Annotated in this window: 40 protein-coding genes and 2 pseudogenes (1 of these 42 only partly in view); 21 read left to right on the forward strand and 21 right to left on the reverse strand. The window is 53.8% G+C overall.

What is annotated here, in order from left to right; translation table 11 throughout:
- Positions 1–19 precede the first annotated feature (19 nt).
- The 4 genes and pseudogenes from JT718_RS17890 to JT718_RS17905 form a co-directional block, all read right to left on the reverse strand.
- Positions 20–997 (reverse strand): annotated as a pseudogene (locus JT718_RS17890) (PLP-dependent cysteine synthase family protein); the annotation flags it as partial.
- An 87-nt stretch (positions 998–1,084) separates the two neighbouring features.
- Entirely contained in the window at positions 1,085–1,774 is a 690-nt protein-coding gene (locus JT718_RS17895) for a carboxypeptidase-like regulatory domain-containing protein (RefSeq protein ID WP_205504161.1), read from the reverse strand.
- A gap of 79 nt (positions 1,775–1,853) precedes the next feature.
- Positions 1,854–2,666 (reverse strand): hypothetical protein, encoded by an 813-nt coding sequence (locus tag JT718_RS17900; protein WP_205504162.1) that lies wholly within the window; start codon positions 2,664–2,666, stop codon positions 1,854–1,856.
- Between the two features lie 267 nt (positions 2,667–2,933).
- Positions 2,934–4,157, reverse strand: a complete 1,224-nt coding sequence (locus tag JT718_RS17905; RefSeq protein ID WP_205504163.1) for a metallophosphoesterase — start codon at positions 4,155–4,157, stop codon at positions 2,934–2,936.
- A gap of 150 nt (positions 4,158–4,307) precedes the next feature.
- On the opposite strand from JT718_RS17905, the gene radC reads away from it, so the two are divergent.
- The 6 genes from radC (at position 4,308) to rny (ending at position 11,351) form a co-directional block, all read left to right on the forward strand.
- Complete coding sequence (radC, locus tag JT718_RS17910) at positions 4,308–5,012, forward strand: RadC family protein (RefSeq protein ID WP_205504164.1); 705 nt, start codon at positions 4,308–4,310, stop codon at positions 5,010–5,012.
- A 425-nt stretch (positions 5,013–5,437) separates the two neighbouring features.
- Positions 5,438–6,043 (forward strand): DUF1684 domain-containing protein, encoded by a 606-nt coding sequence (locus JT718_RS17915; RefSeq protein ID WP_205504165.1) that lies wholly within the window; start codon positions 5,438–5,440, stop codon positions 6,041–6,043.
- A 476-nt stretch (positions 6,044–6,519) separates the two neighbouring features.
- The gene (gene pheT / locus JT718_RS17920) at positions 6,520–8,934 is read left to right on the forward strand and encodes a phenylalanine--tRNA ligase subunit beta (protein ID WP_205504166.1); all 2,415 of its coding nucleotides are present in this window, start codon (positions 6,520–6,522) and stop codon (positions 8,932–8,934) included.
- A 1-nt stretch (position 8,935) separates the two neighbouring features.
- Positions 8,936–9,232, forward strand: coding sequence for a hypothetical protein (locus JT718_RS17925; RefSeq protein ID WP_205504167.1), 297 nt, complete (start codon positions 8,936–8,938; stop codon positions 9,230–9,232).
- A 171-nt stretch (positions 9,233–9,403) separates the two neighbouring features.
- Positions 9,404–9,694: a cell division protein ZapA gene (locus tag JT718_RS17930; RefSeq protein ID WP_205504168.1), complete on the forward strand. Its 291-nt coding sequence runs from the start codon at positions 9,404–9,406 to the stop codon at positions 9,692–9,694.
- A gap of 64 nt (positions 9,695–9,758) precedes the next feature.
- A complete protein-coding gene (gene rny, locus JT718_RS17935; protein ID WP_240337156.1) occupies positions 9,759–11,351 on the forward strand; it encodes a ribonuclease Y in 1,593 nt (530 codons plus the stop codon).
- A 577-nt stretch (positions 11,352–11,928) separates the two neighbouring features.
- Here rny and JT718_RS17940 read toward each other — a convergent pair.
- From JT718_RS17940 to JT718_RS17955, 4 genes are all read right to left on the reverse strand, one after another.
- Entirely contained in the window at positions 11,929–12,735 is an 807-nt protein-coding gene (locus JT718_RS17940; RefSeq protein ID WP_240337157.1) for a VOC family protein, read from the reverse strand.
- Between the two features lie 19 nt (positions 12,736–12,754).
- On the reverse strand, positions 12,755–13,339 hold the full coding sequence (locus JT718_RS17945) for a carboxymuconolactone decarboxylase family protein (RefSeq protein ID WP_205504169.1): 585 nt from the start codon (positions 13,337–13,339) through the stop codon (positions 12,755–12,757).
- Between the two features lie 507 nt (positions 13,340–13,846).
- Positions 13,847–14,404 (reverse strand): peroxiredoxin, encoded by a 558-nt coding sequence (locus tag JT718_RS17950; RefSeq protein WP_205504170.1) that lies wholly within the window; start codon positions 14,402–14,404, stop codon positions 13,847–13,849.
- Between the two features lie 53 nt (positions 14,405–14,457).
- Positions 14,458–14,934: a Dps family protein gene (locus tag JT718_RS17955; protein WP_205504171.1), complete on the reverse strand. Its 477-nt coding sequence runs from the start codon at positions 14,932–14,934 to the stop codon at positions 14,458–14,460.
- A 248-nt stretch (positions 14,935–15,182) separates the two neighbouring features.
- Here JT718_RS17955 and JT718_RS17960 point away from each other — a divergent pair, with 248 nt between their 5' ends.
- Positions 15,183–16,118: a hydrogen peroxide-inducible genes activator gene (locus tag JT718_RS17960; protein WP_205504172.1), complete on the forward strand. Its 936-nt coding sequence runs from the start codon at positions 15,183–15,185 to the stop codon at positions 16,116–16,118.
- Between the two features lie 471 nt (positions 16,119–16,589).
- Here JT718_RS17960 and sucD read toward each other — a convergent pair whose 3' ends face one another.
- Together sucD and JT718_RS17970 are read right to left on the reverse strand one after the other, a co-directional pair.
- Positions 16,590–17,480, reverse strand: coding sequence for a succinate--CoA ligase subunit alpha (sucD, locus tag JT718_RS17965; RefSeq protein ID WP_149089372.1), 891 nt, complete (start codon positions 17,478–17,480; stop codon positions 16,590–16,592).
- Positions 17,481–17,739: 259 nt separating this feature from the next.
- Complete coding sequence (locus JT718_RS17970; protein ID WP_205504173.1) at positions 17,740–17,913, reverse strand: hypothetical protein; 174 nt, start codon at positions 17,911–17,913, stop codon at positions 17,740–17,742.
- A 402-nt stretch (positions 17,914–18,315) separates the two neighbouring features.
- Here JT718_RS17970 and JT718_RS20765 point away from each other — a divergent pair, with 402 nt between their 5' ends.
- Complete coding sequence (locus JT718_RS20765; protein WP_205504174.1) at positions 18,316–23,598, forward strand: carboxypeptidase-like regulatory domain-containing protein; 5,283 nt, start codon at positions 18,316–18,318, stop codon at positions 23,596–23,598.
- 339 nt (positions 23,599–23,937) lie between these two features.
- Positions 23,938–24,900, forward strand: a complete 963-nt coding sequence (locus JT718_RS17980; RefSeq protein WP_205504175.1) for a DUF6929 family protein — start codon at positions 23,938–23,940, stop codon at positions 24,898–24,900.
- Between the two features lie 68 nt (positions 24,901–24,968).
- On the opposite strand, the gene JT718_RS17985 is transcribed toward JT718_RS17980, so the two are convergent.
- The 3 genes from JT718_RS17985 to JT718_RS17995 all read right to left on the reverse strand — a co-directional run bounded on the left by JT718_RS17985 (position 24,969) and on the right by JT718_RS17995 (position 27,863).
- Positions 24,969–25,394, reverse strand: coding sequence for a T9SS type A sorting domain-containing protein (locus tag JT718_RS17985; RefSeq protein ID WP_205504176.1), 426 nt, complete (start codon positions 25,392–25,394; stop codon positions 24,969–24,971).
- A 193-nt stretch (positions 25,395–25,587) separates the two neighbouring features.
- A complete protein-coding gene (locus JT718_RS17990) occupies positions 25,588–26,994 on the reverse strand; it encodes a lysophospholipid acyltransferase family protein (protein ID WP_205504177.1) in 1,407 nt (468 codons plus the stop codon).
- 137 nt (positions 26,995–27,131) lie between these two features.
- Positions 27,132–27,863, reverse strand: a complete 732-nt coding sequence (locus tag JT718_RS17995; protein ID WP_205504178.1) for a Dph6-related ATP pyrophosphatase — start codon at positions 27,861–27,863, stop codon at positions 27,132–27,134.
- Positions 27,864–28,841: 978 nt separating this feature from the next.
- Here JT718_RS17995 and JT718_RS18000 point away from each other — a divergent pair.
- Positions 28,842–30,074, forward strand: a complete 1,233-nt coding sequence (locus tag JT718_RS18000) for an ROK family transcriptional regulator (RefSeq protein ID WP_205504179.1) — start codon at positions 28,842–28,844, stop codon at positions 30,072–30,074.
- A 119-nt stretch (positions 30,075–30,193) separates the two neighbouring features.
- Here the strand turns inward: JT718_RS18000 and JT718_RS18005 are convergent, their stop codons facing one another.
- The 5 genes from JT718_RS18005 to JT718_RS18025 all read right to left on the reverse strand — a co-directional run bounded on the left by JT718_RS18005 (position 30,194) and on the right by JT718_RS18025 (position 36,198).
- Complete coding sequence (locus JT718_RS18005) at positions 30,194–30,685, reverse strand: DUF4112 domain-containing protein (RefSeq protein WP_205504180.1); 492 nt, start codon at positions 30,683–30,685, stop codon at positions 30,194–30,196.
- A gap of 68 nt (positions 30,686–30,753) precedes the next feature.
- Positions 30,754–31,338, reverse strand: coding sequence for a GNAT family N-acetyltransferase (locus JT718_RS18010; RefSeq protein ID WP_205504181.1), 585 nt, complete (start codon positions 31,336–31,338; stop codon positions 30,754–30,756).
- A gap of 459 nt (positions 31,339–31,797) precedes the next feature.
- Positions 31,798–33,450 carry an L-glutamate gamma-semialdehyde dehydrogenase gene (gene pruA / locus JT718_RS18015; RefSeq protein ID WP_205504182.1) on the reverse strand — a complete coding sequence of 551 codons (1,653 nt, stop codon included), beginning with the start codon at positions 33,448–33,450 and terminating at the stop codon, positions 31,798–31,800.
- Positions 33,451–34,541: 1,091 nt separating this feature from the next.
- Positions 34,542–35,372 carry a metallophosphoesterase family protein gene (locus JT718_RS18020; RefSeq protein ID WP_205504183.1) on the reverse strand — a complete coding sequence of 277 codons (831 nt, stop codon included), beginning with the start codon at positions 35,370–35,372 and terminating at the stop codon, positions 34,542–34,544.
- Between the two features lie 85 nt (positions 35,373–35,457).
- Positions 35,458–36,198 (reverse strand): nucleotidyltransferase family protein, encoded by a 741-nt coding sequence (locus JT718_RS18025; RefSeq protein WP_205504184.1) that lies wholly within the window; start codon positions 36,196–36,198, stop codon positions 35,458–35,460.
- A 289-nt stretch (positions 36,199–36,487) separates the two neighbouring features.
- Between JT718_RS18025 and JT718_RS18030 the strand changes: the two genes are divergently transcribed.
- The 9 genes from JT718_RS18030 to JT718_RS18070 all read left to right on the forward strand — a co-directional run bounded on the left by JT718_RS18030 (position 36,488) and on the right by JT718_RS18070 (position 49,137).
- Positions 36,488–36,892, forward strand: a complete 405-nt coding sequence (locus JT718_RS18030; protein ID WP_205504185.1) for a hypothetical protein — start codon at positions 36,488–36,490, stop codon at positions 36,890–36,892.
- Positions 36,893–36,994: 102 nt separating this feature from the next.
- The gene (locus tag JT718_RS18035; protein ID WP_205504186.1) at positions 36,995–37,669 is read left to right on the forward strand and encodes a porin family protein; all 675 of its coding nucleotides are present in this window, start codon (positions 36,995–36,997) and stop codon (positions 37,667–37,669) included.
- Between the two features lie 138 nt (positions 37,670–37,807).
- Positions 37,808–39,736, forward strand: a complete 1,929-nt coding sequence (locus JT718_RS18040) for a DNA polymerase III subunit gamma/tau (RefSeq protein ID WP_205504187.1) — start codon at positions 37,808–37,810, stop codon at positions 39,734–39,736.
- 59 nt (positions 39,737–39,795) lie between these two features.
- Positions 39,796–40,332 carry a hypothetical protein gene (locus JT718_RS18045; RefSeq protein ID WP_205504188.1) on the forward strand — a complete coding sequence of 179 codons (537 nt, stop codon included), beginning with the start codon at positions 39,796–39,798 and terminating at the stop codon, positions 40,330–40,332.
- 871 nt (positions 40,333–41,203) lie between these two features.
- Positions 41,204–44,167, forward strand: a complete 2,964-nt coding sequence (locus JT718_RS18050; protein WP_317195525.1) for a M16 family metallopeptidase — start codon at positions 41,204–41,206, stop codon at positions 44,165–44,167.
- Between the two features lie 382 nt (positions 44,168–44,549).
- Positions 44,550–45,743: an MFS transporter gene (locus JT718_RS18055; RefSeq protein WP_240337158.1), complete on the forward strand. Its 1,194-nt coding sequence runs from the start codon at positions 44,550–44,552 to the stop codon at positions 45,741–45,743.
- A gap of 72 nt (positions 45,744–45,815) precedes the next feature.
- On the forward strand, positions 45,816–46,883 hold the full coding sequence (locus tag JT718_RS18060) for an SDR family oxidoreductase (RefSeq protein ID WP_205504189.1): 1,068 nt from the start codon (positions 45,816–45,818) through the stop codon (positions 46,881–46,883).
- A 132-nt stretch (positions 46,884–47,015) separates the two neighbouring features.
- The gene (locus JT718_RS18065; protein WP_240337159.1) at positions 47,016–47,648 is read left to right on the forward strand and encodes a hypothetical protein; all 633 of its coding nucleotides are present in this window, start codon (positions 47,016–47,018) and stop codon (positions 47,646–47,648) included.
- Positions 47,649–47,850: 202 nt separating this feature from the next.
- Positions 47,851–49,137, forward strand: coding sequence for a hypothetical protein (locus JT718_RS18070; RefSeq protein ID WP_205504190.1), 1,287 nt, complete (start codon positions 47,851–47,853; stop codon positions 49,135–49,137).
- A 215-nt stretch (positions 49,138–49,352) separates the two neighbouring features.
- On the opposite strand, the gene JT718_RS18075 is transcribed toward JT718_RS18070, so the two are convergent.
- Positions 49,353–50,267 (reverse strand): NmrA family NAD(P)-binding protein, encoded by a 915-nt coding sequence (locus JT718_RS18075; protein WP_205504191.1) that lies wholly within the window; start codon positions 50,265–50,267, stop codon positions 49,353–49,355.
- A 231-nt stretch (positions 50,268–50,498) separates the two neighbouring features.
- Positions 50,499–50,615, reverse strand: a pseudogene (locus tag JT718_RS20805) (hypothetical protein); the annotation flags it as partial.
- Positions 50,616–50,828: 213 nt separating this feature from the next.
- Between JT718_RS20805 and JT718_RS18085 the strand changes: the two are divergent.
- Positions 50,829–53,357 (forward strand): cellulase N-terminal Ig-like domain-containing protein, encoded by a 2,529-nt coding sequence (locus JT718_RS18085; protein ID WP_205504193.1) that lies wholly within the window; start codon positions 50,829–50,831, stop codon positions 53,355–53,357.
- A 154-nt stretch (positions 53,358–53,511) separates the two neighbouring features.
- Here JT718_RS18085 and JT718_RS18090 read toward each other — a convergent pair whose 3' ends face one another.
- Positions 53,512–55,737 carry an NADP-dependent isocitrate dehydrogenase gene (locus JT718_RS18090; protein ID WP_205504194.1) on the reverse strand — a complete coding sequence of 742 codons (2,226 nt, stop codon included), beginning with the start codon at positions 55,735–55,737 and terminating at the stop codon, positions 53,512–53,514.
- A gap of 825 nt (positions 55,738–56,562) precedes the next feature.
- Here JT718_RS18090 and JT718_RS18095 point away from each other — a divergent pair.
- Positions 56,563–57,671, forward strand: the 5' portion of a protein-coding gene (locus JT718_RS18095) for a T9SS type A sorting domain-containing protein (protein WP_205504195.1). Its footprint extends 703 nt past the window's final position; 1,109 of the gene's 1,812 nt are visible here — the first part of the coding sequence; it begins with the start codon at positions 56,563–56,565; its stop codon lies beyond the right edge, outside the window.

Consider the following 57,671-nt stretch of genomic DNA (forward strand, 5'->3'; position numbering starts at 1 on the left):
CCAGAAACGGGTTTGGCTAGTCTAGGTAGCCCTGCTCCCGCATCCAGTCATCGTTGTAGATTTTGCCCAGGTACCGGGTTCCGTGGTCGGGCAGCACTACCACCAGGGTGTCTTCCTCGGTGAGGTGCTCCTTGGCGTACTCCAGGGCCCCGTACACGGCCGAACCGCAGGACCAGCCCACAAACAGGCCTTCTTCCTTGGCCAGGCGGCGGGTCATGAGGGCTCCGTCTTTGTCGGTTACCTTGATGAAGGTGTCAATGAGGCTGAAATCTACGTTCTTGGGCAGGATGTCCTCGCCAATGCCCTCGGTTTTATAAGGATAGATCTCGTTCTCGTCAAAGACGCCGGTTTCCTTGTATTTCTTGAACACTGAGCCGTACGTGTCTATGCCCACCACCTTAATGCCGGAGTTCTGCTCCTTGAGGTACTTGGAGATGCCGCAGATGGTGCCGCCGGTGCCCACGCCCGAGGCGAAGCAGGTGATTTTCCCGTCGGTCTGTTTCCAGATCTCGGGGCCGCTGGTGTCATAGTGGGCGGCGGTGTTAGACAGGTTGTCGTACTGGTTGGGGTAGAACGAGTTGGGGATTTCCTGGTTCAGGCGCTTGGCTACCGAGTAGTAAGAGTCTGGGTGCTCCGGGGCCACGTCGGTGGGGCATACCACCACCTCAGCGCCCACGGCCTTGAGAATATTGATCTTCTCCTGGCTCTGCTTGTCTGACATGGTGAAGATGCACTTATAGCCTTTGGCGATGGCGGTGAGGGCCAGCCCCATGCCGGTGTTGCCCGAGGTGCCTTCAATGATGGTGCCACCCGGTTTCAGGATGCCCGCCTTCTCGGCGTCTTCAATCATGCGCAGGGCCATGCGGTCCTTCACCGAGTTGCCCGGGTTAAAATACTCCACCTTGGCCAGCACGGTGGCTTTTACCCCGTCTGTCACGCTGTTCAGTTTTACCAAAGGCGTGTTGCCAATGGCTTCCATGATATGGTTGAAATACATAGATCTAGGTTGGTTATTGACTCACAGAGGAAGAATCAAAAACAAAGGTAACCAAATTTTTAAGACCTGCCGGCGCGGCGCCCGGGCTTACCAGCGTGGGTCATAGAAACTGGTGGTGTCTCTGAAGAAACGGTTGTACCGCAGGCGCGCCTGCCTGATGGAATCTTGCCGCATGATCTGGCGCTCCAGCGCTTTCTGCCGCTCCCGCTCCTCCATGAGTTTGGCCACCCTTGACCGCTGCCGGCCTTCCTTGGAGAACTGCTCCCACAGGAAACTGAGGGGGCTGGTGATAAGGTCTGGGGGCGTGGGCGGCCCCGGCGGAATGATGATGCGCGGCACCGTTATGTTCATGCGCGGCTTAGGCGGGGCCGGCCGAGGTTTCATGTTGCGCAGTACACGGTCTACCTTCTCCGGCGACAGCGGCGACACCCGTACCTCTTTTAGTTGTACGCTTTCTTCCTGCAGCAAGATGTTCACGCGCAGCTCGGTCACGCTCCGGAGCGAAGGCACGTACTCTTTCTGCCGGAAGCCCAGCGCCCTGAACACCAGCGTATCAGTAGAGGCGATCCTGATCCGGAAGGCGCCGTGCTCATTGGTGGCGAGGCCCTCGCCGGTGCTTTTCTGGAACACAGACACGCCGGCAATGGGCTTCTTGTTGTCTTCCCGCAAGACCTGGCCGCTCACCCAGATGCTGTGTACCGTGCCCTGGGCCCAGACCTGGGCCTGCATCAGGAAACCAACCACACACAGAAATAAAAAGCACAGACGCTTACTCATAAACACTTGAAGGGCAGAAAAGCAATGAAAAAGGCTTGCCTTCTTACGGGCAAGCCTTTCAAAGATACTGAGAGAACGGTTAGTTCTCCAGTTTTATTTTAGTGTCGCCAGACTTGTACTTTACTTCGTCTTTCTCGCGCTTAAGCTTGGCGTCTTCAATCTTGATCTTTGACTCATCGCCTTCTTTTTTCACCTTGGTGTCATCGGTTTTGAGCTTAGACTCGTCACCGTCTCTTTTCACCTTGGTTTCGCCGGCCTTGAGTTTGGCCTCGTCGCCGTCTACTTTAAACTTGGCGCCGTCCTGGGTTTTGTACTTGCTTTCCATGCCGTAGTACTTCTGGCGGTTGGCCTCATACAGCTTAAACTGGGCGGGCGTTAAAAAGCCTTTCACCTCCAGGTCTACGTTGGAGTTGATGGTCTCCATCTCGTCATAGTACTGGGTGGGGAAGTCTGAAGGATAGCCGGTCACTTGCATGGATGACTCCACGGCCATCCCGCTGTCCATCACCATGCTCTCGTCTACCGCCATGTCATCGCTCATCATACTGGGATCATCGGCGGCGTAGCCCCCGCTGCGGTTGGTGCTGCTGAAACGCGTCTCCAGCTCGTTGATCTGGCGGGCCCGGTTATACATGACCGTACGGATGCGGGCCTGCGTTTCGGCATCCAGGCTCAGGTCCTGCGAGATCTGGGAAGACATGCGGTTGGCCCGCTCCCTGGACTCCTGCTCATAGTCGTAGTTAGAGGCAGAGGTGCTGTCTGGATTACCGGCCGCGTTGTCTGGGGTATCGCTGTCGTTTTCCTGGGTCTCCGTGGAGGTGCCTGCGTCTTCGCGGCAGGCGGAGAAAGCCAAGGCTCCTGCCGCCAGTATCATCAAAAACTGCTTTTTCATAGTGTGTTTCTTTAGTGGAACAAATAGGCGCTTTCGCCGTGGCTTGCTCATGGAGGGTTTTACGGAGCGCACGGGGGCAGGTTTCCAGCCAATTGCACATAACCCATTTTACCCAAACCACTAAGCCACCTACAAAGCAGCGACTACCAAACAAAAAATCCTGTTTCAGGGCCTTTCTACTGAAAATAGCCCCAAAACAGGAATTGTACTCGCTTTTAAATTCTACTAAAACAAACTTCTAAAACTTCAAGACGCTTAAAGAGTTGCTTAGGCCCTCTTAAACTCAAACACGGTAATTTCTGGCAGGAAGCCCACCCGGCCATGGTACCCCAGGAAGCCCAGGCCCACGTTCACGTACAACGATTGCCGACCTTTCTGGTACAGCCCGGCCCATTGCCGGTACACGTACTGTACCGGGCTCCACTTAAAGCCCGGGATGTTCACGCCAAACTGCATGCCGTGGGTGTGCCCCGAGAGCATCAGGTCAATGTCCTGGTATTTGGTGTTCACTTCGCCGTCCCAATGCGAGGGGTCATGCGAGAGCAGCACCTTGAACGGAATCTGCTCGGTGCCGGCGTGGGCCTGGGCCAGGCTTCCGTACCGCGGGAAATTCATGCGGGTGCTCCAGTTCTCCACGCCCAGCAGGGCAATGCGCTGCCCGTCGCGCTCCAGCACGCGGTGTTCGTTCAGGAGCAGGTCCCAGCCGGCCTGGCGCTGGTGCTGCTTAAGGGTGTCCAGGTTCTGGATCTTGGCCTCGCGGCTGCCCCACTGCACATAGTCGCCGTAGTCGTGGTTGCCCAGCACAGAGTATACCGGCGCCTTGATCTTGGCCAGCGTGGGCACGTACGGCTCCACCTCAGAGGCCACGTTGTTCACCATATCGCCGGTGAACACCACCACATCGGCGGCTTGCTGGTTAATGATTTCCACGGCTTTCTGCAGCGGCTCCCCCGAGTGGAAACTGCCCGAGTGCATGTCGGTGATCTGCAGCAGCCGGAAGCCGTCAAACGCCGGGGGCAGGTTGGGGAACTTGAGCGTCACGCGCTTCACCTGATAGGAGTACGCCCCTTTCACCATGCCCCAGATGAGCGTACCCAACGGAATGGCGCCCATAATGAGGGCCAGTTGGCTCATGAACTTGTGGCGGCCCACGTCAAACTTGGGCTGCCCGGGTCCGCGCAACGTGTTGGATAGCCACTGGGTGAGCCGCACCAGATCATCAATGAGCAGGAACAGCACCACCACCAACTTGGAGATGAACAGGATAAACAGCACATTGGCCACCTGCATGCGCACCGGGTTGGGCGCAGAGCCCCGGGTGAGCAGCGCCAGCAAGAGGGTGCCCAGGGTAAAGAGCGAAATGCCCCAGTACACAACGTACACGGCTTTTCGGGCCGAGGGCAGCATGCCCGCCGCTACGGTGCGCACCGCCTGAAACACATATATATCTATAAGTAAAACAAGGACTAGCGTGATGATCAGTCTGGTCATATTTCTTTTTAGCTGAATCAGAGCGGCAAATATAGAGGGCCGCAACGAGGGGTTTACGGGAAAACCGAACCTACCGATGAACTATTTGCCACCCCATAGGATTGTACTAACAATTTTAAGCCTTATTTCCTGAAACCAAGCCAAAAACGTATGTCAACTGCCTACGCCACCGCTCCACTTTCCATCAAGTCCTGGGCCGAGGAAGACCGTCCGCGCGAGAAACTCCTGCTCAAAGGCCGCGCCGCCCTCTCAGACGCAGAGCTGATTGGCATTCTGATCGGCTCGGGCACGCCCAGCCTCAGCGCCGTGGACGTGGCCAAGCTCATCCTGAACGCCGTAGACCATGACCTGAACGAACTGGCCCGCCTCACCGTGAAGGAGTTGCAAAAACACAAAGGCATCGGCGAAGCCAAGGCCATCTCCATTGTGAGCGCCCTGGAACTGGGCCGAAGACGAAAGGAGGCCGCCCCGGCCCCTAAAACCCGCATCACCTGCTCCACCGACATTTACGAGTACATACGTCCGCACCTGCTGGACCTGCCGCACGAGGAGTTCTGGATCATCCTGCTCAACCGCGCCAACACCATCATGAAGAAGATCCAGATCAGCAGCGGCGGCGTGGCCGGCACCGTGGCCGACCCTAAGATCATCTTCAAGCACGCCGTGGAAAACCTGGCCAGCGCCCTCATCCTGGTGCACAACCACCCCTCGGGGCAACTGAAACCCAGCCCCGCCGATATTTCCCTCACCAAGAAGCTGCAGGAAGCCGGCAAAGTGCTGGACCTGCCCATCCTGGACCACCTCATCTTCACCGACAGCAGCTACTACAGCTTCGCCGACGAGGATTTGCTGTAATCAATTACTGATGGTTGGTTTACAAAAGGCAGCTACCGCGCGGTGGCTGCCTTTCTTTTTTGGTTTTGGTCCGTTCCAGAAAATGTAGCGGCGTTACCCTGTAACGCCGTGGTCCTACACGGCAGCCCCGCCTCAAATCTGCAAGAACCTACCTGCAGTTCGGCAAGCCCCGTCCTAAATGACCCGTTTCAAAGAACCAAGGTATTGCGGTTTCAAGCACTGAAAGGTGTAACGCCTTTATGGCACCACAGCCTTACGGCTTCAGGGTCTGGAGCCATGGTCGTTTCATGGGCCCCCGGCGTTACAGGGTAACGCCGCTACGAGGAGGTTTTCAGCCCATTTCTAGAAAAACAGGCCAAAAACGCCTACCCGCAGCACGGTATTAATTTCTTTCCGACCTTTGCGCCCTCAACCTGCCTTATTCCATGAAAGGATTCAAATACATTATCATTATTGGCGTGCTGCTCATTGTAGGCTACCTGGTCAAAGACTTGTTCTACAACGATGAGAGTTATACCCAGGCCGTACTGAAGTTCAGGGAAAGCAAAGACCTCACGTTCCGGAGCGCCACCCGCTCTCCCCTCCCCGACTCGTTGCGCCGCGCCTTCAACAAACTCAATTATTACGCCCCCGCGCGGGATTACGAGATTGCCGCTGATTTCACGCCCATTGAACGCGCTGAACCGGTGGCCATGCCCATGACCACTGGCACCCAGGAACCTTACTACGTGAAAGGGAAAGCTTCCTTTGAGCTGGAGGGCCAGACACACACGCTTACCCTGTTCCAGAAGGCCGGCTCCACCTCAGACACGCTCTTCATCCCCTTCACCGACCAGACCAACGGCTTTGAGACCTACGGCGGCGGCCGCTACCTGGACGCCATTCCCAACGGCAAAACCATAGTGCTGGACTTCAACAAGGCCTATAATCCGTTCTGCGCCTATAACCCCGCCTTCGTCTGCCCCATGCCCCCCGCCGAGAACCGCCTGAAGGTGAAAATTCCTGCCGGCGAGCAGGCTTTTGCCAAATGAAGTCCTGAGTTCTGAGTCTTGAGTTCTAAGTCATTCGCTGGCGCGAGCGTCCCGCTCGCGCCAGCGGAGCGACCTAAAAAAGCTGCTACTAAGACGTGGTTACAGTTTGCCCACAAGATCCTTTCAGGATGACAGAAGGTTGGTTTGCATGGCGTGCGGACACGAGCTGCAAGCTCGCGCCAGCGGTGATATCTATAGGTTACCTACGCAATACCACTCACTCAAAGGACCTCGTAGTATCCGGAGGACCTACGAGCGTCTATGCCAAAACCGTTTTAGAGCTATTTTCCTGAAAAAGGCACAAAAGCCCTCCACATTCCTTGAACAAAGGTTGCCCAAGGCACTGGCGGAGGTTTTCCACAAAAAACAACTTCCCCTTACCCATCTTCACCAGTTTTTGGTAATTTTGAAAATTGCAGCCCTAAAACGGCTATCGGCGTAGCGTGGCTGCGCCCCTAACACAGAGAAAGAACACCATGCGCATCTCACTGGATTGGCTTAAGACACTTATTTCAATAGATAAACCCGCCCAGGAAGTGGGCAAACTCCTCACCGATGCCGGTCTGGAGGTGGAAGGCATTGAAACCTTTGACGTAGTGCCCGGTGGTTTGCAGGGCATGGTCATTGGCGAGGTACTCACCTGCGCCAAACACCCCAATGCCGATAAACTGAGCGTGACCACTGTTGACACCGGCGAAGGTGAGCCTAAGCACATCGTGTGCGGGGCTGCCAACGTAGCCGCCGGTCAGAAAGTGGTGATTGCCACCGTGGGCGCCACCTTGTACCCAGCGGGCGGAGAGCCGTTCCAGATCAAGAAATCAAAAATAAGAGGGGCCGTGTCTGAAGGCATGATCTGCGCCGAGGACGAGATTGGTCTGGGCACCGACCACTCCGGCATCATGGTCCTGGACACTGATCTGCCTAACGGAACCCCCGCCGCCCAATATTTCGGGTTGGCCTCTGATGAGGTATTCGAGATTGGTTTGACGCCTAACCGTGCCGATGCCGCCTCTCACCTGGGTGTGGCCCGCGACTTGCAGGCCCTGCTCAAAACGCCTTACCAATTGCCAAACCTGAGCGAGTTCAACGTAGCCAACACCAATCTGCCTATCTCGGTGGAGATCGAGAATACGGAGGCGTGCCCTCGTTACGCGGGCGTGACCGTTTCCGGGGTGAAAGTGCAGGATTCGCCTAAGTGGTTGCAACAGCGGTTAAGAGCCATTGGGTTATCGCCTATCAACAACGTGGTAGATGTGACCAACTACGTGCTGCATGAGTTGGGCCAGCCGCTGCACGCGTTTGACGCAGCCACCATTAAAGGCGGCAAAATCATCGTAAAAAACGCCACCGAAGGCGCTAAGTTCACCACCTTAGACAGCGTGGAGCGCACCTTACGTGCCGAAGACCTGACCATCAGCAACGCCGAGGAGCCGATGGTTCTGGCGGGCGTGTTCGGGGGTTTGAACTCCGGCGTAACTGCTGAGACTCAGAATATCTTTATTGAAAGTGCCTACTTCGCTCCGGCCGGTATCCGCAAAACCTCGCAGACGCACGGCATCAAAACCGATTCTTCGTTCCGTTTCGAGCGCGGCACCGATCCTAACATGGTCATCACGGCTTTGAAACGGGCGGCCTTGCTCATCCAGGAAGTAGCGGGTGGTGAGATTTCCTCGGATATTGTGGATGTGTATCCGCAGCCGGTACAGGCCACGCAAATCCGGGTGAGCTACGCCCGCGTGCACCAACTAATCGGGCAGCACATCGGTGAAGACAGAATCAAGGAAATCTTAACAGACCTGGGTATTGAGATTGCCGAAGAAACCGCCGAGGATTTGCTCCTGACTATTCCGCCGTACAAAGTGGACGTAACCCGCGAAGCCGATGTGGTGGAGGAAATCCTGCGCATTTACGGCTACAACAACATTCACCTGAGTGAAAACCTGGCGGCGAGTTTCCTGGCTAAATTCCCGAATCCGGACCCGGAAGTGATTACCAAGCGCATCGCGGATGTGCTGGCTGGCAACGGTTACCTGGAACTGATCACCAACTCGCTCACCAACTCCAACTACTACAAAGACGCGGAGGGCAACACTCCCGCTGAGTTGGTACCTATTTTGAACTACAACTCCGAGGACCTGGATGCCATGCGCCTCACGCTGGTGTACTCAGGCCTGGAGGTGCTGCGCCACAACATCAATCGCCGTCAGCGTGACCTGAAGGTGTTTGAGATTGGCAAAGTGTACCGCAAAGACGGCGAGAAATACAAAGAGAACAACTTACTGGCCTTGTTCCTGACCGGAAATAAAGCCGCCGAAAGCTGGCAGCAAGCCACCGCCAAAGCCACGTTCCATGACCTGGCCGGTCAGGTGCAGCAGGTGCTTACGCTTTGCCGTCAGCCTAACTACACCACCAAGCTCACCGAGCATCCTTACCTCGCCGGGGGCGTGACCTACCAGAAAGGCGATGTGACCCTGGGCCACCTTGGCTTGCTGAAAGACAGCGTGTGCAAGCAGGCAGACGTGAAAGAGCCCGTGTGGTACGCCGAACTGAACTGGGATTACCTGTTGCGCAATTACAAAGACAAACTGGTGTTTGAGGAGTTGTCCAAGTTCCCTGAGGTACGTCGCGACCTTTCGCTGGTGCTGGACAAGGCGATAACGTTTGACCAGATCAAGCAGGTGGCCCAGCGCGTAGAGCGGAAACTTCTGCAGGACGTGAACGTGTTTGACGTGTACGAGGGCGACAAGATTGAGGCCGGCAAGAAAGCCATCGCCATCAGCTTTACCTTGCAGGACAAGAACCAGACCCTTACCGACAAGGTGATTGACGCCACCATGAGCCGCCTGATGCAACAGTTTGAGCACCAATTAGGAGCCGTAATCCGGAAGTAAGATGTTTGACCAGTCTACCCTTCAGCAGATACAGTCCCTTGAGGGCAAAGTGCGCCAGTTGGTACAGCTCTACCAGGCGGGGCAGGAACGCCTGCAGGCCGCCCATAAGGAAATTGAGCGTTTGCAGCAAGTGATTCAGGAAAAAGACACTGAGATAAAAAATTTTCAGAATCAAGATAATATTACTAAAATTGTACAAACCATAGCAGTAGACACTGCCAGTTCAACGGAGCTGAAGCTGAAAATAAACGAGTACCTGCGCGAGATAGACAAGTGCATCGCTTATTTAAAAGAATAGAAGAACGGGGTTGTCTGGTTGCGGTTGTTGTTTGTTCTTAAACGCGTGCGGGCACGCAGCTATACCAATTTAGAACCTTAGGCTTGAGATGCGGCATTTTTACACGTTTACACTTCGCACTGCAACCTTTAACCAACAAACGCGCCACGGCAGCTAAAGAAGCATCAGGGAATGAGTGAGTTATCTATACGAATCAAGATAGCCGACCGCGAGTATCCGATGCGGGTAAACGAGGAGGAGGAAGAAAGGCTACGGCAGGCCGGTAAATACCTGAATGAGCGTTTGAGGCTGTTTAGGGAACAGTTCGGGATACATGACAAGCAGGACCTGCTGGCCATGATCGCGCTGGAAACCGCCGCTGACAAAATAAAGGCGGAAGATGCCGCCGTGGAAACCCAACTCACGTTAGAGGAAAAACTCTCTTCCCTGAACCAACTGCTCTCTTCTCTGCAGCTAGACTAAGCGTAGGCTCCGCCCCCATTGGCCCAGTGTCATTGCTATACTTTAAACCCTTTAATTTATAGTCATGACCCTTTATATCATTCTAGCAGCCGTAATTGGCGCGGCCATAGGCTTCTATGCCGGCCGGGTGCTGCTCCTGAAGCTCTTCAAGGAGCAGGAAGACCAGGCCAAAGAGCGCGCCAGCCTCATCATCCGCGAAGCGGAAGCCAAAGCCGAGACCCAGAGGAAAGACAAGATGCTGGAGGCCAAGGAGCATTTCCTGAAGCTGAAAGCTGAGCACGAGGAAGAGGCCAACCGCAAGAAGAACATCATCATCCAGAATGAGAACAAGGTAAAGCAGCGCGAGCAGCTGGTGACCAAGCAGCAGGAAGACCTGAAGAAAAAAGAGCAGGAAACCGATGCCCTCAAAGCCAAGCTGAACCAACAGCTGGACGGCTTCAACAAGCGCAAAGAGGACCTGGAAACCCAGTACCGCGACAAGCTGGCCAAAGTAGAACAGGATCACCACGAAATCCTGAGCCGCCTGGAGCGCATTGCCAACCTGAGTGCCGACGAAGCCCGCGAGCAGCTGGTGGAAAACCTCAAGTCAGAGGCCTCTACCCGCGCCTCTTCCTACATCAAAGACATTGTGGCCGAGGCCAAGCTCACCGCTACCAAAGAAGCCAAAAAGGTGGTGATTGAGACCATTCAGCGCACCGCCGCCGAGCACGCCATTGAGAACTGCGTGTCCATCTTCAACATTGAGTCTGACGATATCAAAGGCAAGATCATCGGCCGCGAGGGACGTAACATCCGCGCGCTGGAAGCTGCTACCGGTGTGGAGATCATTGTAGACGATACGCCTGAAGCGATTATCATTTCCGGTTTTGATCCCGTTCGCCGCGAGATTGCCCGCCTATCCCTGCACCGCCTGGTAGCCGACGGACGTATTCACCCGGCCCGCATTGAGGAAGTGGTGACCAAAACCAAGAAAAGCATTGAAGAGGAGATTGTGGAGATTGGCGAGCGTACCGCCATTGACCTAGGCATTCACGGACTGCACCCAGAGCTGATCAAGATGGTGGGCCGCATGCGTTTCCGGTCTTCTTACGGCCAGAACCTGCTGCAGCACTCCCGCGAGGTTGCCAACCTTTGCGCCACCATGGCCGCCGAGCTGGGCCTGAACGTGAAGCACGCCAAACGCGCCGGTCTGTTACACGACATCGGGAAAGTGACCACTGAGGAGCCCGAACTGCCGCACGCCATCATCGGTATGCAGCTGGCCCAGAAATACAAGGAGCACCCAGACGTGTGCAACGCCATTGGGGCGCACCATGACGAGATAGAGATGACCGCCATGATTTCGCCTATTATCCAGTCCTGCGACGCTATCTCCGGTTCGCGCCCTGGTGCCCGCCGCGAGATCATGGAGTCGTACATCAAGCGTCTGAAAGAACTGGAAGAAACCGCCCACTCGTTTGAAGGCGTGAACCAGTGCTACGCCATCCAGGCCGGCCGTGAACTGCGCGTAATGGTAGACGCCGACAACGTAACCGACGAACGCGCCCAGCAGCTTTCCTTCGATATCTCCCAGAAGATTGAGAAAGAGATGCAGTATCCCGGCCAGATCAAGATTACGGTTATCCGCGAAATGCGCTCTGTGGCCTACGCGAAGTAGTGATCAGTTTTTAGTTATCAGTTGTCAGTTTCCCGTTTTGGGGCTGATTTCTGGAAATCCCCTTGAAAGCGCCCTCTGCTACAAAGCGGAGGGCGCTTTTCATTTTAAATAGTAGTGACTTTACGGGTAATTGATTCTGCATCTCGCTTGCACCACCTCTTCTATCTTTCCTTGGTAATTCCAGCAACACCACCCCTCCTACTGGCGCGAGACTCCAGTCTCGTGACCTAGGATGGCGCGAACGCTCCAGACTCGCCGGGAGCCACAAACTGAAAGATCCCTGTTGTTAAACCTCTACGGCGCGGATTTACTCCTGTGACTTAAGATAACAAGTCACGGAAGTAAATCCGCCTCATAGGAGCAATGCGTGGTTTCGCTGCTGCACAGCGAGGATAATCAGGAGACTACCCTTCATCTGTGAGCACGAGTTACAAACTCGCGCCAGAACGTTTTTGAAGTATTGTTTGCACCTACCATCAGATCACAGGAATCAGATGATGTAGAGATAAGGCATTGCCTTGTCTCTATATATGGTCCATCCAATTCATCAATTGGAGTTAATCATCTACTTTCTATTTCAGGCCTGGTTTTTATGAAACACCCCGGAAACGTTCTTCATCATCACGGCTCTGGAAAGGGTAGGTCCTCCCCATACTACAATCTCAGTGCAGAGACCGGCCGGGTTGAACTTCAAAGCCAGCATGGCACTATACACCACGGTATCGGTGGAGCCCCAAGTGCCTTCCAGTTGGGCATACCCAATCTCGCCCTGTACGCCCACCAAGGTATAGGAGACGTTGGCGAACAATCCCATCACGTTGTCCCAGTGCTGCTTTATTTTGGCAGCCCCGAACACCGGCGCAGCAAACGGAGATTCCAGCAGGCGCACATCCACAGAGAATAGCTGCTGTAATGCGGCGGCGTTATTTTCACTGAGGGCGGTTTGCATGGCCTCCAACCAGGCGGTGAAGCGCACTGGCGTAAGGTAATACTGCTGTCTGCTCTCGGGCAGGCGCCAAGCCGGGTTCACGCGGGTTTCGCCGGCATGGTACAGGCAGATGCGGTTCCCCGACGGATCGCGCAGGTAAGCTTCGCGCCACTCCCAGGGCTGGTCTTTGGGGTCCTGCTCAAACACGTAGCCCTGAGCTTTCAAGGAGGCCACCCGTTGGTCCAGGTGATCGGTTTCAAAGTAGACCGTGGTGCCCGAGGCGGGAACCGGCCCCTCGTGCAGGTGCACCGAGAAGGTGGAAAGCCCATCGGGGCAAACGAAACGGGCGTAATGGGGGCTCTGCACAATCAGGTGCAGGCCAAGCCCTAAGTAATAGGCAACCGCATCCGGTACCTGCTGTACGGACACGGTTACCTGGTTCAATGCCAAAGCCATGGCGAAAAGGGTTTAAGTACTACCGGATGACCTTGCTCACGCCCACCACTACGGCAGCAATGCGCACGGCATCAAAAATACGCTGCTCAGAAGCGCCCAGCTTACGTACCGAGTCCTCGTGCGAGGTCACGCAACGCTCACAGCCATTGATGGCCGAGATAGCCAGACTCACCAGCTCAAAGAACTCTTTGCCGGTCACGGGGTTCATCATGATGTTCATCTTCACTTTGGCCGGTGCTGACTCATAGAAATCAGTGTGCATGAAGTGCTTGAAACGGTACAGAATGTTGTTGGTGCTCAGCAGCGAGGTCACCGCCACGGCCTCGGCCAGTTCCGCGTCCGTAGCGCCCTGGGCAGCAGCCAGCGAGCGGAAAGCCTCGGTTAAGGTGTTGTTTTCTTCGTTCACGGCCGCAGATAGGGCAATGAGGTAAGCTTCTTTGGAAGAGAGCGTCTCGGCTTGCAAAGAAGTCTTCAGGTTGATGCGCAGGTCTTTCAAATATTTAGAGTCGCCCTGTACCAGTTGGTCCAGACGATCATAGGCTTGGCCGGAAAGGCCCAGGTCTTTAAGGAAATCTTGTTGGGTTTCTTGGATAACGGAAAGCATTCTGATAAAAGTTGCTAATTGTTTGTTGCTGATTGTTGATTATTGATTGCTGTGCCGATTGTAAGGATTGTTGGCGAAAACAGGCCAGAAACGCTTGATTCTGCTCCAGTGGCTCTGGGCTGAGCGATGATGCCGCGTGAGGGATGGCAGCGGAAAGCCCACAGGGCGAGGCACGAAGCCCGAGGACTTGCAGCGGATAGCCCGACCCGCAGGGGCACGCCCAACTAATAGTTCTGAGTCTTGAGTTCTGAGTTTTGAGTTGGAATGCTCAAGCACGCAGAACGGCTCTAATAAGCAATCACCTTGCGGTGAGACTTGTTTGGCGCGTTTTGAGGCTGTTTTCTTTAAAGCAGGTGAGAAAGGAAGTGCCCGCATTTTTGGGGCAGGCCTTTCCTTTCGCCTGAAATTAACCACTAAACAATCGGTAAAATTTTGACCGGTGATCTGCGTATGGGGCGGTGAGGGACAGACATTTCCTCTGGCCCACGGCACAGGCCGGGTGTGGGATTAAACGGTAAGGGTGGCTTCGCCTTTTTTCCAGTTGCAAGGGCAAAGCTCGTCAGTTTGCAGCGCGTCCAGCACGCGCAGCACCTCGGCGACGTTACGGCCTACGTTCAGGTCGTTTACGCTTACCCAACGGATGATGCCTTGCGGGTCTACAATGTAGGTAACGCGGTAGGCTACTTTCTCTTCTTCGCTCAGGATGCCCAGGTCTTCGGCCAGGGATTTAGACGTGTCGGCCAGCATAGGGAACCGAAGGCCGCGCAGGTCATCATGGTCGCGGCGCCAGGCGGCGTGCACGAACTCAGAATCAGTAGAGGCGCCAATCAGCTGGGCATCACGGTCGCGGAACTCATCGTAGTTTTTGTTGAATTCGGCAATCTCAGTAGGGCACACAAAGGTGAAATCCTTCGGCCACCAGAACATCACCAGCCACTGGTCATTGTCGCGGTGCTCTTGCTCGGTAATGGTTCTAAACTCTTGGTCTCTCTCTAAAGAAACAACAGCTTTTTTGGCAAAGGCAGGGAATTCTGCCCCAACAGATAGTACTCGGTTTTGGTACATGGGAATGTATAGAAAGGTTAAAAGATTAATAAAGGGTTGTAGTATGGGTTGGGTTAGGAGGCCTGGAAAGCGTTCAGCATCCAAAGCGTTTTTTCCAGGGTGTTCAGGTCATCGCTGATGAGGCCCTGGGTTCCTTCGTCGTCATGCTCGGCGGCCAGGGCCAGAACTTCGCGCTCCAGGTGGATGATTTGGCCTATGTTCTCTACGGTGGCTGCCACAGTCTCTACATCTGAGGACAGGTTCTTTCTCTCCTGCACGGTAGAGGCCGCCAGAAAATCTGAGAAGCTGTGCATGGGCACGTGGCGCAGGGTTAAGATGCGCTCGGCTATCTCGTCAATGGTTTCAAAAGCGGCAGTATACAGTTCCTCAAACTTGGCGTGCAGCGCGAAGAAGTTTCCGCCTTTGATGTTCCAGTGGAAAGCCCGCAGATTCTGATAATACACGTGGTAATTGGCCAGTAGCTCATTTAGCTTAACCGCCAGTTCTTTGGTGTCTTTGCGTTCCAGTCCTAATTCGTTGTGTGATTCCATAGTTATGTAGAAAGGTTAGAAATTCGTTCTCTTGTGCCTAACCATACGACAAAGGTGCCCGAAACGATTTTATCTATCAAATTGATAGTATTTATACGATTATAGATATTCCCTATTATCTTTGCCTCGTTCTTGTGAGCACCGTTTTCGGGCACTTTCAAGAAAAAGGGACCCAAAACGCGCACCGGAATATTCATAAAACTACCTTATTCACCCATTCACTCCACCACTCATTCACTCCTTCACCTATGACGCTCACCCAACTGGAATACCTGCTGGCCGTTGACACCTACCGCCACTTTGCCACCGCCGCCGAGAAATGCTTTGTGACGCAGCCTACCCTGAGCATGCAGTTGCAGAAACTGGAGGAGGAACTTGGCGTGCAGTTGTTTGACCGCAGCCGGGTGCCCGTGCGCCCCACCGAGATGGGGAAAGACGTCATTGCCCAGGCGCGCGTGGCCGTGGCCGAGTTCAAGAAAATAGAGGAGTTGGTTAAAGTGCAGCGCGATGGCATCAGCGGAGAGCTGCGCATTGGCGTCATTCCTACGCTGGCGCCTTACCTGGTGCCGCTGTTTATTACCTCGTTTATCCAGAAGTACCCGCAGGTACACGTAAGCATCCAGGAGATGGTCACCGAAACCATTGTGGAGAAACTGAAGCTGGAACTGCTGGACGTGGGCTTGCTGGTGACACCGCTGAATGATAAGAGCATCTTTGAGGTGCCGCTGTTCTACGAGGCCTTTGTAGGTTACCTGCACCCGGCCCATCCTTTGTCGGTACTTGAGGAAATCACCGCCGAAGCCATTGACCCCGCCGAACTCTGGCTCCTGAACGACGGCCACTGTTTCCGGAGCCAGGTACTGCAGCTCTGCAACCGCGCCAAGACCACCCGCAACGTGCACCTGGATTACGAGAGCGGCTCACTGGAAACCCTCAAACGCATTGTGGAAACCCAAAGTGGCATGACGTTGCTCCCAGAACTCTCAGTGCAGGAACTCTCTGACGAAAAGAAAGCCATGGTACGCCCCTTTGCAGACCCTCAGCCCCTGCGCGAAGTCAGTTTGGTGGTACACCGCAGTTTCCTGAAGAAGAAGCTGATTGAATCACTGCGCGACGAGATTATCACCCACCTGCCCGATGGTTTGCGCGAGCGAAATCCGGTGCGGGTGGTGAAGATTAAGTAAGTGCGTTTAGGGGCTGTTTTCCTGAAACTAGGCTCCTTCTATGGCGCGGAAGTTACTTCCGTGACTTGCCTCAAGGCTGTTCAAAAGGCACGGAAGTAACTTCCGCGCCATAGAAGAATAAATTCACTTCCCCTACAAAATAGCTTCTGAGTAGTAGAGGTAAGTGATGTTTCTAGATAATTCATCTTGTCATTGTTGATGTCTTCTTGCCTTACCAGCGGCCCCTCGCCGTTATTGGTGTTCTCCCCAACCACTTGATCAGCGATTGACAACAAAAAGTCAACAACAAAGGATTGTTCCCAAAAAGCTTACCACCAGCCTCATTATCACCTTTGACACATCAGGAAAATTCCCCTCCTGGGAGGGGCAGGGGTGGGTAGCGTTTCCCACGTGTTTTTCCTAAAACAGATCTAAAACAAAAAGGCGGCTCCTTCCAGAGCCGCCTTTTTCAATATGATGAAGCGAAAGAACTTACGCGTTGGTAGTCTCGCCTTGTAATACTCTTACCATGGTCTCGCCAATTTCAGCCGGAGAGTCTACTACGTGGATGCCGTTCTCACGCATGATGCGCATTTTAGCGGCAGCGGTATCATCGGCACCACCAATGATGGCACCTGCGTGGCCCATTCTACGACCAGCCGGAGCAGTCTGACCTGCTATGAAACCAACTACTGGTTTCTTGTTGCCCGTAGCCCGGATGTACTCCGCAGCCACAGCCTCGTAGTTACCGCCAATCTCACCGATCATCACGATGGCATCGGTCTCTGGATCTTCCATCAACAACTCAACTGCATTTTTAGTAGGCGTTCCGATGATTGGGTCACCTCCGATACCGATGGCGGTAGAGATACCCAAACCAGCTTTCACAATCTGGTCAGCAGCCTCGTAGGTCAACGTACCAGATTTAGAAACGATACCGATACGGCCTGGCTTGAACACGAAACCTGGCATGATACCAACTTTGGCCTCACCTGGCGTGATTACTCCCGGGCAGTTTGGCCCGATCAAGGTAACTGGCTTGTTTTTGATGTAGTTTTTAGCGGCAACCATGTCTTTCACCGGAATTCCTTCGGTGATGGCCACAATCACTTCAATGCCGGCATCGGCGGCTTCCATGATGGCATCAGCGGCAAACGCTGGTGGCACGAAAATGATAGATACATTGGCTCCGGCTTTCTGTACGGCCTCGGCTACGGTATTGAACACCGGACGGTCTAAGTGGGTAGAACCACCTTTGCCTGGGGTTACGCCACCTACTACGTTGGTGCCATACTCAATCATTTGCTGTGCGTGGAAGGAACCTTCTGAGCCGGTGAAGCCCTGCACAATCACTTTGGAATCTTTATTTACTAAAACACTCATGTGTAGTGGATTATGTGAAAGATGTACGCTCTCGTTAAAACTGTACGCAAAAATAGGCTTTTTTGCTACCCATCCAAACTAAGAATCTGCTTTACTCCTTTGCCATTGCCCTCCCGGTTTTAGGTCTGTTTACTTAGAATCAGGGGTAAAACAGGACCTAGCATTTTCCTCGGCATGCAGCAGAATACTGTTTTTCCCCTATATTAATAACAAAAAACTGCCCTGCATGCCGCTGCCCCCCTGCCTCCGCACTCGTTTTCTATTCTTGTTTTTCATTTGCTTTCTGCAGCTCGCTCATCATACCTGGGCGCAGAAGAACTTGGCCAACAGCCGTACCACCAGTTACTACACTTACCTCTACCGAATCACAGACGCCGAGGCGAAAACGCTCTATGAGAAAGGCATACAAACTGCTCGGGAGAGTTTTTTTCATAGCAAGGTAGACTCCTTCCCCACTGGCCAGACCCACCGGAAGCGTCTTCCGCTGGGTCATTATCTGTATACCTACGCTTCTGGTGAAGAGCTTGTGTATGTCCTCCGCTCTTTTTCCCCTATACAAGTGAAACTGCTACAGAATCAGGTTGATTTAGCAATTCTACTACAGGATAGCTTGGGAAATCCCATTCCTGATGCGCACGTGTGGGTCAAAAGCAAAAAGGTACCGTTTGATAAAGCCACCTACACCTACCGATTGGCTAAATTCAGGAGAAAGGGTCTTCTGACGGTGGAGCACAAGGGGCAAACGTCATTTCACCCATTGAGCCGGGCTTCCCAGAAACCGCCATTGTGGCGCAGGATCGTCTTTTCTTTTCCTTTGTATTACCTCTCCTCACCGGTGCAGAATATAGTCACCAGCATCAAATACCATGATCTGCCCGGATTTGTACGACGGGTTTTTGCTTTGTTTGACGAAGACTACAGAAGAGACAGCAACCAGAAATACAGAGGGTTTCTAGTGTTCAACAAACCCATGTACCACCCCGGCGACACCGTACGGTACAAAGCCTATATTTTACGGAGAAACGGGGACCTTTACCGCAAAACGCTCTCCGCCGAAGTGTACGGCAACCGAAAAACCCACCAAGTTGGGAAACTGAAACCATATCAACCGGGAGCCTATGAAAGTGCTTTTGTGTTGCATGACTCCCTTAAACTCACTCTTGACACTTATGTCTCCCTTGACCTGATGCGCGGCAAAAAAAGGTGGGACGACGAGGAAGTGATGGGTGGGCAATTCAAATACGAGGAGTATGAACTCAAAGAAAACACCTACACCCTTAGGCTAGAGGAAAAAGAGCACGCCACCGGCGCCACAAATAAACTAATGGTGCAGGGCACCGACGCGAATGGCCTAAACCTGCCAGATGCCCGGGTGGAACTGACCGTTCTCAGCGAGCAATTAGTGCGTAGCCGGGAGCCATCCGTTTTCATTGCAGACACTCTCTGGACGCATAAGCAATCCTTGGAGTCCACCGGGCAGACTACCATAGAAATACCGGCCTCCATTTTCCCCAAGGCCTCGGTGAAATACAAAGTAGAAGCCGCGTTTCTAAACTCCAGCAATGAGCGCAGCACCCAATCCACCCAGGGCACCTATCTGTACCAAAAGGGGCAGCTAAAACTTATCCTGTTGAAAGACAGCGTGCAGGCCTTATACCTGGAGGAAGACACATCACTCCCCCAAAGGGCAATGCTTACAGTTTTGGCGAAAAATGGTAAAGTGCTCCAAAAAGAAAACCTGACCTTGCCGACTCTGTTGCCACTGCAGGCACAGGCGCACACCTATGAACTTAACACCATTGACCAGCAGGCCAACCTGAATTTGGCGAGCAAAGACGCCAACCTGAATTTCTTCTCAGACCGCACCCTTGACTCCGTCTTTTTCACAGCCCAGAACCCCAGAAGGCTGCCGTTCTGGTATTTTGTGTACCAGAAAAACAAACTGATCTCGCGGGGCCACGACACCGCAGCCCACTGGAGCTTCGCCCGGAAACTGCAGGGGCATGAGCCTTATTACGTCTCTTTTCAATACCTGTGGGCCGGAGAGATGCACCAGAGCGAGTATGGCACTCCCTTCCGGGAGAAAGAGCTTTCTGTAGCCATTGCGGCTCCACCTACCGTGTACCCCGGGCAGCAAACTAATATAACCGTAGCCGTGACCAACGCCAAAGGCAAGCCGGTATCTAACGTAGACCTCACGGCCTATGCTCTCACCTCCAAATTCAAAGACACTGTTCCACCCAAGGTTCCGTTCTTTGGCTATTACAAAGGACGCAAGGCCCGCAGCAAGTTTCATCTGGAGAACATCACACCCTGGACTGGGCAAAAATTGGACTGGAGCCGCTGGAGCCGAGAAATGGGCTTAGACAGCATAGCCTATTACCAACTGCTGTACCCCACAGACGGCTCCTTTACCAACTACAGCCCTGCCCCAGACAGCCTAACCCAGTTTGCGCCTTTTGTGGTGGACTCTGGCAGAGTGGTGCCAGTGCACGTGGTGTACCTGGACGGGGTACCGGTGTACTTCTCGGGCACCGACATAAAACCCGCCTACTCTTTTCCCGCCGACAGCGGCTTTCACACCATTAAACTTCGCACGGCCCAGCACACCATCACCTTAGACAGTATCTACTTTAAACCGCAACAAAAATTGGTGCTCAGCATTGACCAGAACAAAATGCCCGAGCTTCTGGCAGCAGCCGAAAAAAACAAGTTAGCCCCATCAGAGAGAGCCAACTTGAACGCTTATCTGCTGCCGGTAGAACAGAACTTCCATGAGGGTGTGGTGTACCTCCACCAAGGCAACCGGGTTCAGCTTTTGCCTAACAACTCTTACGGGTATCGCCACAACTCCAGAAACACCAATGTCCGGTACCCTATCCTACTGGCAGGACCTTTCCGGCCAGATAGTCTGTACTTCAGATTTCTGGGGAATTTTACCACCGGATTTATTCCTGAGCCTAACTACACGTACCGTTTTGAGCCTGGTTTACTAAAAATGCGCGAAAAACAGGCCCTAACCTCAGATGTTCACCTGGCCCGCTACGCCAGGGAGAAACTAAGCCCCACCAAATTCTCTGAGAAACCAACAACCGATGTATCGTTGCGCAGGTTATGGCAAAAGCTGGAAGAACAAAGGTGGATTGCAGAGATTACCGCCCCTGCGTTTAAAACGGGACCGGGAACAGGTCTGGGTAAGCTGTCTTGGCAACTGGACACTACGTTTAAACAAACCCCGCAGCACATTTTCCTGTTCAACCCCAAAGAACCGGCAGATTCTGTTCTGGTTTTCAAAGGCGATACCCGGCTGGTCTCCCACATCACGCCTGGTCCTTACCGGTTCACCATGCTTTTCCCCGATCATACCCAGCTTTCTACCACAGCTACCATACAGCCTGACGGCCTGCTGCACCTTAACTTCACCCCTGCCCAGCTCGAACAAGCGAACACCCAAAGCAAGGCCTTGCTCAAACTGGTTCAGCAAAGGGTGCTAGAGGCCAAAGCGTTATTGCTGGAGGCGCAAAAGCCCAAGCCTCCCACTCCGCCTAAGGTAACGCCGCTCACCAACGGCGTGGGTATTTATAACCACGTGATACGGGGAACCGTGGCAGACGCTGCAACCGGTGAACCTCTGCCAGGAGTCTCCATTGTAGTGAAAGGCACCAATGTTGGCGTAGCCACTGACATTGACGGACAGTTCTCCATTAACGCCCCGGCCAATGGCGTTCTCATACTCTCCTACATTGGCTATGTGAATGAAGAAGCGGTTATTCAAGGACAAAACATTCTCAATGTCGCCTTGCAGGCTGATGCAAAAATGCTGCAAGAAGTTGTGGTAGTAGGGTATGGAACCCAGAGAAGGTCAGAGCTTACCGGGGCAGTTACAACCGTACACACGGCACTGTATGGCCGGGTGGCAGGAGTTGCCATTGGGCAACCCGGAGCAGATGGGTTTATCCGCATCCGGGGTGCCTCTTCTATCCTAGGCAACACGCAACCACTCATTATTGTAGACGGTCTGCCGTTTGATGGAGAAGTGAGTGACCTGGAAAGCAACGCTGTTGCCTCTATGAGCATATTGAAAGATGCCGCAGCCACCGCCCTTTATGGTGCCCGGGCAGCCAACGGCGTGGTGATTATTACCACCAAGAAAGGGAAAGAGCAGGCAGAGCAAGCCCTTGCCATGGGAACCGAGGCAGACCCCACCACCTCCATCCGCAGCTACTTCTCTGATTACGCCTTCTGGCAACCGCGCCTAACCACCGACAAACAAGGCAAAGCCACGTTCCCGGTCACCTTCCCCGGCGATGTCACCAGTTGGAAAGCGCACGTACTAGCTATGGATGGCAAGAAGCGGAGTGGCCAGACCAGCACCGAGATCCGGTCGTTCAAAGCCATGATGGCGATGCTGAGCGGCCCGAGGTTCCTGATTGAAGGCGATAAAACGCAAATCATCAGCAAAGCGGTGAACTACCTGCCAGATACCGCCAGTGTACAGACCCGGTTTGAATTCAACGGACAAGCGCTTCGGCAACAAACCTTGAAACTGGGCCGCGTGTTCACCGATACCGTCGTGATTCAGGCTCCGGCCGTAGCACCGGACTCGGTGGAACTGATGTACTCTTTGCGGCAAGGCAGCGGCTTCTCAGACGGGGAGCGGCGGCACATTGGGGTTTATAAAAAAGGCGTGCTGGAGCGCAAAGGCGTTTTCCTCTCCCTGCCCATTGACACCACACTTACCCTCACGTTTGATCCCGCCAAAGGACCAGTGCACTTCTACGCCCAAAGCAGTCTGCTGCAAGTCATGCTGGATGAGATCAAGGCCCTCCACCGCTATGAATACTGGTGCAATGAGCAGGCCGCCTCTAAACTGAAAGGCTTGCTGTGGGAAAAACGCATCCAAGCGGCTTTAGGCAAAGAATTTGAGCACGACAAGATGGTACGTCGTCTGATCCGGCACCTGGAGAAAACCCAGAAAGAAGACGGTACCTGGAGTTGGTGGGAAAACGGTCCTGCCTACCTCTGGATCAGCCATCACGTCACCGAAGCCCTAGTCATGGCCCAGCAGGAGGGCTACACCACCAGTTTCAAGAAAAAACCACTGGTTGACTATCTCACCTTCCACGTGGAAAAGAAAGGCGCCCAAAACAAAATCAGGGCACTGGAGATCCTGCAGAAATTAGAGGCCAAAGTTGACTACCCGGCGTACGTGACCAAGCTGGAGAAACAACCTCACAACTCACTGGAAGACCAGTTCCGCTTGACCAGACTTCGGCAGCAGCTGAACCTGAGGGCTCCCTTAGACACCCTGCAGAAATACCGCAGAAGTACTACGCTGGGCGGTTTGCATTGGGGCGAAAACAAAAGCAGTTTGTTCAACAACCACATCTCCAATACCCTGCTGGCCTATGAGATTCTGAAAGCCGCCGGCGGCCATGAGCGCGATCTGCTCAGGATACAAGCCTTCCTGCTGAACGAGCGCCGAACCGGTTACTGGCGCAATACCTATGAATCGGCCCGCATTCTGGAGACGCTATTGCCGGACCTGGTCAAAGAAAAAGGCCAGACACCCGAGAAGCAGCTTTTCCTCTCGGGCGGCGTAAACACCACCCTGAAGAAGTTCCCGGCAGACACCACCTTTACGCTTACGCAACCACTCACCATCCGCAAACAAGGGTCCTTGGCGCTTTACCTCACGGCTTACCAAAACGAGTGGATTGCTCAACCGACTCGCGTAGAAAAAGACTTTGTGGTGCGTACCAGGTTTATAGGAACCGGCTCTACCCAAGCCACCCTGGAAGCTGGTAAACCGGTGGAAATGGAGGTGGCAATAGACGTGAAAGCCGATGCCTCTTACGTGATGATTGAAGTACCCATTCCGGCCGGCTGCACGTATGACAGCAAATCCAGCTGGGGCCGCTACGAGGCGCACCGCGAGTACTTCCGGCATAAAGTGTCCATCTTCTCCAATCACCTGAGCAAAGGCCACTACACCTTCACCGTAAAACTGCTGCCGCGTTACAAAGGCACCTACACCCTGAATCCGGCCAAGGCCGAGCTGATGTATTTCCCCACGTTCTTCGGGCGCGAAGGCGTGAAGGAAGTGGAAGTGAAATAGCAGACAGTTCAGAGTTCTGAGTCTTGAGTTCTGAGTGGAATGGCTTACCTGTTTCGGGCCTGTTTTGCAGAAAACAGGCCCGAAACTTTATGGGTGATTCCTTGTCTTAAAGGCACAACCACCCAGTTATAGATCAGTACAGATAGGAAACAGAAAGGAAAGCTTTCAGTTTAAAGCGGTTTTCTCCGCACTTTTCAGAAATAAGCCGTAAAACAGTACGCATGTAATACCAGGAAATTAATTAACCCTAAACGACAGTGAGTTCGTAACGCTGACTTAGCCCCTTTCTCCCCCATGAAACTACTAGTACGGCTCTTACCTTATATAGCTTTCATCGTTATGCCCCTTCTCACCGCCAGTTGCCAGTCAGACTCCTCCCCCAGGCAGCCCACGGCGGTGATCCGCCAAAAGGTAGTACTGGAGGGGATCCCCTCGGCCTCGGGCATTGAGCGGGTGGGCGACCGGTACTACGTCATCGGGGATGATTCGCCGTACCTGTTCACGCTGGACAAGAACTTTAAGCTGGTGCAGCAGACACCGCTGTTCAAAGCCGGTCCTCTGGCCGAGGGGCGTATTCCCAAACCCGTGAAGCCAGACCTGGAAGCCATTACGCAGGTGACCCTAGAGGGCCAGCCTTGCCTGCTGGTGGTTGGCTCGGGTGCCACCGCCCCCCGCAACACCGGCTACCTGTTGCCCATTACCCGCGGGGGCCTGGGCACGCCCATGACGCTTAACCTCACGCCGCTTTACCGCCAGCTGCGGGCCAACAAAGCCATTACCGGGCAGGCAGCGCTTAACATTGAAGGCCTGGCGGCCGATGAAGAATACCTGTACCTGCTGCAGCGCTACGCCCCGGGCGGGCATAATGTGCTCATCACGTACACCATGGAGTCCGTTACGCCTTTCCTCTTGGGGCGGGAGGCGGCACCCAAGCCAACCAGCATCCTGACCTGGGCCCTGCCCGAACTAGAGCAGATCAAGACCGGGTTCTCGGGCATGACCTCGGCGCTGGGCGGCCGGATGCTGTTCACGGCCTCGGCCGAAGAAACGCCTAACGCCGTGCTGGACGGGGAAATCTACGGCAGTCTGGTTGGCCTGCTGCAAGCCCACTCAGATGAGACTACCCAGCCGGCAAAGCCCCAGGTGGTGACCCCCATCACAGAGCAGGACGGCACGCCTTACAAAAGCAAGATTGAGTCTATCTGCATCTCGGGCCAGGACCGCAGTGACCTTACCGCCGTGGCCGTGGCCGACAACGACAATGGCTACTCTGAGCTGATTGTGCTGAAGTTCACCTGGTGACCCCCTCTCACTTAAGGCAAAATGCCTGCGCTGAACGTTCAGCGCAGGCATTTTGCCTTGGCTTTTACCTACCTCAATCGCACCCGTACTTTCTTCCAGTACACCGTGGTGGGCGTCTTCACTTCTACCAGGTAGGTTCCGGTTTTTAGTTTGCCCAACGGCATGGGTGGGGCCAGGGTATGGTCTCCGGCCGGAATGGGTTTGGTGTAGAGCACCTTGCCGGCGTAGTTGGTTACCTCCAGCACCCCGGCTTCGGCCATGTCTTGCTGAAAAGAGAGCAGAAACACATCCTTGGTCTTGCTCTCAGGGAAAAGGTCTATGCCCGAGAGGGTTTCTCTACGCACCGGGGCGTCTTTGCCCCGCGCCGCCAGGAGGGCAGCGGTATCTTGGGTTGCCGGTACGGCAGGTTTTGTCTGCGCATGGCCAGGCGCCCCGCACACGGCTATCATTCCCGCCACCAACCAGACACCAACAGAGTTCATTTTCACTTCCATACGGGATACATTTTGAGGGTTATTGCCACCGCCATGGCGGCAAAACTCTCTTTGCAGATACCGTTCCAAAAATGCCGGCTATGGGCAAAATTTATTCGGTTAACAGTTGCCTCTCTTTGGGGGAAACCCGCCTGGCCCGCTCCGGTGCACTTTGCTGCCAGCCTGCCTAGCCATCACGCCCCAAAGAGTGGCACTACTGCATGGGGTTGGGTTGCGAAGCGGGCCGCGTTTCGGGGCTGTTTTCTGGGAAAGAGGCTAGAAACTCGTCGCGGGCCTGCTCCAGGGCTGCCATGAGGCGGTTGCGCTGCTCCAGTAAACTGTGCAGCACCGTAGTCCGCCGGTAGAAAAGCGAGAAGAAGATCCAGTGCCGGCGGGCCACCTGAATGCGGTGCCAGTAGTGCAGCACAAAAAAGCCCGTGAGGGGCAGCGCCACCAGGTACCCCACCAGCGCCCAGCCTTTCAGCCCCAGCCAGGCGTGCACCGCCCAGCCGATGAGCGCGTAGAAAATGGGGAACGTGAACATGCCAATGGTCATCATCATGGGCGCGTGGAACTCAATGTCTTTGGTGAGGGCGCGGGCAATCTTGGCGGGCAAGAGGTACGGCAGGTAGTTATGCACCACCCCGAACAGGTAAAACGGAAAGCCCAGCACCAGGTACACCAGGGTCTGCACCGTACCCCAGGCAACGTTGCGGCGGTTGGGCACCTCGCGCAGGGCCCCGGGCACCAGGCCCACACTTTCCAGGTGCTGCAGGTAGTCTTGCAGCTCAGTGCGCAGCTGGTGCACCCGCTCCGGCTGGCGGGCCTCAAAATACTTGATGCTCTGCAGAATGCCCTTGGTGATGAGGAAGCGCTCCTTTGACTCTGACCGGGAAAGGTCTAGCTCATCTACCAGGATGTCCTGGTACACGGCCTCCACCTGGCGGGCCAGCTGGTCTTCCTCGTCGGTGTCGGTGTGGATGACCAGGGCCTCCAGCCGCTCCTTCAGATGGTCGGTGAGGGCGTGGGCGGCCTGGAACGGGTCCTGGGCAAACGCCTCCTGAAAATCTTTGACGTGGATGGGCTCGCCCACGTTCACAAACACATCGCTCCGGAACCGCGAAGGGTCTGAGTAGTTCACCCCCACCGGCACAATGCGCAGCCCCAGGTTGAACCCGTGCTGGGCCTCGGCGCCCAGGCCAATGCGGGCGGTTCCGGTCTTGAGCGGCCGCAGGCGGCGCTGCATAAAGCTGTTGCCTTCGGGGAACACCATGAGCGTGCCGCCCTTGCCCAGGAACTCATAGCATTTGGCAAAGGTGGCGTCGTTCTGGGCCGAGCCGGCCTCGCCCACATCTTCGCGGCGGTACACTGGAATCATGTACAGTTTGTGGAAGAGCCAGCCCTGAATGCCGGGTTTGAAGAAGCTGCTTTTGGCCAGGAAATAGATTTTCTGCTTCATGAGCGAGGCCGTGACCACCGGGTCCATGAGCGTGTTGGGGTGGTTAGACACCACAATCAGGGGCCCCTCTGACAGCAGGAACTGCCGGTTGTTCACCGTAAAACGCCTGAAGAACACGCGCAACGCGATCTGGAATAAGGTCTTGAGCAGAAAATACAGCATACTGGCTCTGGTTTACCGTAGGAAGCTACGCATTTTTAGGCTGATTTTAGAAAACCGGCCCTGAAACAAAAGAGCATCTGCAGGAATAAACCTACCTTCCAGACCGGGCAGAACTTACCTGAATCTTTGTCCCCTAGTTAACGGGCAGGCAATAGATCGCAGAACCAGAAACCGGTGTCGTAGGAAGTGGGCGGGGCCACAAAGCACTCCTCCTCTTCCTTGGCAGCGGGCGCATAACTCCGGAAGACCGTCTCTCCCACTAGCACGGGCACCGGCTGCCGGAAGTTGGGTCCGTCATAGACAAAAGAATGGTACTCGCCGTTTTCGCCGCAGGGGTCTACGTGGGCGGGCAGGTCTTTGATAAACGCCTCGTCCAGCTCACGGCCGGCGAAGGAGGAGTCCAGGTGCCTGCCATTCACGCACACTACTTTCGCCCGGAACCCCGCGCGCCAGAACTCCTCCAGCAGGGCCGTAGGGTCCTCGCCCCACAAGGGAAACGCGGCCTGTACCCCAACCAAGGCCAGTTGCTCCTCGCGGTAAGCCCGCAGGTCTGCCAGGTAAAGATCGCCAAAGAGGCTGTGCGTCACGCCGGCGGCCCTGAACGTCTGCCAGGTCTGGGCCATAACCGCGTTGTACTCCGGCATGCTGGCGCCCTCGGGCAGATAGATGGGGTGCCAGGCCAGTTGCAAGGCCTGGGCCTGCAGTTGCATCAGCTCCTGGCGCACGCCGTGCATGGTTACCCGCTGGTGGGGTTGGCTTACGGTGGTGCAGAGGGCATGCAGTTGCATTTGCTGTTGTTGCTGGGTTCTGTGCAGCGCCAGAGCGGCATCTTTGCCGCCGCTCCAGTTTAAGATGGCAAGGGGTTTCATGCGGGAAAGGTACGGGTTACGCTTGATTGCCGCACGTGCTTTAAACCGGGCGGGGCGGAAGGTGCCTAAAACAGCAAGAACACCCAGGCAGTAACGGAAAAAGAACTGCGCTACCGGTGCTGCCCGGGCGGGTGCGGTTCTTGCCTGTTTTGCCTGAAACAAGTTAAAACGGAGCTCGCCCAAAGAGGCTGGCACCACCGCTGGCCTACGCCAGGTCTCAACCTCCTAAAGCCGGAATCAACCTCAGGAATGGAACCCTGCCAAGGGTTTCTACCGCGGGAGCAGCCCTGGCGCGGGCGCTTCTGTGCAAAACCCTGGGTTGCTTTGGAGCTATTTTTAAGAAAAAGGGCCAAAAACAATCAATTTTAGTTTATTGACTTTAAATTTGATTGTTTTATACTTTAGTAATATCTACTTTTACAACAAAATACGCATGAAAGGTAACTATATTTAATAAAAACCTTATATTAAGTATAAAAAAGACAAAGGGTTAGCCTGCCGTGTGCTTCTGCTAAGGATGTGCGCCCCTTAGGCCCCAATGTCAGAGCCTCCTGGGGAACCTTGCTCCTGGCAGTTGGTTCCTTGCCAAAGAAATAGCGCTCTTGCCTACGTGCCGGTTGCAGAAGCCCTTCCCCCACCTGCCGCAACAAGCCCCAAGCCACTATCCCCCTGGCCATCTTGATGAAAACCGACCCTCATTCCCGCAGCCCCTGCCGGCTGTCTACAGGGAGGAGAAGACACTGTGTACGCCTCATTTTGCACTTACAAGCGCTTTATATTATCGTATTTGTATATTTACCTGTTCTTAGAAGGCAAGCGGAGCTGTCATGTTCCCTGAGCCGCTTTCTTAGGTGCTCCCTTCCGGTGCAGAGAAGGGCCAAGCATTCATCTTATTTCTGGCGCACCACGGATTTGTACAACAACCTGCATCATCTAGTTAGCCCATGCTACCTTCCACACACCACAACACATTAACTTATGGCAGCTTCTTTCTTTGAGGAGATAAACAGCGAGGGACCTACCGGGGTGGCTTTCAAAAACGTGAACCTCAAGAAGAAAGTAATCTCTTATTTCGCGAATACCGGCAACGCCACCATCGCCGACCTAAGCAAGGAACTGAACCTGAGCGTTCCTAAAGTCACCAGCCTCATCAACGACCTCATCCAGGACAGCCTGGTGCAGGACCACGGAAAAATAGAATCTACGGGCGGCAGAAAGCCCAACGTGTATGGCCTGGCCCCCAACTCTGGGTTCTTCATGGGCATTGACGTGAAGCAGCATTACATCAACATTGGCCTCACCGACTTCCAGAAGAACCTGATCAGCAGCTTTGACCGGTGCCCCTACGAACTCAAGAACACCCAGGAGTCACTGGAGGAGCTTTGCAAGATCATCAACAACTTCATCGCAGATTTGCCCATTCCCAAGGAAAAGATCCTGGGCATTGGCATCAACCTCTCTGGCCGCATCAACTACTCCAAGGGCTACAACTACAACCTGTTCCACTTCCATGAAGACCCGCTCAGTAAAATCATTGAGCAGGAAGTGGGCATTAAGGTGCTCTTGGAGAACGACTCCCACGCCATGGCCTACGGTGAGTTCTGCTCGGGCGCGGTCTCTACGGAGCGCAACATCCTGTTCCTGAACCTGGACTACGGCATTGGCATGGGCATCATCATCAACGGCCAGCTGTACTACGGCAAGTCGGGCTACTCTGGCGAGGTGGGCCATATCCCCATCTTCCAGAATGAGATTCTCTGCCGCTGCGGCAAGAAAGGCTGCCTGGAGACCGAGGCCTCGGGCTGGGCCCTGGTAGAAAGGTTCAAGGAGAAGCTGCAGGGCGGCGCCTCCACGCTGGCCACCCTTAACCACATGGCCCCCGAGGACATCCACCTGGAAGACATCATCAACGCCGCGAACAATGACGATGTGCTGGCCATTGAGCTGATTGCCCAGGTGGGCGAAAAGATAGGCCGCGGCATTGCCCTGCTCATCAACCTCTTCAACCCCGAGCTGGTCATTCTGGGCGGGCTGCTGGCAACCACCGAGGACTATATTCTGCTGCCTATCAAAAGCGCCATCAAGAAATACTCGGTGAGCCTGGTCAACAACGACACCCAGCTGAAAATCTCCCAACTGGGCGACAAGGCCGGGGTGATTGGGGCCTGCCTGCTGGTACGGCACCGGCTGCTGGATCTGGAACACAGTTAAACTACTTCGCCCGCCTGCGCTGGGGTACACCAACGCAGGCGGGCGTTTTGGGTCTGTTTTCTAGAAATTACCGCTGAAACAAGGCTCTAAAGGGCCGCTACACATTAGCGCTCCCCATGCTACCACGCCGAATACGCCCAGTACCAGATAAACTGCGCCAGCTTCCAGAGGCCGTAGAGCAGCAGCCCGAAGAGCACTACAAACGCCACCAGCACGGCAATGAGGAAACCGGTGCCTTTGCCCTGGTACTTGCCCTCCTGGTAGTGGCGGCGCAGCAGTTCCACGTTGCGTTGGTTGGCCTTGTACCCGAAGTCAAACAGCCAGCCCACCACCGGAATGCTGCCAATCACGGCATCCAGGAAGATGTTGAACAGCATGCGCATGACCAGGTAGCGGCTGGCCCCGTGCTTGGCCATGGTCATGACCAGCACCCCCGACATGGCAAAGGAGGTCATGTCTCCCACCACGGGGAGCAGGCCCAGGATAGGGTCCAGCCCAAACCGGAACCTGGTGCCCGGTAGCTTGAACTGGTTGTCCAGCAGCCTGGAAAAGGATTCCACCCATTTCAGGCGTTCATCTACGGGGGTAACGGGTGTGGTATAACGGTCCATGGCAGGAAATTTCTTCTTTTTACGTATTCATACGCATGACCCGCCCTACAGGATTATTTCTCAGCCTATTACGCCAACATCTGCTCCAGCCGGGCCTTCACCTGCGGCCACTCCCGGTCAAGAATACTCAGGATGACCGAGTCGCGCACACGGCCCTCTGAGGTAACCATGTGGTTGCGCAAGATTCCTTCTTCTTTGGCACCGATGCGGAGCATGGCCTGGCGGGAGCGCTCGTTCAGCACATCGGTCTTGAGGGTGACCCTGATGCAGCCCAGCTCCTCAAACGCGTGCCGCAGCAGGAGGTACTTCGCTTCAGTGTTCACGGCCGTGCGCTGATAGGCCGAAATGATCCAGGTCCAGCCAATCTCCAGCCCTTTGTTGGCCACGTCAATATTCCCGAAACGGGTGCTGCCCATCAGTTCCCCGGTCTTGGGGTGCACGTGCACGAACGGAAGCGCAGCACCGGCAGCCTGTGCTTTGAGCGCCGCGTGTACGTAACTGGCCATGTCCCCGGGGGTACGCAGCACGTTCAAACTTAACCGCCACAAGCGCTCGTCCAGACCAATGGCAGCCAGTTCAGGAATGTCACTCTCCTGCAACGGCCGCAGGATGACGTGCTGGCCTTGCAGGGTAACGGGAGTGGGTGTTTTCATGGCTTGGAGGTTGTTCCGTTGGTTCTTGGGCTACAAGTTAGCAGCCTTTGGGCAAACCATTTCCTGCTCTTTGTCATCCAGACTATCCAGGAAATTTTCCACCGTCGCCATCTTGGAAAGATCTTGTCGGCGAACGGTAATACCAGCTCATCCATGCTTTTCTAGTTCGCCCACAAGATCCTTTCAGGATGACAATAAGAGGTTGGAGTTATGCTTTTTTCTATGGCGCGGATTTACTTTCGTGCCTAATATTGGGTAGTCACGGAAGTAAATCCGCGCCATAGGAAAGGAGATATAGGCTATGGAAGTAAATGCGTGCCATAACGAAGCATACAAGGAAGCGGCATCCTTCAAGATACGGAAAAGAAAAACCACCCATTTCTGCCCTCTTTTTAACAAAACAGCCCCGAAACGGAAATCCATTTCGGGGCTGTTTTCAGGGAATTGGGTTATAAACGTTTAGATGGCACCTTCTACCTGGCCGTCTTCCTGCAGGAACGGGTAGCGGTAATCTACCGGCGGCACAAAGGTTTCTTTGATGGTACGGGCGCTGGTCCAACGCAGCAGGTTCAGCATGGAACCGGCTTTGTCATTGGTACCCGAGGCGCGGGAACCACCAAACGGCTGCTGACCAACCACGGCCCCGGTGGGCTTGTCGTTGATGTAGAAGTTACCGGCCGCGTGGCTCAGCTTCTTGGTGGCCAGTTCAATGGCGTAACGGTCACCGGCGAAGATAGCCCCGGTTAAGCCGTACGGAGATGTCTGGTCTACCACTTCCAGCGTTTTCTCGAAGTTCTCGGCATCGTACACGTGCAAGGTCAGTACCGGACCGAAGAGCTCTTCGCACATGGTCACGTACTGCGGATCCTGCGCCACAATAATGGTAGGCTCAACAAAGTAGCCCACGCTCTTGTCATAGTTACCACCGGCAATGATCTCTACTGAGTCATCTTTCTTGGCGGCATCAATGTAGCGGGCCAGCTTGTCAAAAGACTTCTCATCAATCACAGCGTTGATGAAGTTGCTGAAATCACCGGGATCACCCATTTTAAACGATTTCAGGTCTTCCACCACGTGCTGCTTCACCTCGTCCCACAGGTTGCTTGGGATGTACGCACGCGAAGCCGCCGAGCATTTCTGTCCCTGGTACTCAAACGCGCCACGGGTAATGGCCACGGCCACTTCCTTGGCATTCGCCGATTTATGGGCCAGGATAAAGTCTTTTCCGCCGGTCTCGCCCACAATGCGCGGATAACCGCGGTACGAGTTAATGTTCTCACCAATGGTTTTCCAGATGTGGTTGAACACGCCGGTGCTGCCTGTGAAGTGAATACCCGCAAAGTGACGGTGACGGAAGATCACATCGCCGGCCTCAGGACCATCTACGTACACCAGGTTGATCACGCCGTCTGGCAAGCCAGCCGCCTTGAACAGTTCCATAATCACCTGGGCAGAATAGATCTGGGTGTTGGCAGGTTTCCACACCACCACGTTCCCCATCATGGCCGGAGCGGCAGGCAGGTTAGCGGCAATAGACGTGAAGTTGAACGGCGTTAACGCGAACACAAACCCTTCCAGCGGACGGTGCTCCAGACGGTTCCACATGCCCGGCATAGACTCCGGCTGCATTTTGTAGATGTCGGTCATGTACTTCACGTTGAACCGGAAGAAGTCGATCATCTCGCAGGCGGCGTCAATCTCGGCCTGGAACGCGTTCTTCGATTGCCCGATCATGGTGGCGGCGTTCATGCGCGCCCGGAAAGGCCCGGCCAACAGGTCGGCGGCTTTCAGGAAGATGGCAGCGCGGCTTTCCCACGGCATGGCAGCCCATTGCTCACGGGCAGCCAGCGCGGCGTCAATGGCTTGCTGCACGTGCTCGCCGGTACCGTAGCTGTAATGCGCTACTACGCGCTTATGGTCATGCGGAGGCGTGAACGGCACTTTGTTCTCAGTGCGCACTTCCTGTCCGCCAATGTACATAGGAATATCCAGTTGCTGCTCGCGCAGCGCATTGTATGCTTTCTGAAGTTCTTCTCTTTCTTTGCTGCCCGGCGCATAGCCTTTCACAGGCTCGTTCACCGGAATAGGGACATTGAAAAATCCGTTGGACATATGGAAATCGGTTTAAATTCAAATACTACTACTGAAACAAAGGTAAGGCATTCACCCCGAAAAGGCTAACGGGTATGAGGAAGGATGAAGGTGGGGTTACATAGTATGTTGCTGGCGTAGCGGCGGCTTGTCTACTTAACTGGTCATTGCTAAGTTGGTGGTTGCTGGTGTAGCGGCGGCCTGCTGATATTCAAGTAGTTGATTTATGATTTGACTGATGCTGGCGGGTTGCCGTTTGTCTATGGACTTATGGGCTGCTTTGTTTCATCTTCTCTGATAAGCGCTCACGGCCGCGGGGCCCCGTCTTTGCCCCTCGCACTGCCCTTGCGGCCCACCTCTGTAGTTTGTGCTTAGCTCAAGTTATCCAAGGGCCACAAGCGAGGCGCTCGAGCCAAAGACTGGAATCGGGATCTTCCAGCTGTGGACTTGCATAGCAGCGGTATCGCTAATCATTGTGCTAGAACTTTTCTTTCTATGGCGCGGATTTACTTCCGTGACTTTCTACACTATAGGAGCACGTGAGGCACGGAAGTAAATCCGCGCCATAGTAGCGCCTAAGAACGCAAGACCTCACAGGTTTTCAAGACCTGTGAGATCTCTCCGCTTAAACTACTTTCTATGGCTCGGATTTACTTCCGGGCTATGGTTGGGTTTAGCAAAGGCTGCTGCTTTGCTGTAATAACGGAACCTCTGCAGGAGTAGACCCACGCCTGCCCCTCCCGGGAGGGGAGTTCCGGTTCATGGCGGATGGAGTTGCCTTTAGGTTGGGCTTTGGCCAATTGGATTGCAGAAGTGGGTGCCTATGACCCGTTAAGGCGATTCTCTTCCTCGTGCAGGTGACTCCCCTCCCTGGAGGGGTGGGGGTGGGTACATCCGTTTCGGGCCTCTTTCTCCCAATCTAAGCCAAAACCGAACTCCAGACTCAGAACTCAAGACTCAGGACTTGTTTTTACCCTGCGAGCGGCTCTAAGCCAACTTACCCATTTAGCGGCTCTTTTCTCAAAAACAGCCCCTAAACGGGAGATCCTTTTACCTACCTCCCGGAGAAGTGCGGCAAAAGGATCTCTACAGTTCATGGCCGAAGTGGTTTTCTACACGTCATATAAAAAGAACGGCATGGCAAAACCGGCTTTCTGCAGGATGGGCTTGGCCACGTTGAACACTTTAATGCCTTTGGCGGTCTCGCCTTCCAGCGTGCCCACGTGGGCGTGCCCGTGGAAACAGGCCAGCACGTTCTGCCGGTCCAATGGTTCGGCCAGGCGGGAGCAGCCCAGGAACGGATGGATGGCTTCGGGCTCCCCTTCCACGGTGGCTTTGATGGGCGCGTAGTGTAGCACGGCAATCTTCTTCACGCCAGGGTACTCCGTGTCTAATCTTGAAAGGCCGGCCTCCAGTTTGAGGGCCTCGTCTACGGCTTCCTGCACAAAGGCTTTGTTGCTGCTTTCCCCGAACATGGAGAGCATGTACTTGTCAAACCCGCCACCGAAGCCCTTCACGCCGGCAAAGCCCACGTTTTTGATCACCACCGCGTCGCCGTCCAGGAAGTGGACGTTGTCGCGCATGAGGCAGGTCCTGATGTCATCGTGCTCGTGCTTATCATGGTCATGGTTGCCCAGCACGCAGACTACCGGAATGGTGCAGGCCCGCATTTCTTCGGCCAGCACGGCGGCTTCCCTGGCGTACCCGTGGTCGGTAAGGTCGCCGCACAGCAGCAGCACGTCGGCCTGCTCAGAGGCGGCCTTGAAGAAATCAACCCACTTGCCTTTGTCCGTTTCGCGCACGTGAATGTCGCCCACGGCCGCAATCCGGACGGGTTTAGGCGCTTCATTGGGTCGTGCGGCGGCGTCTGAGGTTTGCGGGGCGACTGGCTGTAAAGGCTGAACGGGTTGCGGGGTAATGCTGGCGTGCGGTTGTTGTTCCATTTCTAATAATTGCTGGTTGTTGCTTGTTGACTGGTTAGCAAAGCGTGCTGGGTGACCCAAACGGCTCTTACCTATCAACTAAAAACTAGATGGTCATGATGGTCATGGCTTTGAAGCCCCACTCGGTCACGGCCGGGGCGTACTGCGTCTGGTCAATCAGCAAGCCGCGGCATACTTTCTCCGTGGGCGGTGGCATGTCAAACTGCTCCTTGGCGCGCAGCAACAGCTCATCAAACAGCCAGCGCGGCACAATGTCCCTTTCTGAGGGGTACACAAACTGGAAGGAAAGAAACTGCGCCAGCAGCAGTTGCCAGTGTTGCTCCAGAGTCTGCAAGATGCGCTCCCAGTCCATCTGGTCACCGTAGCGCAGGATAAGGTGGTTCAGGTCTGAGCCATCGTAGCGCTCGCGGTTCTGCACGTAGATCTTGCACCGGAACAGGTCCTCGGCGGAGATATACTTCACGGGCACGCCAAACTCGGTTCCCTCGGGCGCTTTCCTGAACCAGCCGTCGTTCACGGGGGTGTTGTTGCCGGGGTTGTTGAAGATAAAGTCTACGTACTTGCCGTCTTTGTAGGCCTTGGCCAGCCAGCGGGCATCCACCAGCTCGGTCTTAAAGCCTTCGTCGTTGAAGATCTTGAGCAACCGGGGGCAGTCGCCGGCCTTGCAGAACACGTCCATGTCTTTCATGGGGCGTTGCATGCCGGTATACTGCCTGAGGGCAAAACCGCCGCCCATCAAGAAAGGCAATCCGCTTTCATGCAGCATTTTGAGGGCCTGCGGGTAAAATTCCTGAGCCACCTCGGGGGCCATATCATCTAGTTCCATACTATTTTATTCAGTGCTGATAGGTAGAAAGTTGAGGACCTGCCATGACGCTGGGGCCACTTGCTTTCCTCCGGAAAGCCCAAGAGCAGCCCGAAGGAGTAGGTAGGTATAGCATTTACTGAATCAATAGAAAAATGTTATCTTAAAGGGGTAAGATATGCTTCAAAAACACTTAGCGGCCTGTTTTTAGGCAATTTTTCAAGAACTGGCTCTTAAACGAAAGAACCTTTTTGCCTTGCCGTTTGGGCGGCCGTGCGTAAGTTTGGCTTTCACAAACCAACAGGAAGTGATGTCTGGAAAGAAAGTAAAATATGTATTGATCGCGGTTTTTGCCGGGCTGATGATCTGGTTTATCAAGGATGCGTTCACCCAACCGGGTGTGCAGGACCTGAAAGGCGACTTTGAGGAAGTAGCCATGTACCGCAACGAGAACAACACCGGCCCCATCCAGCGCATTTACGCCGTCACCGTTTCAGACAGCCTTTGGGATCAGATGCAGGCGTACGGCGACTACATGCCCCACACCAAGTATGGCACCACCAAAGTGTACTTCTTCCTGAAAGGCCAACCCGCCCCCCAAGCCGTTACACCCGGTGAACAGAACTTCGACGCGCAGTTTCAGCCGCATTGCCTGGCCAAATACGAGAAAGACGCCATGGGCCAGGTGAGTCTGGTGAAGCGGCCGTTCAGGTAAAATCCATTCCAGTGAATTCCTCCGTTAATGGGGAAACCCTGTGGAGGATGGGAGAAAATCTGTTTTTCTGAATATGTTTGGAAAACGATACTTCCCATGCTCATGAAGAACATCTTATTGGCGCTGTTTTTTGTTGTGACAGCGTCTGCTCAAAGCCTGGCACAACAAGCCCCGGGAACGGTACAGTTGGGGTTAGCGGCAGGGCCATCTTTCACTTCTCTTAGAGGAACCACCAATGTGAGGGGCGTTGACTTAGGCTGGGAAAGGGATTTAAGAGGAGGCGCTGGCATCTCTGTCCGTTACCAGCTCAATGCTCTTTTCCTGAAAACCGATCTGCTTTACTACAACAAAGGGTTCAAAACTGACATCACTGCTACCGATGCGTACGGCAACTCCACTGCTGGGCATACGCTCAAAGGCCATTTCCATTATCTGACGCTTCCACTTCTGGTGGGAGTCTCTATCAAGGAAACTGGGTTTTTCCTGAATGCCGGTCCTTATGTGGGGAGATTGCTCAAAATGAACTACACCCATGATCTACCTGAAGAGACCCAGATCCCTTCCAACTGGCAGGAAACCTCTTCCTGGAACAGGTTTGATTATGGAGTTTCAGGAGGAGTTGGTTATTCCCGTTCCCTTTTGGGCTTTGTTTCAGTGAGCGCGGAAATAAGACAAGACTTAGGCTTGCGGAACCTGGTGAGGGAGGGCACCAGTACCTTTAAAATTAACTCCACCACGTTACTGCTCGGGGCCCATTACACCTTAGGCGGCAAATAAGCAGGTTTCCTGTTTTGGGCCTGCTTTCCCAGAACCAGGCCCAAAACGCTACCGCTCGTTGCACAAATTCAAGAACCTGCTTCTGCCCTGTTCTTTCCGTTGCGGATTCGATTCAGAATCGATTAACTTTGTAGAGCGATGGAGAATTTTGTTGTATCGGCCCGTAAATATCGCCCGACTACGTTTGATAGCGTGGTGGGGCAGCACCATATTACCACTACCTTAAAGAACGCAATCAGCAGTAACCACCTGGCGCAGGCGTTCCTGTTCTGCGGCCCCAGGGGCGTGGGCAAGACTACGTGCGCGCGTATTCTGGCCAAGACCATCAACTGCCAGAACATTACGCCGGAGGTAGAGGCCTGCAACGTGTGTGACAGCTGCAAGAGCTTCAACAACAACAGCTCGTTCAACGTGCACGAGCTGGATGCGGCCTCCAACAACTCCGTGGAGGACATCCGGAACCTGGTGGAGCAGGTGCGTTATGCGCCGCAGACGGGCAAGTACAAAATCTACATCATAGATGAGGTGCATATGCTCTCCAACTCGGCCTTCAACGCGTTTCTGAAAACCCTGGAGGAGCCGCCGGCCTACGCCATTTTCATTTTGGCTACCACCGAGCGCCACAAGATCATCCCAACCATCCTGTCGCGCTGCCAGATCTTTGATTTCAACCGAATCCGGATTGAGGACATGGTGCAGCACCTGGGCCGTATCGCCTCCAAAGAGGAGATCAAAGCCGATGACGATGCCCTGCACCTGATTGCCCAGAAAGCCGATGGTGCCCTGCGCGATGCCTTGTCTATCTTCGACCAGATGGTGACCTTCTCGGGCCACCACCTCACCTACAAGGCCACCGTGCAGAACCTGCACATCCTGGACTATGACTATTACTTCCGCCTGACGGAATATCTGCTTACCCAGAACCTGAGCGGCGCTTTGCTGCTTTATGACGAAATCCTGAAAAACGGCTTCGATTCGCACAACTTCGTGCTGGGCATAGGCGAGCATTTCAGAAGCTTGCTCGTGTGCAAAGACACCGTAACGGTGCAGTTGCTGCAGGTTTCTGAGAACATCAAAGCCCAGTACGCGAAGCAATCGCAGGAGGCGTCTCTGAGTTTCCTGTTGTCGGGCCTGAACCTGGTGGGCACCTGCGACCAGAACTTTAAAGCGGCTAAAAACCAGCGGTTGCACGTGGAACTGCTACTCATGAAGCTGGCCCATTTGCCGCATGCCCTGCAACTGGCCTCAGACCTCTCTTTGAACGGAGAGGTCAAAAAAAAAACTAATGGAAGTTCCGGCGTAGCCGCTCCGGTTGCCCAGGCACCGGTTATCCAGGCTCCGCCCGTAGCTCCCGCGTCCGCGCCACCAGCCCCAGCTCAGCCAGTTTCGGCCGGTCTTGAGAAAAACACCGCCGAAACGCACCACAACACCGCGCCCGCCGATATGGACGCCGGCCAGGAGCCCGTGTTTGACACGTATCCTAACCAGGCACCTTCTCCGGTACCCGTGGCGGCTAAACCGGCCCCGGCGGTGGCTGATCCGGCAGCGCCCATGCGCACCGTGGCCTCTCCCCTGGCTACCCGCAAACTGTCAAAACTGCCCAGCCTGAAGAACCTGGAGGAGAAAGTAGCGGCATCTGCGGCACCCGCGGTGGAGGTGCTGGAAGAGGAAACCGAGGCCTACGTTCCCGGTTCTCTGCCGCCCATCAACGAACTGAAACTGCAGCAGCTCTGGAAACAGTACGTGGACCGCGTGAAACACACCGACCGCACCCTGGAGTACACCATCCTGAACCGCGAGTGGTACTTTGACGCCGAGAAAGCCGAGGTGCACCTGCAAGTGGAAAATGAGGTGCAGGTAGCCGAGTTCAACAGCTTCAAACCTGAATTTCTGATGTATCTGCGCCAGGGCTTAGGGCATAACCGAATACAGGTGCTCATTGACGTGGTGCAGCAGGAAGGCGGCCGCAAACTCTACACCTCGCAAGACAAATACAACTACTTAGCGGAAATGTACCCGGCCTTGAAAGACCTCAAAAACCGCCTCGGCCTGGACACTGACTTCTAATCTTTTCAAAACCTGTGGGGCTTTTCCAACGTCTCACAGGTTTTTACTTTCCCGCTCCCATGAACCACCTCTTCGATCGTAAAACCGATGCTTTTTTTGGAAGTCTCCGTTACCTAGGCTACGTGCTGCTACCGGGAGGCATCATACTGGGTGGTAGCCCCTTGTGGTCTGGCACTGACAAAGTGCAAATGCTATCTGTAGGCACGTTACTGGTTTTGCTGGGACTTCTCTTCCAAGGTACTTACCACGGTTTCCAGATCGATTTTCAAAACAAACGGGTACGGGAATACCTGAGCATGTTCGGGCTGAAGACCGGCAAATGGGCACCCTTGCCCGCGTTCAAGCAGGTCCTCCTGACTTCCAACCTGGGTCACGCTCATGCCCACGATCATGACCACGAACACGGCCACCACCATGATGAACCCGCCCCGCTGGTAACCTGGTACACCATCGGCTTATACTCCACCTCTCCAGAACCCGACTACGAACTCCGCACCGATAGCCAGCAGGATGCCCTGCAAACCATGGAACTGCTGGCCAAGCGCCTCCACATTCCCGCCGAAAACAGAGCCACCTCCCCTGCTTCTCATTTGTAGATGGCATAGTTATTTGGGGGCTGCTTTTCTTAAATGAGGCTGAAATGGGCTCTGCCCTTGGATTGTGGACCAGCAGGTGTAAACATCCCCTTCGCTCCCTCCAAAGGGGGAGTCTGAGCTTGGTAGAAGTAATTGAGATCAATGGATTGGGGCTTCCCTCGCTCGCCTCTGGCGAGTGTGGGTCATCGTTCGGCCTCTGGCCGCGTTGGAGTGGATTGCCTTTGCCTATGTCCTTAGCGGCGAGACGCCGCCCCATTTCTCACACTCGCCAGAGGCGAGCGAGGGTTTGCTTGAGCCTTATTCACAGCCACGGTAACACGGCCTTGCAAACTGCCAGCCTTAACAGGCTTGAACCATGAGGAATGTGAACCCACCCCTGCCCCTCCCAGGAGGGGAATCCGCCTTGCTGAAGGAATTGCAGTGCCTTGTCTCTACGGTATCACCGTCACTGCTTCTGTCTCTTCTTCCTGTTCCAGTCTTTCGCTTGAGCGCCTAGCACTCGACCCGGTGCCGCGCATGCGGCAGGCCTGAGGGCCAGGCGAGAGAGCACAGCGCGAAGGCGGAAGACGGGGCCCCGCGGCCGTGAGCGCACGAAGCTACCTATGCAACAACCCAGCTCATAAGTCCATAGACAAACGGCCCTTCGCCAGCAATAGCAAAAACATACCAACAACGGCTAATCAGGACATAGACAAGCCGCCGCTACGCCAGCAACAGACAGGAGTATCATTCAAAGCAACACTTAGTTAAAGCTTTTCCTTAGCTACCACTAACCACACTAATCCTCATTCTCAAAGCGTTATAATCAACGCCATAAAATCCCTTGGTTTTCCTATATTTGGTAACCATCTACAAGATTAATCCACCAGACGTGAAAAAAAGATTTATTGCTTTTTCCCTGATGGGAGTGATGCTGTTTGCCCAGTGCAAAACCAGTACGCCTACCCAGTCTGCTTCCTCAGCAACGGAAAGCCCATCGGCGGAGGCAGCCAAGAAAGAGTTCCCCTACACTTCCGTGCCCAATGATCCGCTGAACGCGCGCATCTACAAACTGGACAACGGACTTACCGTGTACCTGACCAAATACGAGAACGCGCCGCGCATCCAGACCTACATTGCCGTGCGGGCCGGCAGCAAAAACGATCCCGCCGATGCCACCGGTCTGGCCCACTACCTGGAGCACATGGCCTTCAAAGGGTCAACGCGCCTGGGCACCATTAACTGGGAAAAGGAGCAGCAAGAACTGGCCAAGATTGAGGCCCTGTACGAGCAGTACCGCACCCAGAAAGACCCGGCCCTGCGCAAGAAAACCTACCACCAGATTGACTCTATCTCGGGAGTAGCGGCCAAGTACGCCGTGCCCAACGAGTACGACAAATTGGTGGCCGCCTTGGGCATGGAAAACTCCAACGCCAGCACTTGGGTGGAGCAGACCATCTACTACGGCGATATTCCCAGCAACCAACTGGACAAGTGGGCCATGCTGGAAGCCGAGCGCCTGGGCGTGATGATTCCCAGATTGTTCCACACGGAACTAGAGGCCGTGTACGAGGAAAAGAACCGCTCCCTGGACTCTGACCAGAACAAAGCGTTTGAAGCAGCCTTCGCGGCCTTGTTCCCTACGCACCAGTACGGTGCCCAGACCACCATCGGGACGGTGGAGCACCTGAAGAACCCGTCCATCACCGAGATCAAGAAGTATTTCGATAAGTACTACGTGCCCAACAACATGGCCATTGCCATGAGCGGTGACCTGGACTTTGACCAGACTATCAGAACCATCAACGAGCACTTCGGACGTTGGCAGAAGAAAGCCGATCCGGTGTACAACGCGCCGCAGGAGAAGCCTATCACCGCGCCTGTTGTGAAGGAGATTCTGGGGCCAGAGTCTGAGATGCTGCTGATGGCCTACCGGTTTCCGGGTATTAAGTCTAAAGACGCGTTGGTGCTGCGCATGATCAACCAGATTCTGAGCAACGGACAGGCCGGATTGATTGACCTGAACATCAACCAAAAACAAGCTGCATTGGGGGCTGCGTCTTTCGCTGAGATTTACAATGATTACTCGGCTCACTTCCTCACCGGTAATCCACGTCAGGGACAGACCTTGGATCAGGTAAAAAACCTGTTGCTGCAGCAGATTGAACTGGTGAAGAAAGGCCAGTTTGAAGATTGGCTCATTCCGGCCATCGTGAACAAAAACAAGATCAGCAAGATGAAAGCCTACGAGAGCAACGCCGCCCGCGCTACGGCTTTCGTGGATGCCTTCATCGCGCGCCAGGACTGGGCCGAGTACCTGAAGCAGGAAGACGATTTTGAGAAGATCACCAAGCAGGACGTGATGGACGTGGCCAACCGCTACTACGGAAACAACTACGCCGTCATCTACAAGCGCACCGGTCAGGACCCAACCGCCCAGAAGGTGGAGAAACCGACCATCACGCCGGTACCGGCCAACCGCGAGGCGCAGTCTGAGTTCTACAAACAGGTAGCCAGCCGCACTGTTTCTGAGTTGCAGCCGCAGTTTGTGGATTACCAGAAGGACATTCAGCAAGGTACGCTCAAGTCTGGCATTCCTATTTATTACACCCAAAACAAGGAAAACGGGCTGTTCAACCTGTACTACATTCTGGACATGGGCACGAACAATGACCTGAAACTGGGTCTGGCCGTGGATTACCTGCAGTACCTGGGGACCGACAAATACACTGCCGAGGAACTGCAGAAAGAGTTCTTCAAGATCGGGTGCTCGTTTGGAGTTTCCTCGGGCCAAGATCAGGTGTATGTATCTCTTACCGGTTTGGACACCAATTTAGAGCAAGGCCTCCAGCTGTTTGAAAGCCTGCTGCAGAACCCTAAAGCCGACCAGCAAGCCCTGAGCGACATGGTGGCCGGTATCCTGAAAGATCGCAAAGACGCCAAGCTGAACAAGAACATCATCCACAGCGTGGCCATGGTGAACTACGCTAAGTACGGCCCTAAGAACCCGTTCACGCACATTCTGAGCGAGCAGGAGCTGAAGAAAGTGAAGCCCGCCGAGCTGATCACCCGCATCAAGAGCATTCCTACGTACCAGCACCGCGTGCTGTACTATGGTCCGCGCGAGTTGCAAACCATCAGCGCCACGCTGAACACCGGCCACATTGTTCCGGCCAGCCTGAAACCGGTTCCCGCTGAGAATGCCTTCAAGGAACTGGACATCAAAGACCGTAAGGTGTACTGGACCAACTATGACATGGTACAGGCCGAGCTGCTGTTTTTGACCAAGTCTCTGAATTATGACCCTAAACTGGTGCCTACCATCAGGCTGTACAACGAGTATTTTGACGGTGGCATGGGCGCCATTGTATTCCAGGAACTCCGCGAATCTCGGGCTTTGGCTTACTCGGCCAGCTCTCGTTTTGCCAACGCCAGCCGGAAAGACCGCGCCAACTACATCATGTCGTACATCGGGACGCAGTCAGACAAACTGCCCGAAGCCATGGCGGGCATGCAGGAACTGTTGAATAACCTGCCACTGGCGGCGGCTAACTTTGAGAATGCCAAAGCCTCGGTGCGGAACAGCATCGCCACGGAGCGCATTAACAAAGTGGGCATTCTCATGAACTATGAGCAGGCCCGCAAACTGGGCGTGGACCATGACATCAGAAGAGACATCTACGAGAGCCTGGATGCGCTTACCTTAGATCAGATCAAAGCGTTCCAAGAGCAGTTTGTGAAAGGACAGAACCAGACCATTCTGGTGATTGGCTCCAAAGATAGGCTCAACTTCAAGGAACTGGCCAAATACGGCACCGTGAAGCAGCTGACCTTGAAAGAGCTGTTTGGGTACTAGGCGATAGTGATTAGTTGTTAGTTAACAGTATTTAGTTTCAGAAGAAGGAGCGCCCCTCGGTTGCTCCTTCTTTGTTTTGGGGCTGTTTTGCAGAAAACAGGATTTAAACGCTGCTCTGGTTTATCACCGTCAACAAGTGGTTTATACTTAATTGCCTTTTTCAGGGAAACCTCTAACCTCCTCACTCGTTAGACCAAACTCCAATGTTACTTTTTTACGCTGTGCCTCCAATTCACAAAGGTGGTATATTGTACCATACCAACAACTTGGCGCCGGCTCACCTGATGTTTCCTTACCTTTAAACGATAGAATAAATATTAGGCTTGCTACGGCCAACCGATAACCGATTCACCTATCTTCTGATTTTCAATAGTACGCTTACATGAAAAGTACCAACACTTCCCCCATCAAACTAAGCCTTATCTCTCTTTTACTAGGTGGTTTCAGCATCGGGATGACCGAATTCCTGATGATGGGGATCTTACCTGATTTGTCAAAATCGCTCCATATCTCCATTCCCGAGGCCGGCCACCTTATTTCTATTTACGCATTGGGCGTGGTGATTGGCGCGCCTTTGATGGTAGGCCTTACCTCTAACCAGCCGCCCAGAAAGGTTCTGATTGGCTTGATGCTGATGGTGGGCGTTTTCAATGGCTTGTTTGCGTTGGCCGGTAACTATCCGCTGTTGATGGCCACCCGATTTATGGCCGGTTTGCCGCACGGGGCCTTCTTTGGCATTGGGGCAGTGGTCGCGAGTAAACTAGCCGAGCCGGGCAGAGAGGCCAGGGCTGTCTCGGTGATGTTTGCCGGATTAACCGTAGCCAACATTATTGGTGTGCCGTTGGGTACCTACATAGGGCATAACTACAGTTGGCGCTATTCCTTTGTAATAATTGCTGTGGTGGCACTGCTGGCCGCTTTAGCGGTGAAGGTGTGGATGCCTTCGGTGAAATCAGAATCCGAGACGAGCTTTCTGAAGAGCCTTAATATTTTCAAGTATAAAGAGCTTTGGTTTATTATTGGCATTTCCACTATTGGTACCGGCGGTTTTTTTGCCTGGATCAGTTACATCGCCCCGCTGATGACCGAGGTAGCCGGATTCAACAATAACGTCATGACCATTATCATGGTAGTGGCGGGCTTGGGAATGGTAGTAGGCAATTTTGTTGGCGGTCGGTTAGCCGACCGGTTCTCGCCCTTAACTACCACCACCTACCTGCTGTTGTGCATGGTAGCCGCTCTGTTGCTCACCGTGGTGATGGTGCAATTCAAACCTACGGCCGTGTTCATGACCTTTCTTATTGGGGCTATTGGTTTTGGCGTCATCGCGCCCATGCAAATGCTGATTGTGCAGCAGGCCAAAGGCGCCGAGATGCTCGCTTCTTCCCTGCTGCAGGCTACCTCCAACATGGGAAATGCCTTAGGCGCTTTCTTGGGCGGTTTGCCTATTGCCGCCGGCTTTGGGTACACGTCTCCGGAGTACGTGGGTGCCGCCCTGGCATTTACCGGGGTTTTGTTCTGCTTGCTTTTAATGGCCTCGTATAAGCAAAGAGCCAGAAGAATGGCCGTAGCATAACACTTTACCTGATGCAGGAAGTTAAGAAGACTTTCTGTTGCTTTTCAAACCAGTTTAACCAGACACATCACCATGAATACTATAGCCTTAGTGGTAGGATCCAGCGGAATCATCGGCAGCAATCTGGCGCAGGAACTCATCTCCCAGGGATGGACCACCTACGGGTTGGCCCGTAACCCGAACCGGGATGTAGAGCAACTGCAGCCCGTTCCCGCTGATTTGCTTAATCCCGAAAGCCTGCAGACAGCCTTGGCAGACATCAACCCCACGCACGTGTTCTTTACCAGCTGGATGCGCCAGGAGACCGAGGCCGAGAACATCAGGGTGAACAGCTTGATGGTACGGAACCTGCTGGATGCTTTATCTCCCAAAAAATCGGTGCAGCACGTGGCCCTTGTCACCGGCTTGAAGCATTATTTAGGCCCGTTTGAAGCTTACGCCAAAGAAGGATTCCTGCCCGAAACACCTTTGCGGGAAGAACACCCGCGCCTTAACATCGAGAACTTTTATTACGCGCAGGAAGATGAAGTGTACGCCGCCGCCGAGCGGGACGGGTTTACCTGGAGCATCCACCGGCCGCATACCGTTATTGGCAAAGCCGTGGGCAACCTCATGAACCTGGGTACTACCTTGGCGGTTTACGCCACCATCTGCAAAGAAACCGGTCGCCCATTTCAGTGGCCTGGTTCTGAAGCCCAGTGGAACGGCCTTTCTGACGTGACCGACGCCCGGGTATTAGCCAAACACTTGGTATGGGCCGCCACCACCGAGGCCGCCCGGAACGAAGCCTTCAACGTGGTGAACGGGGAATACTTCCGCTGGAATAAATTGTGGAAACAGCTAGCCGCTTGGTTTGGGGTAGAGCCAGCAGGTTTTGACGGCACCATTCATTCGCTGGAAGCCGAAATCGCGAACGATGGTCCTCTCTGGCGTGAGATCGCCCAGAAGTACAATCTGGCAGAGCCTAACTTAGACCGCCTGGCCTCCGCCTGGCACACCGATTTGGACCTGGGTCGTCCTATTGAAGTCATGACAGATATGTCCAAAAGCCGCAAGCTGGGCTTCCACGTTTATCAGAGAACCGATGAGTCTTTCTTTGACTTGTTTGAGCAATTGCGCAAAGACCGTTTGATACCGTAGCGCCACTATCCCGTGCATAGAGGCACGATATTAAAAAACAAGAAAGGAGCAGCCGCTGGTTGCTCCTTTCTTGTTTTTAGCCTACTTTACAGGAACATACCCTAAACCACCTGCCCAAACCCCTTCGTTTACATGAGAAAAGCTTTACCCTTCTTTCTACTCCTGCTTACCGTTTCACTTTCGGCCTTTTCGCAGGCCTTTGAGGGCAAGGTCACCTATGCCATGTCGTACAAGAGCAAAATGCCCGCCATCTCAGACGACCAGTTCGCCGCCATGATGGGCGACACCCAGGAGTACTTCATAAAAGGCGGCAGCTACAAGTCCGTCTTGAACGGCACCCTGCTGCAGTGGCAGTTGTATCCCAGCCAGGACAGCGCCCTGTACAACAAAATGTCCACCACCGAGGCGGTTTACTGGCTTGACGCCCGCTCTTCTAACGACCAGGTCCTGAAAGCGGAACTCCACAAAGGGGTGACCGAGATCCTGGGCTACCAATGCGATGAACTGGTCCTGACCTGCACCTCTGGCATACAGAGATACTATTTCACCTCCAAACTGCCGGTAGACCACGCCCTCTTTGCCAGACACAAGTACGGCAACTGGTTTGCGTACCTGGAGAAAGCCCGGGCCATTCCCCTCAAGATAGTGGTGGAGAATGCCCAATTGGTGAGCGAAAGCGTGGCCATTGAAGTAAAGCCCATGAAACTGGAGAAAAGCCTCTTCCAGCTTACTACGGGCAGCAGGCTGGAGAAAATGCCCTTCTAACCTTCCATTTTTAGTCCCTTTTCCTGAAAACAGGCCAGAAACCCTCCGCCTAGCCCCAACGCAACCGCAGGCTGGGTGCTGGTTTGCCTGGCGGTCATCGCCACGGGCTTGTATGCAGACCTGCGTGCTCCTTCGTCACGCGCGTCTTTAATCAACTTTTATCCCAGCTTTAAAGCATCTTTTCTTTCTATACTTCCATTTAATGCGAAACACCCTATTTCTGCTGGCGTTGGCCATCAGCTTGCTTGGTCTGCCGGTCTGCTCCTTTGCGCAGAAGAATTTTATCAAAGGCTATTTTGTCACCACGCAGCAAGACACCGTTCACTGCCTCATCAATGACCGGAACTGGCAAAAGAACCCCAAAGAGGTACAATATAAGATAACCCTAACCGGTGAGGCGACCACGTTCAAGCCTTCGCAGGTGCAGAGCTTCGGGTTGGCTACCGGGGAGCTGTACGAGGGCCGGGTGGTTACCTTCACGGCCTCGCCCATGGACCTGGAAAACTTACAGACCACCGTCGCGCCCAACACTGTCACTGACACTGTTTTCCTGCGGGTCCTGGCCAGGGGATCGGCCAACCTGCTGTACCTGTACAATGGCCAGCGGGACCATTTCTTTTACCAGGCCAACTCAGGTGCCGCCGTAGAATTAACCGTGCACCGCCACCTACAGGACAACGCGCTTACCGGCAAAGCCCTTCTGGTGCAGGAAAACCACTACCAGAACCAACTGGCTACCCTCTTCAAGGACTGCCCTGCCGTTGCCGAAAAGCTCTCCGCCGTGAAATATACCATCAGTGACCTTCGGGCTGTCTTCCGGCAATACAACGCCTGCCGTAAAACCGAGGCCTACACCAGCGCCAGGGACAAGGTACGGGTCCGTTTCGGGGTGATGGGCGGTGTGGCGCAACACCGTTTAGAGCTGCGCTCCTCTGAGCGCCCAGAACTGGAGAAGACCCGGTTTGAGAGTCCGCTGGCGCCTACCTATGGCATATCGCTCACCGCGGTTCTGCCCAGAAACAGGCAACGCTGGTCTATTTACAACGAGCTGGCACTGAAGCCTTACAAAGCCACCGGCACCTATCACCAGCACATTAACTTTGCGTACGAGCACAGGCTGTATGAAACCGAGTTTTCTGTCAACAGCCTGGGGTTGGTGAACATGGTACGCTACCAGGTTTGGGCCGGAGGCGCGGCAAAGCCATTTGTGGGCGTGGGCATGGCCAACAATTTCATCCTGCAGTTCAAGGAGCACCAACGCGTACACGTCACCTACGACTTCTCTGAGCGGCAAGAGTTTCATGAACGGCTTCCGGTGGGCCATAACAAGAAGCATGAGTTGGCCGCAGTGGTTGCCGCCGGGGTTACGTTTAAGAAAGCCACCGTTGAAGTGCGGGGCGAGCTGGGCAACGGCTTCGCAGACAGCTCCCCGGCCTCTTCCAGCAGAAAAGCAGTCAGCTTCCTGGTAGGGTATCAGTTCAATCAATAAGGGCGTCAGCGGTTCGTCCTGGCACCGGCCCCTGCTCCACCTCTTTCAAAAAGTCCGGTGAGTGCTTCGGCACCTCAACGGTAATTAAACCCACCAAGGATGCCACCTGTGCATTGCGGCGGGCGAATCTGATTAGGGGCGCACCATATGTTCAAATACAAGTGTAGAAGCTGTTTCAAGCCTGTTTTTCAAAAATGGGGCTTGAAACAGGGATTTTACCGCCTGGAGGCCAGCACTTGCTGCACACTGGTCCAACGCATTTCTGGGTAGCGGTCATTGTTTAGCGATGTGAGTTTGGCTTGGCCACTGAGCATGTCCCTGAGGTACTGCATGCCTTGCCACGGCGGAAACACTTCCTGGCTGTTGCGCATGAGCGTCTTGGTTACTCTAATCATCGCGTTCAAGACACCCAGTCCGCCCGCTCTCAACAGTTTAAAGGGGTGGCCGGTGGCTTGGCTGGCGGCGCGTTGCAGGCCTTTTGGGGTTTGCACATCACCGGCAATGCGCAGGTAGCGGGGCGTGTTGGGGTCCAGGGCCGCCAAGGCGGTATAGGTGGCGGTGTTGGCAATGTTGGTGAAATCCAAGGGCTGGTCTGCGTTGCCCCAGAACAGGATGCGCTTTACCGGGAACAGCACCACTGGCGCCTGGCCCGTGAGCAAATCTGTGAACATGCCGTTGAGGATAGACGTGGCGGCAATGGGTGCTTGGTCCAGCACCTCGGCAAACTCTTTCCTGAAGTCCAGGTTGCGGTTGTGGCCATAGGTTAGCCTGGTGAAATCTATGGAGAAGTCTGAGGGAATAAACCGGGGCACACCTGCCGCCACCGCCGCATTCAAAAGCCGGGTCTGGGTGTCTACCATCACGTCCCGCAAGCCCGACAAGGCACTCACCACGCACGTTCCACCCTGGCAGGCCTGGGTCAATGCCAATGCGTTTTGAAAGTTTACTTCCACTACCTCGGCACCCAGGGTTTGCAAGGCCGCACGTTTGCCCGCCTCGGTTCCTACCCGCACCAAGGCCCGCACGTGCGCGCCCCTTTTGCGCAGCTCTTCGGCAAGGAGGCCCCCTAAGTGACCAGTGGCTCCTGCAAGGATGATGGTTGGGTTGTTGAGAGAGGTGGAAATTTTCATGGTAGACGGTTAAATTTTTTAAGTTAACCGGTTAGTGAGGCGAATTGTTAGGGAGTACCATCGATAATGGATCTTTGTATTGATTCTAGGTGACGCGTATAGTATAAATGAGGCAGGTGGAAATGCCTATGTAATTTTAAAACCTTAACCCATTTTGGTTCCTAAACGCTACCTCTTCTCAGAACTGGTTTAGGGAAGAATTCAACCTGCTGCTTGGGCGCAGGGCTTCAGCTACATTGGCGGTTCTGGGTAGAAGTAACCGTGCATGTCTTCGGGCTTGCCTCGGGCTGCAGTCTGCTCCTTTACAATCTTTTCTTCGTTCTCCGTCATTGTTCTGGCCAGGCCAGCGAAACGGTTTTCAGCTACTTGTTCTTAGTTTACTCTGTCAGGGCTTGCGCCCAGTAAAAAAGAGTGAATTTGTCCATCCCTCAAAAGAGACAATCAGTGAAATTAAATAAGTTACCGCCTTTACTATTCTTCTATTTTTCTATCATGTTTATAGCGGTTTATTATATCTTTATGGGATTGCAATCGGTTTCATAAAGGATTTTAACAATAAACATGAAGAGACGAATACTTTTACCAGTAGTAGCACTGCTACTAGGAGCATTCCATCATGCTGCAGGCCAGGACCTGAAACTCAATGACCGGGAGTATTTCGAGCAGCAGGGCGTTAATGTACTGGTGTACAATAACCTTTTTACCGGAGGCTTCAATGATGAGAAGAACGCCGGTATAGAAGTAATCCACCATGGCGTGAGAACGGCGCAGGGCGGCGCGGTGCGGCTCTCCAACACGCCGGAGCAGTGGGACCTGGTTCCTGACATCCTCAACCGAAAGGTAGACCGGGCCGCCAAAACGGTAGAGGCTACGCTCCGGTACAAAGAATACAACTTTGATTCACGGGTAGTAGTGACCGCCAAGGGAAAAGGCGTAGAGATAGCCGTTTACCTGGACAAACCCGTTCCCAAGGCCCTGGAAGGAAGCGCCGGGTTTAACCTGGAGTTCCTACCCTCGCAATACTGGGCCAAGAACTATGTAGTGGACGGTCGCCCCAATCTCTTCCCGCGCTATGTGGTAGGCAACACCGTTACCAGGCCTAACAGCCAGAAACCGAAACAATTTAAGGGGTATGTCACTTCCGATGATCGGGGAACCGGCAGATTCATTGATCCGCTTCCGCTGGAAACCGGCCGCACCTTTTTGTTTGCGCCTGATGCCCCGGAACGGATGGTCAAAATAACCTCGCCCGATGCCGATCTGATGCTGTTTGATGGCCGTATGCTGGCCCAGAACGGCTGGTTTGTGGTGCGCAGCTTGCTTCCGGCCGGGAAAACAGGCAAGGTGTTGACCTGGACCGTGGAGCCAAACGCCATCAAAGGCTGGGTAAGAGATCCCAACATCGGCTTCTCTCAGGTAGGCTACCTTCCCGCGCAACCCAAAGTCTCTGTCATTGAACTAGACAAGAAAGACAAGCCCGCTAAAAGTGCCTCCATCTTTAAAGTAGGCGAAGACGGCAAAGCCACCAAAGTGTTCACCGGAAAGATCGCTCCCTGGGGTGACTACTTCAAGTACCACTACGTGAAGTTCGATTTCTCTCCCGTGAAGACGCCCGGTATCTACTACATTCAGTACGGAGACACCAAGACCAATAATTTCCTGATCGGAGAACAGGTGTACAGCAAGATCACCGATGCTACCAGCGACATCTGGATTCCTATCCACATGAACCACATGTTTGTGAACGAGGCGTACCGGGTGTGGCACGGCGAGCCGTTCAAGGAAGGGTACCGCCAGGCCCCGCCCAACACCGATCACTTCGACCTTCACGCCCAGGGCCCAACCACCGATACCAAGTACAAAGCGCTGGACCTGATCCCTGGCCTGAACGTAGGCGGCTTTTTCGATGCCGGAGACTTTGACATCGAGACCGGATCGAACATCAGCGTGGTGCAGAACTTTGTCAAAACCTGGGAAAGCTTCAAACCCCAGCGCGACCAGACATTTATTGATCAGAAGCAGCGTTACGTAGACCTTCACCGTCCCGACGGGATACCAGACGTGTTGCAGTTCATTGAGCACGGCACTTTGAACCTGGTAGCCCAGGCAGAGATCATCGGCCACATGGCCCAGACGCTCTCCAACTCCGTGCTGGATAACTATCACCACCTGGGTGATGCCGCCTCCTTAACAGACGGCCTACCTTACAATCCTAACCTTGGTCCGTACGAAGTAGCCAAGGATGGCCGCTCCAGCGGAGTGAAGGATGATCTGTGGGCCTTCACCAGCCGCGAACCCGAACTGGACCTCAGAGCTGCCACCATGTTTGCCGCCGCCAGCCGGGCCTTGAAGGGATACAACGATGACCTTTCGGCCAGAGCGTTGACACAGTCAAAAAGACTCTTGAAAGAGGCAACCGCCTTACTCGCCAATCAGAAGCAAGATACGAGTGGCCGGGGCAACGCCGCTAACATGGCCACCAACCTGCAGCTGTACATCGCCACCGGGGAGAAACAATATCTAGATAGATTCCAGGAGCTTCTATGGCCTTCTCTGGAGCGTAACGTGAGTGGCAACCTGTTAACGGCTCTGGATGCTATCCCGCACCTGGACGCCTCCTATAAAGAAAAGCTCCGTCCGTACGTAGCGAAGTACAAAGAATACATTGCCGGCCTTGAAAAGTATAATCCTTACGGCGTGCCAATTGGCCTTACCAACTGGGCAGGCAGCGGAGACGTGATGAACTTTGGTACTACCGTTTGCTTTGCTACCAAATATTTCCCTGAGATCATTGAGGGGCAGCATGCTTTTAAAGCCACCAATTATCTGTTTGGCGCCCATCCGTATCATAATTATTCGTTGGTTGCTACAGTGGGTGCTACGCGTCCTAAAGCCGTTTTCTACGGCAATAACCGGGCTGATTTCTCCTTTATTCCGGGCAACGTTGCGCCGGGTATCTTGTTCAGAAAACCCGACCACTTTGAGAACTATGATGACTGGCCTTTCCTGTGGGGCCAAAACGAAGGCACCATTGGCGGCAACACCGCTTATCTGATTTTTGGATCGGCGTTTAAGAATCTAATCAAGTAAGCAGATTGTTTTTGGGCAGGATAATTAGAGCCAGTGAGCTATTCAAATTATCCTGCCTTCAAGGGACTAACATATAAAATCCTCTTAATTTAGAATGCAACAAAAAGGCCGCCTGATTCCCTCAGGCGGCCTTTCCTATTTTAAGCTAGTTTTCTTAAAACTGATCGATAAACGTGTTCAACGTAGCGCTTGGGCGCATGGCTTTAGAAACTTTCTCCAGGTCTGGGTGGAAGTAACCGCCCATGTCCACGGGTTTGCCTTGCTCGGAAATTTGCTCCTGTACAATCTTCTCCTCGTTCTCGGTCAAGCCCTTCGCTAAGTCAGAGAATCTGGCTTTCAGTTCCTCGTTCTTGGTTTGCTCCGCCAACGCCTGTGCCCAGTACAGCGCCAGGTAGAAGTGGCTGCCACGATTGTCAATGCCGCCTACTTTACGGGCTGGTGACTTGTCTTTCTCCAGGAACTCAGCGTTGGCTTGGTTCAGGGTTTCGGCCAATACCTGCGCCTTCTCGTTTTTGGTCTTGTAGGCCAAATCTTCCAAAGAAACGGCCAGGGCCAGGAACTCGCCCAGGGAATCCCAGCGCAGGTAGTTCTCTTCGGCAAATTGCTGTACGTGCTTAGGAGCAGATCCACCGGCACCGGTCTCAAACAATCCACCGCCATCCAGCAGAGGCACAATAGAAAGCATTTTGGCGCTGGTACCCAGTTCCAGGATAGGGAACAAGTCAGTCAGGTAGTCCCGCAGTACGTTACCGGTTACCGAGATGGTATCCTGACCGGCTTTCGCGCGCTCGCAAGAGTACCGCATGGCTTCTACCGGAGACATGATTTTCACCTCTAAGCCGTTGGTGTCATGGTCTTGCAGGTAACGCTCTACTTTCTTGATCAGGTTAGCGTCATGCGCTCTTTGCGGATCTAACCAGAAGATAGCAGGTGCACCCGTGATGCGCGCTCTGGTTACGGCCAGTTTCACCCAGTCCTGAATAGGCAGATCTTTGGTCTGGCACATCCGGAAGATATCGCCTTCTTCTACTTTTTGCTCCATCAAGGCAGTACCGTTGGCATCTACCACGCGTACCGTACCGGCTTGCTCTATCTGAAAGGTTTTGTCGTGTGAACCGTACTCTTCGGCTTTCTGCGCCATCAGACCGATGTTAGGTACCGTGCCCATGGTCTTAGGATCAAACGCACCGTTCTCTTTGCAGAAGTTGATCACTTCTTTGTAGATACCGGCGTAGCTACGGTCTGGAATCATGAACTTGGTGTCATGCGGCTTGCCATCAGCGCCCCACATTCTGCCCGAGGTACGGATCGCCGCTGGCATAGACGCATCAATGATCACGTCATTAGGGAAGTGCAGGTTGGTGATACCTTTGTCAGAATCTACCATGGCCAGGGCCGGACCGTTCTCGTACACCGCTTTGATGTCGGCTTCCACGGCGGCTCTCTGGTCTTCTGGTAACTTCTGGATTTTGTTGTACAGGTCACCTAAACCGTTGTTAGGATCTACCCCAATTTCTTTGAATACGGCCGCATGCTTCTCAAATACGTCTTTGAAGAACACGGTTACCGCGTGCCCGAACATGATAGGGTCAGACACCTTCATCATGGTGGCTTTCAGGTGCAGCGACAGCAGGATGCCAGACGCTTTGGCATCGGCAATCTCTTTCTCAAAGAAAGCACGCAACGCTTTTTTGCTCATTACAGAAGAGTCAATCACTTCACCGGCTTTCAGGGCGATGTTCTCTTTTAAGGTCTTGGCAGAACCGTCAGCGGCTACAAACTCAATTTTCACGCTGGTTGCCTCGTCTACTACTACCGACTGCTCAGTGCCGTAGAAGTCACCGCCGTCCATGTGCGCCACGTGCGACTTGGAGTCGGAAGACCAGGCTCCCATGGAGTGCGGGTTCTTGCGGGCGTATTGCTTTACTGCATCGGCCACGCGGCGGTCAGAGTTACCCTCACGCAATACCGGGTTTACGGCGCTACCCAATACTTTGCCAAAGCGGGCTTTGATTTCTCTTTCCTCGTCGGTCTGCGGATCTGCGGGGTAATCTGGAATGTTATAGCCTTGTGCTTGTAATTCCTTGATAGCCGCGGTCAGCTGAGGAATAGAAGCACTGATGTTAGGCAGTTTAATGATGTTAGCTTCCGGAGTCTTCGCCAACTCGCCCAGGTAAGCCAGATCATCATTCTGCTTTTGCGCCTCGGTTAAGTTCTCCGGGAAAGTGGCAATGATACGGCCCGACAGGGAGATATCTCTGGTTTCCACTTCAATGTCGGCTGCCTTGGTGAAGGCCTGCACAATGGGTAAAAACGACTGCGTGGCCAAGGCCGGGGCCTCGTCTGTGATGGTATAAATGATTTTGTTTGCTTTAGACATTTCCTTCGTTTAAAGTTCTGTGATAGCACCAGGCCTATCCTTCACCAGAAACTGCTTCTGGTCCAGCATAGGCTTGGCTAGTTATGCAAGCAAATATAAGTGTCTTTTTAATAAAGCCTACCTAACCGGTAGGCATTCCGCGCTACATTTAGCCTGTGTCGCTGTTTTTGCCAAAGCCTTTCTATACGGATAGATTTTGCTGGCGACTGAACGCACCACAAACCACGCAAGATTTACCATCAAGTCTTTACACAGCCGCTGACTCCAGGCTAACCTCCCCCTGCAGCCTATCTAATTTAATTCGCCATCAACACCATACACCTTCCTACGCCTGCTTGCCGCTGCTAACTCTACTGGTATACGGCTCTATTATAGGGTGGTATCCTGCCCATAATATAACTTCTTCAGGACCGGCAGTTCCTCACTCCTTATTCTGTTCCTTCTAAGGCAGGCTCTTCTCCATTATCCTTTAGACTGCTGTTATATTCTGCTGTAACACTTCTAACCGTAACAACTAAGAAATTAACTTAAATTTAATAAAATTAATTTTTTATATAATTAAATAAACATAAGACATCATAAAACATTACAACACAGACTAATTTAATTTAACTATACAAATATTAATTTTAACTTATATATACCAAAATACAACATCCACACAAGTCGTCATTTTGCAAATAGTCTTATTATATATATTTTAGATCCAAATTAATATACTTATTATATCATAAATTTTAATCAATCTTAGAATCAGCATAATAATATACCATTAAAACAAGCACATAGCCAAACCATCTATTACCCACTATTATATTTTAGCTTATGAAATCAATACTGCAACTTCTGTTAGTATGTGCAGTTCTGCTCCTCCAGGCAGAGGCTCACGGGCAAAGGACTACCCTTTACCACGAAAACTTTACAGGCACCCTTACGAATCTCACCCGCAACTGGAAACTTGCTGATACCCCTCTAAACACTCCCGCTTACCCAAAGGCCTCACGTGGCCCGCACCTGCATACAGATAAAAAACCCGGCGAGTACACCCTTGAGTTAGGGGAATTTTCAACGGGTGGGTACGAAGACATCATTGTGAGTTGGGGGGGCAAGAAAACAGGTGACCCGTCTGTCAAACTGGAATACAGCTATAATGGCGGGGTGTGGGTACCCGTAGACAATTGGTTTGAAGTAGGAACCGAGTGGTCTGTTGTAAACGCAGAAATGGGCGTTTCTTTGCCGCATTGCTTCAACAAGGCAAGGGTAAAACTGCGCTGGACCTATACCGTCACCAATACGGGCACCAGTTACGCCATTGATGATATCACCATCACGGGCCGGCCATACGGTGGACCAAGCATCCCGTCCTCTACCTCCCACATTGTTTGGAAACAGGAGAATGCCGGTGAAATTCCATTCACCAAAGCCAGGTACGTAGACGCTAGCCCTTTCACAGGTTCTTACTACAGCCCAAACACAAATAACGTGAAGATACAGTGGAGCAAGGAGGAAAGAGGGGCAACCATGTATGACCAACACGTCACCCCTGATTTTCAGAACATGTACACCGTGGGCATAGCCCAGCAGCACAGCAGTTCTACCGCCTCAGGTTACAGCAGAAGCTCAATCCACTTTGACTCTTTCGTGAAAGGGATAAACCTAACCCTCTATGATATTGACGAAACCAAGAATGAGTGTATTGATGTCGTTAGGATTATTGGCTACACCAGGGAGGGAAACCCTATCTATCCTAAGAAAGAACACACCATGGTGACCTCCATCAATGAGTTCATCTCTGTTGGCGATAATGGATTTGCCATAAGAAGTAAATCAGACCAAGTTCCCAACAAGAAGAAAAGTATCTATGACTTGTACCCCGATGACCCGGAGGGCAATGCTTCCGTCGCTTTTCATGAACCCGTTAACAGAGTAGACAT

Origin of the sequence: Rufibacter psychrotolerans (assembly GCF_016924645.1) — a bacterium.
Classification (GTDB): Bacteria; Bacteroidota; Bacteroidia; order Cytophagales; family Hymenobacteraceae; genus Nibribacter; species Nibribacter psychrotolerans.

Coding starts and splice junctions, on each gene's coding strand:
- JT718_RS17895 (WP_205504161.1), bottom strand. CDS start 1,774: ATGAGTAAGCGTCTGTGCTTTTTATTTCTGTGTGTGGTTGGTTTCCTG.
- JT718_RS17900 (WP_205504162.1), bottom strand. CDS start 2,666: ATGAAAAAGCAGTTTTTGATGATACTGGCGGCAGGAGCCTTGGCTTTC.
- JT718_RS17905 (WP_205504163.1), bottom strand. CDS start 4,157: ATGACCAGACTGATCATCACGCTAGTCCTTGTTTTACTTATAGATATA.
- radC (WP_205504164.1), top strand. CDS start 4,308: ATGTCAACTGCCTACGCCACCGCTCCACTTTCCATCAAGTCCTGGGCC.
- JT718_RS17915 (WP_205504165.1), top strand. CDS start 5,438: ATGAAAGGATTCAAATACATTATCATTATTGGCGTGCTGCTCATTGTA.
- pheT (WP_205504166.1), top strand. CDS start 6,520: ATGCGCATCTCACTGGATTGGCTTAAGACACTTATTTCAATAGATAAA.
- JT718_RS17925 (WP_205504167.1), top strand. CDS start 8,936: ATGTTTGACCAGTCTACCCTTCAGCAGATACAGTCCCTTGAGGGCAAA.
- JT718_RS17930 (WP_205504168.1), top strand. CDS start 9,404: ATGAGTGAGTTATCTATACGAATCAAGATAGCCGACCGCGAGTATCCG.
- rny (WP_240337156.1), top strand. CDS start 9,759: ATGACCCTTTATATCATTCTAGCAGCCGTAATTGGCGCGGCCATAGGC.
- JT718_RS17940 (WP_240337157.1), bottom strand. CDS start 12,735: ATGGCTTTGGCATTGAACCAGGTAACCGTGTCCGTACAGCAGGTACCG.
- JT718_RS17945 (WP_205504169.1), bottom strand. CDS start 13,339: ATGCTTTCCGTTATCCAAGAAACCCAACAAGATTTCCTTAAAGACCTG.
- JT718_RS17950 (WP_205504170.1), bottom strand. CDS start 14,404: ATGTACCAAAACCGAGTACTATCTGTTGGGGCAGAATTCCCTGCCTTT.
- JT718_RS17955 (WP_205504171.1), bottom strand. CDS start 14,934: ATGGAATCACACAACGAATTAGGACTGGAACGCAAAGACACCAAAGAA.
- JT718_RS17960 (WP_205504172.1), top strand. CDS start 15,183: ATGACGCTCACCCAACTGGAATACCTGCTGGCCGTTGACACCTACCGC.
- sucD (WP_149089372.1), bottom strand. CDS start 17,480: ATGAGTGTTTTAGTAAATAAAGATTCCAAAGTGATTGTGCAGGGCTTC.
- JT718_RS17970 (WP_205504173.1), bottom strand. CDS start 17,913: ATGAAAAAAACTCTCCCGAGCAGTTTGTATGCCTTTCTCATAGAGCGT.
- JT718_RS17980 (WP_205504175.1), top strand. CDS start 23,938: ATGCCCCTTCTCACCGCCAGTTGCCAGTCAGACTCCTCCCCCAGGCAG.
- JT718_RS17985 (WP_205504176.1), bottom strand. CDS start 25,394: ATGGAAGTGAAAATGAACTCTGTTGGTGTCTGGTTGGTGGCGGGAATG.
- JT718_RS17990 (WP_205504177.1), bottom strand. CDS start 26,994: ATGCTGTATTTTCTGCTCAAGACCTTATTCCAGATCGCGTTGCGCGTG.
- JT718_RS17995 (WP_205504178.1), bottom strand. CDS start 27,863: ATGAAACCCCTTGCCATCTTAAACTGGAGCGGCGGCAAAGATGCCGCT.
- JT718_RS18000 (WP_205504179.1), top strand. CDS start 28,842: ATGGCAGCTTCTTTCTTTGAGGAGATAAACAGCGAGGGACCTACCGGG.
- JT718_RS18005 (WP_205504180.1), bottom strand. CDS start 30,685: ATGGACCGTTATACCACACCCGTTACCCCCGTAGATGAACGCCTGAAA.
- JT718_RS18010 (WP_205504181.1), bottom strand. CDS start 31,338: ATGAAAACACCCACTCCCGTTACCCTGCAAGGCCAGCACGTCATCCTG.
- pruA (WP_205504182.1), bottom strand. CDS start 33,450: ATGTCCAACGGATTTTTCAATGTCCCTATTCCGGTGAACGAGCCTGTG.
- JT718_RS18020 (WP_205504183.1), bottom strand. CDS start 35,372: ATGGAACAACAACCGCACGCCAGCATTACCCCGCAACCCGTTCAGCCT.
- JT718_RS18025 (WP_205504184.1), bottom strand. CDS start 36,198: ATGGAACTAGATGATATGGCCCCCGAGGTGGCTCAGGAATTTTACCCG.
- JT718_RS18030 (WP_205504185.1), top strand. CDS start 36,488: ATGTCTGGAAAGAAAGTAAAATATGTATTGATCGCGGTTTTTGCCGGG.
- JT718_RS18035 (WP_205504186.1), top strand. CDS start 36,995: ATGAAGAACATCTTATTGGCGCTGTTTTTTGTTGTGACAGCGTCTGCT.
- JT718_RS18040 (WP_205504187.1), top strand. CDS start 37,808: ATGGAGAATTTTGTTGTATCGGCCCGTAAATATCGCCCGACTACGTTT.
- JT718_RS18045 (WP_205504188.1), top strand. CDS start 39,796: ATGAACCACCTCTTCGATCGTAAAACCGATGCTTTTTTTGGAAGTCTC.
- JT718_RS18055 (WP_240337158.1), top strand. CDS start 44,550: ATGAAAAGTACCAACACTTCCCCCATCAAACTAAGCCTTATCTCTCTT.
- JT718_RS18060 (WP_205504189.1), top strand. CDS start 45,816: ATGAATACTATAGCCTTAGTGGTAGGATCCAGCGGAATCATCGGCAGC.
- JT718_RS18065 (WP_240337159.1), top strand. CDS start 47,016: ATGAGAAAAGCTTTACCCTTCTTTCTACTCCTGCTTACCGTTTCACTT.
- JT718_RS18070 (WP_205504190.1), top strand. CDS start 47,851: ATGCGAAACACCCTATTTCTGCTGGCGTTGGCCATCAGCTTGCTTGGT.
- JT718_RS18075 (WP_205504191.1), bottom strand. CDS start 50,267: ATGAAAATTTCCACCTCTCTCAACAACCCAACCATCATCCTTGCAGGA.
- JT718_RS18085 (WP_205504193.1), top strand. CDS start 50,829: ATGAAGAGACGAATACTTTTACCAGTAGTAGCACTGCTACTAGGAGCA.
- JT718_RS18090 (WP_205504194.1), bottom strand. CDS start 55,737: ATGTCTAAAGCAAACAAAATCATTTATACCATCACAGACGAGGCCCCG.